Origin of the sequence: Arcobacter sp. AHV-9/2010 (assembly GCF_004116575.1) — a bacterium.
GTDB classification, from domain to species: domain Bacteria; phylum Campylobacterota; class Campylobacteria; order Campylobacterales; family Arcobacteraceae; genus Aliarcobacter; species Aliarcobacter skirrowii.
In genome coordinates this window covers 56,710-106,163 of sequence record NZ_PDKH01000004.1, presented here as the reverse complement: position 1 = coordinate 106,163, position 49,454 = coordinate 56,710, and the positions used below count along the sequence as shown (strand labels likewise).

General features: G+C 28.2%; 48 protein-coding genes and 1 tRNA gene (1 of these 49 running past the window's edge). 24 read left to right on the top strand and 25 right to left on the bottom strand.

Annotated features, from left to right (window positions below; all coding sequences use genetic code 11):
• Window positions 1-562: 562 nt before the first annotated feature.
• The 5 genes from CRU94_RS09620 to metX all read right to left on the bottom strand — a co-directional run bounded on the left by CRU94_RS09620 (window position 563) and on the right by metX (window position 5,800).
• Window positions 563-638: transfer RNA gene (locus CRU94_RS09620), tRNA-Glu, on the bottom strand.
• A 68-nt stretch (window positions 639-706) separates the two neighbouring features.
• On the bottom strand, window positions 707-1,150 hold the full coding sequence (locus CRU94_RS07830; protein ID WP_129106226.1) for a Sua5 YciO YrdC YwlC family protein: 444 nt from the start codon (window positions 1,148-1,150) through the stop codon (window positions 707-709).
• A 2-nt stretch (window positions 1,151-1,152) separates the two neighbouring features.
• Window positions 1,153-4,398 carry a carbamoyl-phosphate synthase large subunit gene (carB, locus tag CRU94_RS07825; protein WP_129106225.1) on the bottom strand — a complete coding sequence of 1,082 codons (3,246 nt, stop codon included), beginning with the start codon at window positions 4,396-4,398 and terminating at the stop codon, window positions 1,153-1,155.
• A gap of 97 nt (window positions 4,399-4,495) precedes the next feature.
• On the bottom strand, window positions 4,496-4,693 hold the full coding sequence (xseB, locus tag CRU94_RS07820) for an exodeoxyribonuclease VII small subunit (protein WP_129106224.1): 198 nt from the start codon (window positions 4,691-4,693) through the stop codon (window positions 4,496-4,498).
• Between the two features lie 3 nt (window positions 4,694-4,696).
• A complete protein-coding gene (gene metX / locus CRU94_RS07815) occupies window positions 4,697-5,800 on the bottom strand; it encodes a homoserine O-acetyltransferase MetX (RefSeq protein ID WP_129106223.1) in 1,104 nt (367 codons plus the stop codon).
• A 169-nt stretch (window positions 5,801-5,969) separates the two neighbouring features.
• Here metX and CRU94_RS07810 point away from each other — a divergent pair, with 169 nt between their 5' ends.
• Both CRU94_RS07810 and CRU94_RS07805 read left to right on the top strand, forming a co-directional pair.
• Window positions 5,970-6,230, top strand: coding sequence for a hypothetical protein (locus tag CRU94_RS07810; protein ID WP_129106222.1), 261 nt, complete (start codon window positions 5,970-5,972; stop codon window positions 6,228-6,230).
• Window positions 6,230-7,321, top strand: coding sequence for a YeeE/YedE family protein (locus tag CRU94_RS07805; protein ID WP_129106221.1), 1,092 nt, complete (start codon window positions 6,230-6,232; stop codon window positions 7,319-7,321). Before CRU94_RS07810 ends, CRU94_RS07805 begins: the two co-directional genes overlap by 1 nt.
• Before the next feature lie 15 nt (window positions 7,322-7,336).
• On the opposite strand, the gene ftsZ is transcribed toward CRU94_RS07805, so the two are convergent.
• The 5 genes from ftsZ to CRU94_RS07780 form a co-directional block, all read right to left on the bottom strand.
• On the bottom strand, window positions 7,337-8,494 hold the full coding sequence (ftsZ, locus tag CRU94_RS07800; RefSeq protein ID WP_129106220.1) for a cell division protein FtsZ: 1,158 nt from the start codon (window positions 8,492-8,494) through the stop codon (window positions 7,337-7,339).
• A complete protein-coding gene (gene ftsA / locus CRU94_RS07795) occupies window positions 8,494-9,858 on the bottom strand; it encodes a cell division protein FtsA (protein WP_129106219.1) in 1,365 nt (454 codons plus the stop codon). The genes ftsZ and ftsA overlap by 1 nt, the downstream gene beginning before the upstream one ends.
• A gap of 2 nt (window positions 9,859-9,860) precedes the next feature.
• Window positions 9,861-11,324 (bottom strand): peptidylprolyl isomerase, encoded by a 1,464-nt coding sequence (locus CRU94_RS07790; protein WP_129106218.1) that lies wholly within the window; start codon window positions 11,322-11,324, stop codon window positions 9,861-9,863.
• A gap of 62 nt (window positions 11,325-11,386) precedes the next feature.
• Entirely contained in the window at window positions 11,387-13,711 is a 2,325-nt protein-coding gene (locus tag CRU94_RS07785) for an AAA family ATPase (RefSeq protein ID WP_129106217.1), read from the bottom strand.
• On the bottom strand, window positions 13,701-14,066 hold the full coding sequence (locus tag CRU94_RS07780; protein ID WP_129106216.1) for a hypothetical protein: 366 nt from the start codon (window positions 14,064-14,066) through the stop codon (window positions 13,701-13,703). The genes CRU94_RS07785 and CRU94_RS07780 overlap by 11 nt, the downstream gene beginning before the upstream one ends.
• A 112-nt stretch (window positions 14,067-14,178) precedes the next feature.
• On the opposite strand from CRU94_RS07780, the gene CRU94_RS07775 reads away from it, so the two are divergent.
• From CRU94_RS07775 to CRU94_RS07755, 5 genes are all read left to right on the top strand, one after another.
• A complete protein-coding gene (locus CRU94_RS07775; protein WP_258237430.1) occupies window positions 14,179-15,486 on the top strand; it encodes a DEAD/DEAH box helicase in 1,308 nt (435 codons plus the stop codon).
• A 1-nt stretch (window position 15,487) separates the two neighbouring features.
• Window positions 15,488-16,105 carry a UPF0323 family lipoprotein gene (locus tag CRU94_RS07770; protein ID WP_129106215.1) on the top strand — a complete coding sequence of 206 codons (618 nt, stop codon included), beginning with the start codon at window positions 15,488-15,490 and terminating at the stop codon, window positions 16,103-16,105.
• A gap of 2 nt (window positions 16,106-16,107) precedes the next feature.
• The gene (locus CRU94_RS07765; protein ID WP_129106214.1) at window positions 16,108-17,286 is read left to right on the top strand and encodes a glutathionylspermidine synthase family protein; all 1,179 of its coding nucleotides are present in this window, start codon (window positions 16,108-16,110) and stop codon (window positions 17,284-17,286) included.
• Between the two features lie 115 nt (window positions 17,287-17,401).
• A complete protein-coding gene (locus CRU94_RS07760) occupies window positions 17,402-17,878 on the top strand; it encodes an acyl-CoA thioesterase (RefSeq protein ID WP_066161359.1) in 477 nt (158 codons plus the stop codon).
• Between the two features lie 3 nt (window positions 17,879-17,881).
• Window positions 17,882-18,427: a ribonuclease HII gene (locus CRU94_RS07755; RefSeq protein ID WP_129106213.1), complete on the top strand. Its 546-nt coding sequence runs from the start codon at window positions 17,882-17,884 to the stop codon at window positions 18,425-18,427.
• Window positions 18,428-18,430: 3 nt separating this feature from the next.
• Here the strand turns inward: CRU94_RS07755 and CRU94_RS07750 are convergent, their stop codons facing one another.
• The 5 genes from CRU94_RS07750 to CRU94_RS07730 are packed head-to-tail and all read right to left on the bottom strand — an operon-like array spanning window position 18,431 to window position 23,497.
• Window positions 18,431-19,081 carry a DUF502 domain-containing protein gene (locus tag CRU94_RS07750; protein ID WP_258237429.1) on the bottom strand — a complete coding sequence of 217 codons (651 nt, stop codon included), beginning with the start codon at window positions 19,079-19,081 and terminating at the stop codon, window positions 18,431-18,433.
• A gap of 53 nt (window positions 19,082-19,134) precedes the next feature.
• The gene (locus CRU94_RS07745; protein WP_129106211.1) at window positions 19,135-20,346 is read right to left on the bottom strand and encodes an ABC transporter permease; all 1,212 of its coding nucleotides are present in this window, start codon (window positions 20,344-20,346) and stop codon (window positions 19,135-19,137) included.
• A complete protein-coding gene (locus CRU94_RS07740) occupies window positions 20,346-21,050 on the bottom strand; it encodes an ABC transporter ATP-binding protein (protein ID WP_129106210.1) in 705 nt (234 codons plus the stop codon). The genes CRU94_RS07745 and CRU94_RS07740 overlap by 1 nt, the downstream gene beginning before the upstream one ends.
• Window positions 21,040-22,287 carry an efflux RND transporter periplasmic adaptor subunit gene (locus tag CRU94_RS07735; protein WP_129106209.1) on the bottom strand — a complete coding sequence of 416 codons (1,248 nt, stop codon included), beginning with the start codon at window positions 22,285-22,287 and terminating at the stop codon, window positions 21,040-21,042. Before CRU94_RS07735 ends, CRU94_RS07740 begins: the two co-directional genes overlap by 11 nt.
• A gap of 1 nt (window position 22,288) precedes the next feature.
• Entirely contained in the window at window positions 22,289-23,497 is a 1,209-nt protein-coding gene (locus CRU94_RS07730) for a TolC family protein (RefSeq protein ID WP_129106208.1), read from the bottom strand.
• Window positions 23,498-23,643: 146 nt separating this feature from the next.
• On the opposite strand from CRU94_RS07730, the gene exbB reads away from it, so the two are divergent.
• Genes exbB through CRU94_RS07715 form a run of 3 tightly spaced genes read left to right on the top strand, consistent with a single transcriptional unit; the run spans window position 23,644 to window position 25,116 of the window.
• The gene (exbB, locus tag CRU94_RS07725) at window positions 23,644-24,078 is read left to right on the top strand and encodes a TonB-system energizer ExbB (RefSeq protein ID WP_129106207.1); all 435 of its coding nucleotides are present in this window, start codon (window positions 23,644-23,646) and stop codon (window positions 24,076-24,078) included.
• Window positions 24,059-24,436, top strand: coding sequence for a biopolymer transporter ExbD (locus CRU94_RS07720; protein WP_129106206.1), 378 nt, complete (start codon window positions 24,059-24,061; stop codon window positions 24,434-24,436). Before exbB ends, CRU94_RS07720 begins: the two co-directional genes overlap by 20 nt.
• A 2-nt stretch (window positions 24,437-24,438) precedes the next feature.
• Entirely contained in the window at window positions 24,439-25,116 is a 678-nt protein-coding gene (locus CRU94_RS07715) for an energy transducer TonB (protein WP_129106205.1), read from the top strand.
• 17 nt (window positions 25,117-25,133) lie between these two features.
• Here CRU94_RS07715 and CRU94_RS07710 read toward each other — a convergent pair whose 3' ends face one another.
• Genes CRU94_RS07710 through CRU94_RS07695 form a run of 4 tightly spaced genes read right to left on the bottom strand, consistent with a single transcriptional unit; the run spans window position 25,134 to window position 29,032 of the window.
• Window positions 25,134-26,555: a leucyl aminopeptidase gene (locus CRU94_RS07710; protein WP_129106204.1), complete on the bottom strand. Its 1,422-nt coding sequence runs from the start codon at window positions 26,553-26,555 to the stop codon at window positions 25,134-25,136.
• Window positions 26,545-27,246 (bottom strand): DedA family protein, encoded by a 702-nt coding sequence (locus CRU94_RS07705; protein WP_129106203.1) that lies wholly within the window; start codon window positions 27,244-27,246, stop codon window positions 26,545-26,547. The genes CRU94_RS07710 and CRU94_RS07705 overlap by 11 nt, the downstream gene beginning before the upstream one ends.
• An 8-nt stretch (window positions 27,247-27,254) precedes the next feature.
• Window positions 27,255-28,481 (bottom strand): tryptophan synthase subunit beta, encoded by a 1,227-nt coding sequence (trpB, locus tag CRU94_RS07700; RefSeq protein ID WP_129106202.1) that lies wholly within the window; start codon window positions 28,479-28,481, stop codon window positions 27,255-27,257.
• A complete protein-coding gene (locus tag CRU94_RS07695) occupies window positions 28,478-29,032 on the bottom strand; it encodes an adenine phosphoribosyltransferase (protein ID WP_129106201.1) in 555 nt (184 codons plus the stop codon). Before CRU94_RS07695 ends, trpB begins: the two co-directional genes overlap by 4 nt.
• Before the next feature lie 84 nt (window positions 29,033-29,116).
• On the opposite strand from CRU94_RS07695, the gene CRU94_RS07690 reads away from it, so the two are divergent.
• The 6 genes from CRU94_RS07690 to CRU94_RS07665 all read left to right on the top strand — a co-directional run bounded on the left by CRU94_RS07690 (window position 29,117) and on the right by CRU94_RS07665 (window position 36,371).
• Complete coding sequence (locus CRU94_RS07690; RefSeq protein ID WP_129106200.1) at window positions 29,117-29,920, top strand: DNA ligase; 804 nt, start codon at window positions 29,117-29,119, stop codon at window positions 29,918-29,920.
• Window positions 29,921-30,040: 120 nt separating this feature from the next.
• Window positions 30,041-31,192 carry a trans-sulfuration enzyme family protein gene (locus CRU94_RS07685; RefSeq protein WP_129106199.1) on the top strand — a complete coding sequence of 384 codons (1,152 nt, stop codon included), beginning with the start codon at window positions 30,041-30,043 and terminating at the stop codon, window positions 31,190-31,192.
• Window positions 31,189-32,685, top strand: coding sequence for an aminotransferase class I/II-fold pyridoxal phosphate-dependent enzyme (locus CRU94_RS07680; protein WP_258237428.1), 1,497 nt, complete (start codon window positions 31,189-31,191; stop codon window positions 32,683-32,685). Before CRU94_RS07685 ends, CRU94_RS07680 begins: the two co-directional genes overlap by 4 nt.
• A 243-nt stretch (window positions 32,686-32,928) precedes the next feature.
• Window positions 32,929-34,272 carry a c-type cytochrome gene (locus CRU94_RS07675; protein ID WP_129106198.1) on the top strand — a complete coding sequence of 448 codons (1,344 nt, stop codon included), beginning with the start codon at window positions 32,929-32,931 and terminating at the stop codon, window positions 34,270-34,272.
• Window positions 34,272-35,465 (top strand): hypothetical protein, encoded by a 1,194-nt coding sequence (locus CRU94_RS07670; protein WP_129106197.1) that lies wholly within the window; start codon window positions 34,272-34,274, stop codon window positions 35,463-35,465. Before CRU94_RS07675 ends, CRU94_RS07670 begins: the two co-directional genes overlap by 1 nt.
• 351 nt (window positions 35,466-35,816) lie before the next feature.
• A complete protein-coding gene (locus CRU94_RS07665; RefSeq protein ID WP_129106196.1) occupies window positions 35,817-36,371 on the top strand; it encodes a GNAT family N-acetyltransferase in 555 nt (184 codons plus the stop codon).
• Here the strand turns inward: CRU94_RS07665 and CRU94_RS07660 are convergent.
• Both CRU94_RS07660 and CRU94_RS07655 read right to left on the bottom strand, forming a co-directional pair.
• Window positions 36,366-37,907 carry a nickel/cobalt transporter gene (locus tag CRU94_RS07660; protein ID WP_129106195.1) on the bottom strand — a complete coding sequence of 514 codons (1,542 nt, stop codon included), beginning with the start codon at window positions 37,905-37,907 and terminating at the stop codon, window positions 36,366-36,368. The two genes, CRU94_RS07665 and CRU94_RS07660, sit on opposite strands and share 6 nt — an antisense overlap.
• Window positions 37,904-38,827 (bottom strand): metal ABC transporter solute-binding protein, Zn/Mn family, encoded by a 924-nt coding sequence (locus CRU94_RS07655; protein ID WP_129106194.1) that lies wholly within the window; start codon window positions 38,825-38,827, stop codon window positions 37,904-37,906. Before CRU94_RS07655 ends, CRU94_RS07660 begins: the two co-directional genes overlap by 4 nt.
• A 113-nt stretch (window positions 38,828-38,940) precedes the next feature.
• Here CRU94_RS07655 and CRU94_RS07650 point away from each other — a divergent pair, with 113 nt between their 5' ends.
• From CRU94_RS07650 to CRU94_RS07620, 7 genes are all read left to right on the top strand, one after another.
• Window positions 38,941-39,312: a Fur family transcriptional regulator gene (locus CRU94_RS07650; protein ID WP_129106193.1), complete on the top strand. Its 372-nt coding sequence runs from the start codon at window positions 38,941-38,943 to the stop codon at window positions 39,310-39,312.
• Window positions 39,313-39,377: 65 nt separating this feature from the next.
• A complete protein-coding gene (gene pyrH / locus CRU94_RS07645) occupies window positions 39,378-40,085 on the top strand; it encodes a UMP kinase (RefSeq protein WP_129106192.1) in 708 nt (235 codons plus the stop codon).
• 33 nt (window positions 40,086-40,118) lie between these two features.
• Window positions 40,119-40,337: a DNA-directed RNA polymerase subunit omega gene (locus CRU94_RS07640; RefSeq protein ID WP_129106191.1), complete on the top strand. Its 219-nt coding sequence runs from the start codon at window positions 40,119-40,121 to the stop codon at window positions 40,335-40,337.
• A 17-nt stretch (window positions 40,338-40,354) separates the two neighbouring features.
• Window positions 40,355-42,517 (top strand): RelA/SpoT family protein, encoded by a 2,163-nt coding sequence (locus CRU94_RS07635; RefSeq protein WP_129106190.1) that lies wholly within the window; start codon window positions 40,355-40,357, stop codon window positions 42,515-42,517.
• Window positions 42,518-42,531: 14 nt separating this feature from the next.
• Complete coding sequence (tyrS, locus tag CRU94_RS07630; protein ID WP_129106189.1) at window positions 42,532-43,740, top strand: tyrosine--tRNA ligase; 1,209 nt, start codon at window positions 42,532-42,534, stop codon at window positions 43,738-43,740.
• 12 nt (window positions 43,741-43,752) lie between these two features.
• Window positions 43,753-44,832, top strand: coding sequence for a nitronate monooxygenase (locus tag CRU94_RS07625; RefSeq protein WP_129106188.1), 1,080 nt, complete (start codon window positions 43,753-43,755; stop codon window positions 44,830-44,832).
• 98 nt (window positions 44,833-44,930) lie between these two features.
• Window positions 44,931-46,622 carry an N-acetylmuramoyl-L-alanine amidase family protein gene (locus CRU94_RS07620; RefSeq protein WP_258237427.1) on the top strand — a complete coding sequence of 564 codons (1,692 nt, stop codon included), beginning with the start codon at window positions 44,931-44,933 and terminating at the stop codon, window positions 46,620-46,622.
• Here CRU94_RS07620 and CRU94_RS07615 read toward each other — a convergent pair.
• Genes CRU94_RS07615 through CRU94_RS07600 form a run of 4 tightly spaced genes read right to left on the bottom strand, consistent with a single transcriptional unit; the run spans window position 46,585 to window position 49,212 of the window.
• Complete coding sequence (locus CRU94_RS07615; protein WP_129106187.1) at window positions 46,585-47,031, bottom strand: NUDIX domain-containing protein; 447 nt, start codon at window positions 47,029-47,031, stop codon at window positions 46,585-46,587. The two genes, CRU94_RS07620 and CRU94_RS07615, sit on opposite strands and share 38 nt — an antisense overlap.
• 10 nt (window positions 47,032-47,041) lie before the next feature.
• Window positions 47,042-48,106 (bottom strand): LptF/LptG family permease, encoded by a 1,065-nt coding sequence (locus tag CRU94_RS07610; RefSeq protein WP_129106186.1) that lies wholly within the window; start codon window positions 48,104-48,106, stop codon window positions 47,042-47,044.
• Window positions 48,103-48,666: an aminoacyl-tRNA hydrolase gene (pth, locus tag CRU94_RS07605; protein ID WP_129106185.1), complete on the bottom strand. Its 564-nt coding sequence runs from the start codon at window positions 48,664-48,666 to the stop codon at window positions 48,103-48,105. Before pth ends, CRU94_RS07610 begins: the two co-directional genes overlap by 4 nt.
• A 9-nt stretch (window positions 48,667-48,675) precedes the next feature.
• Window positions 48,676-49,212: a 50S ribosomal protein L25/general stress protein Ctc gene (locus CRU94_RS07600; protein WP_129106184.1), complete on the bottom strand. Its 537-nt coding sequence runs from the start codon at window positions 49,210-49,212 to the stop codon at window positions 48,676-48,678.
• A gap of 157 nt (window positions 49,213-49,369) precedes the next feature.
• On the opposite strand from CRU94_RS07600, the gene folD reads away from it, so the two are divergent.
• Window positions 49,370-49,454, top strand: the 5' end (the start) of a protein-coding gene (folD, locus tag CRU94_RS07595; RefSeq protein WP_129106183.1) for a bifunctional methylenetetrahydrofolate dehydrogenase/methenyltetrahydrofolate cyclohydrolase FolD. It continues 776 nt past the right edge of the window; only the first 85 of its 861 coding nucleotides appear in the window; it begins with the start codon at window positions 49,370-49,372; its stop codon lies beyond the right edge, outside the window.

Here is a 49,454-nt window from a genome sequence, read left to right as displayed (position 1 = left end):
TTCATCTTTTTCTTCTTCATTATCTAATCTTATTTCAATTCTAGTTTTTTTCATTATTTACCCTTTGATGAATTATATCATTCTAAAAATAAAAAACCGTACAAAAAGAACTAAAAGACAGTATCCTGCCTATCTTAAATTATTACTTTTTTTTACAAATTGATGAATTTGGAAAAAAAACGGCTTTTTTTGTGGTTGCTGTCTCTTTTTTGACGGTTGCTCCTCTTTTTTTTGTGGTTGTTGGTGTTTATTATATGGCTGCTATATCTTTTTTTATGGTTGCTGTAGTTTTAAGGTTTATATAGTAAAAATAAATTATAAAGTACGATATAAATTAAGCATTTTATACTCAGAAATTTTATAAAAATAGAAATTGGTAATATTTATTTTATTTTTTTTGACATGAAATACAAATTATAACTACTCAATATATCTCCTTTATTAGAAAACAATCATTATAAAAATTTTTAAACTGTACCCTGAACTGTACACAATATAATATTTTAACTATTCTTATTTTTTATTTTTTTTTATAAATAACGATATTATAGGCTTTAGTGTATGGCGACCCCAGCATGATTCGAACACGCGTCATTAGGAGGAAATCCTAAGGTCCTTGGCCACTAGACGACAGGGTCATAAAAAGAATGTTGATTATATTTTAGTTTGCGTTTTAGTTTGCTTAAAAACTATAAGTTTGTGCACTTTATCTAATCTTTTTTAATCTACTTTTTGATAATTTATAAATTTTTGAAGCATTTGTCTCAAAAAAACCAATTTTGTTTATAACTTCAACATCAGCATACTCTTTCGCATATTCATACTTAAAGCTCTCTTTTGTTTTATTTGCTGAAGTAGATGATAAAGTTTTAAATTTTTTTATAAAATCATAAAAAGAGGATTCACAACTAACAACTCTAAAAGATTTTAAATTTGGATATATAAATGTAGTTTTAGAACTATTTCTAACCATTTTTCTATATTTTTTAGGAACTCTTGTAAACTCTTTTAAGCTTGTAAAACTATCAAGAGTTTTTAAGATTTTTTGATTTTTATCTCTATTTTTTATTACATTTAACCTCTCATCATCAAGCGATGAGAAGCCAACTGTAGTATCTGTTTGAACTAGATATAATAGCTTTGAGTCCATTATTAGTAGTTTAAGAACTCTTGAATAGATTTTGGAGTTGAAACATCTTTTGTTTTTAACTCTTTAATTGCATCAGTTGCAGCAAAAGCAGCAGCTACAGTTGTAAAGTATGGAACATTCATTCTTAAAACTGCTCTTCTAATCTCTTTTCCATCATCTTTAGAAGACTCTTGTTCACCACTTGTATTAATAGCCATTGCAATATCACCATTTGTTAAAAGATCTGTAATATTTGGTCTTCCCTCGCTTACCTTTAATACCTTTTCACAAGCAATTCCAGCTTCAGAGATTATCTTTTCAGTTCCACCAGTTGCACATATTGTAAATCCACTATCAACTAAACTACTTGCAATTTTGCTTGCAAACTCTTTATCTAAATCGCATAGTGAAATAAACACTTTTCCACTTTTTGGAAGTGAGTTTTTAGCAGCATTTTGAGATTTTGCGAATGCCATTGCAAAATTATCAGCAATACCCATAACTTCACCTGTACTTTTCATCTCAGGACTTAGAAGTAAATCAGCACCTGTTAATTTGTTAAATGGGAAAACTGACTCTTTAACTGCAACATGATTTTTAAGTTTTGGTTTTAAAACACCATTTTCTTCATATACAATATCTCTATCATATACTTTTAAAGCATCTCTTAAACTCTCACCCCACATAACTCTTGTTGCAACTTTTGCAAGAGGAATTCCAGTTGCTTTACTTACAAATGGAACTGTTCTACTAGCTCTTGGATTAACTTCGATTAAGTAGATTTGTCCTTTATGAATTGCATATTGAGTATTCATCAAACCAACAACTCCAAGACCTAAAGCCATCTCTTTAGTTTTTGATTCTAATTGTTTAATTAAATCATCACTTATAGAGATTGGAGGAAGTGAACAAGCACTATCACCTGAGTGAATTCCAGCTTCTTCAATATGTTGCATAATTCCACCAATATAAACCTCTTTACCATCACTAATACAATCAACATCAAGCTCAATAGCACGATCAAGGAATTTATCAATTAAAACAGGAGCATCATTTGAAACACTTACTGCCTCATCCATATATTTTCTTAACTCATCAGTAGAGTAAACAATTCTCATACCTCTTCCACCAAGAACAAAAGAAGGTCTAACTAATACAGGATATCCAATTTTTTCAGCTATTTTTATAGCTTCATCAATTTTTACAGCTGTACCATTTTCTGGCTGTAAAAGACCAATTTTTTCAACAAATGCAGAGAATTTTTTTCTATCTTCAGCTAAATCAATAACATCAGCTGTTGTTCCAATTATTTTTGCTCCAGCTTTTGTAAGTGCTTGTGCAAGTTTAAGTGGAGTTTGTCCACCAAAGTGTACAATTACACCATCTGGTTGCTCTTTTTCAACAACACTTCTAACATGTTCAAAATCAATTGGTTCAAAATATAGAACATCTGAAGTATCATAATCTGTACTTACAGTTTCAGGGTTACAGTTGTACATAATTGTTTTTACACCCATTTCAGCCAATGCAAAACTAGCATGTACACAACAGTAGTCAAACTCTATTCCTTGACCAATTCTATTTGGTCCTCCACCAATAATCATAACTTTTTTGTCATTTGTTTTTGCAAGATCTTTTTTAGGTAGTTTTGTAACATTTGTAGTTGAGTATAGATATTGGTTTAGAGCTTTAAACTCTCCTGCACAAGTATCAACTTCATTGTATTCAAAATCTATATCAAATTTTTTTCTAGCTTGGTAAATATCTTCTTCAGTTTTTCCAACTAAAGAGGCAATAAATTTATCACTAATTCCATTTGATTTTGCTCTTCTTAAAAGCTCTTCATTGTTTAAAATATCTGAACTTGCTATCTCTTTTTCTAAATTATAAAGTTCTCTAAATTTAGCTAAGAACCAAGGATCAATTTGAGATAAATCAAAAATCTCATCATTTGTTAATCCCATTCTAAGCCCATCCATTAGATATAAAAGTCTTTTATCATTTGGTCTTCTAATCTCTTTTTTGATTAGTTCTAAATCTGTTGAGATACTATCAAATCCACAAAGTCCAGTTTCAAGTGAACACATAGCTTTTAGAATTGATTCATTAAAAGTTCTTCCAATAGCCATAACCTCTCCAACGCTCTTCATAGAAGTTGTTAAAGTTGAGTTTGCTTTTGGGAATTTTTCGAATGTAAATCTAGGAACTTTTGTAACAATATAATCAACTGAAGGCTCAAAACAAGCTAGTGTACCAGTCATATCATTTTTAATCTCATCAAGTGTAAATCCAACCGCTAAAAGTGTTGAAACTTTTGCTATTGGATAACCTGTAGCTTTTGATGCAAGTGCAGAACTTCTACTTACTCTTGGATTCATCTCAATTACAAGCATTCTTCCTGTTTTTGGGCACATAGAGAATTGCACATTTGATCCACCACTATTTACTCCAACTTCTCTTAAAATTGCAAAAGATGCTTCTCTCATTTTTGCATACTCTTTATCTGTTAAAGTAAGTGCAGGTGCTACAGTTATACTATCACCTGTATGAACTCCCATAGGGTCAAGATTTTCAATAGAACAAACAACTATACAGTTATCATTTGTATCTCTGATAATCTCCATCTCATACTCTTTCCAACCTAAAACTGACTCTAAAATCTCAATCTCATTAATAGGAGAAGCATCTAAACCAGCTTGAGCTAAAACTTTAAACTCTTCCATATTATAAGCAACTCCACTTCCAGCACCTGCAAGTGTAAATGAAGCTCTTGAAATAACAGGGAAACCAATCTCTTTAGCTAATCTCATAGCCTCTTCAAGATTATAGGCATTTTCACTTCTTGGTAAATCAAGACCTATTTTTCTCATAGACTCAGTGAAAAGTTGTCTATCTTCACCTTTTTTAATAGCTTCTGGGTGAACTCCTAAAAACTGTATTCCTTCAAGTAAACCTTTTGAATACATTGAAGTAGCAACATTTAATGCAGTTTGACCTCCCATTGTAGGTAAAATTGCATCAATATTCTCTTTTTTAATTATATTTAGAACAACCTCTTCTGTAATTGGCTCAATATAAGTCTTATCAGCAAACTCTGGGTCTGTCATTATTGTTGCTGGATTTGAGTTTACCAAAACAACTCTATATCCTAACTCTTTTAGAGTCTTTGTTGCTTGTGTTCCAGAGTAATCAAACTCGCACGCCTGCCCTATAACAATTGGTCCTGAACCAATTAACAAAATATTTTTTATATCTTCTCTTTTTGGCATACTTTATCCTTTCGCTGATTTAAAATTTGGCAAGTCTATCCAAAAAGTGCTTAAGTTTTTGTTATGTGAAATGCTTATGTAGTAGTTATTTAGAAGATTAAATACTGTTTTTTACAGTAAAAACTAATTTCGCTTCTTCTAATAGTTTTTGAGCTAACTCTAACTCTTTTAAACCCTCATTATATAGTTTAATTGAATCACTTAAAGTAATATCACTTTTTGTAAGTTGCTCTAAAATCTCTTTTGCTTTTATTATTTTCTCTTCAAAATTTAACTCTTCTTTTTTTTGTTCCATTTTTTAATCCTTTAAAATATCTTTTATATGGTCTTCAAATTTATCAACTTCTACTAAAAATGAGTCATGACCACTTGAACTATCAACTTCAAGATAACTTACTTGATCTTTTTTACCAATTTTTATCATAATATCTTCTATCTCTTTCATCTCACTTGGGAAAAACAGCATATCATCTTTAAAAGATATTAGATGAAGTTTTCCCTCAATTTTTGAAAAAGAGTCTTCAAGTTTATCTTTATTTCTTCCAGCATCAAAGATATTTATTGTTTTACAAATATATAAATATGAGAGAGGATCAAAAAACTTTGGAAAACTATAAGAGTTGTGTTCAAGATATCTTTCAATCTCAAATCTTCCAAAAAGTTCATAAAGTCCATCTGTGCTTACATAATCTCTTCCAAATTTTTTATTAAATAAAGCAGGACTTAAATATGCTATTAATCCAGCCATTCTTCCCACAGCAAGTCCTACTAATCCTCTTGCTTTTAAATCATCTTTTAGATAATTTCCATTTAAAAAACTAGGATCATGTCTTATTGCTTCAATTGCTATTTTATTTAAAGCAATTGCCCAAGGTCTTGTATATGCTGTACAAGCAAGTGCTATGTAATGTTTTGCAAAGTTTGGATGCTCAATACTATAACATAAAGTTTGCATTCCACCCATACTTCCACCAATTACTGCAATAGCATTTTTAATTCCTAAATGTTTATAGAGTCTCATTTGAGCATTTACAATATCTGAAATTGTTAAAACTGGAAATTTAAGTCTATACTCTTTTTTTGTTGATGGATTAATACTTAATGGACTTGTTGAGCCATAAGAACTTCCAATATTATTTGAACATATTACAAAATATTTTTTTGTATCAATTGTTTTACCATCTCCAATAAACTTATCCCACCAACCAGCTTTTGCTTCATTTTCATAACGACCAGCTGCGTGATGACTTCCTGATAATGCATGACAAATAACAATTACATTTGATCTATCTTCGTTTAATGTTCCATAAGTTTCATAGATTATTTCAAACTCTTCAAGTAATCTTCCACTTTCAAGGTACAAAGGTTCATTAAATTTCTCTATTTTTGTCTCTATTTTCAAAATATTTTTCCAAATTTCCATAAATTTAAGGCTAAAGTTTAGCTAAAGTAAAATAAAAAAGCCTTTTAAGTGACACTTTTTTTAAATGCTAATAAAAATTTTATATTTTATCAAAGATTATAAGTAAAATTTTATATAATCATAGTCTTAAATTATAAAAAGGATTTTTGTGAATAAAATTGAAGAGTTGAAAAATATTTTAATAGATGGTGTTTTACCTGAATTAAATAGTGAATTAAATGCTTTAGAAAAACTAATTAATAAAAAAAGTAGTAAAGATTTAATAGAAGAGTTAAACTATTTAAAAGATGTAAAGAGGTTTTATGATGAAGCTTTAAGGCTTATAAATGAGAATAAATTAAGTCTTCAAGAGGCAGAAAACATACTTCTTGATTTAGAAGATATGGAAGAAGATGAGGGAGATTTATAGTGTTTGATTTAGAGATTTATGAGCTAATTTTTATTGGTATGTTTGTTGTTGCCTTTATTTTTGGTTTTATTGCTCAACAAAAACAGTTCTGTTTTAGTGGAAGTATAAAAGATTATTTACAGATAAAATCTACAAAAAGAGCCTCAAGTGTTATTATGGCTATGATAGTTGCAATAATTTCAACTCAACTTTTTGTATATTTTTATGATATCGATTTATCATCTAGTTCATACTTTAAAAACAACATAAACTACTTTGCAATCATTATTGGAGGAGTTTTATTTGGTGCTGGAATGATGATAGCAGATGGATGTAGTAGTAGAAGTATAATCAAATTTGCTCAAGGTGATACAAATGCTTTAATAACTCTCTTATTTATTGCAATTTTTGCATTTGCAAGTACAAGAGGAGTTTTAGCTCAAGGAGTAAATAGTATTATCAACAGTGAGTTTTTAATTTCAGCCTCTAGTTATATAACAAATTTCCAAGTAAATATCTATTTTGTTTTAATAGTTCTTTTCGCAATTTTACTATTTTTAACAAAAAAGATAAAAAGAGTAATTAGTTTATATGATGGTATGATTATTGGTCTTTTAGTAGGAATTGCTTGGTTTTTAACAGGATATTTAGCACTAGAAGATTTTGAAAATACAATTCAAGTTCAAGCTATTAGTTTTGTCTATCCAAGTGCAAAAACTTTAGAATTTTTTACTTTTTTTGAAATCACTGAGCTTAGTATTGGTGTTTGCTTAGTAATTGGTGCGATATTTGGAGCATACTTTTCTACATTTTTTAACAAAAAATATAGTTTTGGATGTACATCTAAAATAACATTTAACAAACTAAAATATAATATTATTGGTGGCTCACTTATGGGAGTTGGTGGAATCATGGCGATTGGTTGTACGGTTGGACAAGGTTTAAGTGGAGTTTCAACACTACTATTTAGCTCATTTTTAGCAATAATCTCTATTGGAGTTTCTGGATATATAACTGGAAAAATCCTACACAAAAAAGATAAACTTCCTATGTGTTTCTTATTTGAATGGGATGATGAGAAGAAGAGTAGAGCAATACACTATGAGATTTAAATCTCATAGTATTTTTTAATGGTGTAGATGATACTCTACAGTGTATCCTCTCATTCTTGGAGGAGTATCAAGTTTACTTTCAGCATTATCAAACTTCTCTTCAAAATTTAAATCTTCATTTGTTTCATCAATGCTTCCATCATCTTCATCTTTATTTTTAGTTTCAAAACCTGTTGCAATAATTGTGATTTTTACTTGATCTGGTTCAAAAGTATCATCATAAGTTATACCTTGAATAATCTTTGCATATTTATCAACTCTTGAACCAATCGTTGTTAAAATATCAGTCACTTCTAAAAGTCCAATATCTGGGCTAATTGTTAAGTGAACTAAAGCACCTTTTGCTCCATCAAGTGGAAGTTTTTCTAACAATGGAGAGTTTATAGCATTATCAAGTGCTCTTCTTACAGCATGTTCACCCTTTGCTTTTCCAATTCCCATAAGTGCAATACCTTTGTACTTCATAATTGTTTTAACATCTGCAAAATCGGCATTTTGATCGCTTCCACTACCTGGATTTAAAATAACTTGACTCATACCGTTTACAGCTTGATATAAAATATTATCAACAATTTTATAGGCATTTTTTAATGTTATTTTTTCATCAACAGTTTCAATTAGTTTATCATTTGATATTACAATTAAAGAGTCACTAACTTTTTTAAGTTCATCTAAACCTGTGTTTGCAAGTCCAGCTTTAAAAATTCCTTCATGAGCAAAAGGTTTTGTAACAACCGAAACAGTTAAAGCTCCAACCTCTTTTGCTGCTTTTGCAACAATTGGAGCAGCACCTGTTCCAGTACCTCCTCCAAGTCCTGCTGCAATAAATACAATATCAGCTCCAGCTAAAGCCGTTTTAATCTCCTCATAGCTCTCCAAAGCAGCATCTCTTCCAACTTCAGGATCCATTCCAGCACCAAAACCTTTAGTTAAGTTTGGTCCAAGTTCAATTTTTATTGGAGCTTTTGATACATGAAGTGCTTTTAAATCAGTATTTGCAACAATTAAATCCACCATATGAATTCCCTCTTCAATAGTGTGATTTACCATATTACAACCACCACCACCAACTCCAATTACTGCAATTTTTGGTAAATTTGTAGATAGTGCTCTTGTTGGTGTTTTTTCTCTAACTATAATATCATCCATCTCAAATAAATTGTTATTCTCCATTAAAACCACTCCGTTAATTTTGTAAATATTCCACTTTTTTTCTTTTTTTGTAGAGGTTCAAGAAGTGTATTTTCAACTCTCTCAGATTGTAGATTTAAATCTTGATTATAGTTTGTTTTTAAAGCTTCTATAGGTTTCTCTTTTTTTATAGGTTTTAATAATCTTTTGTTAGAGTCCAACTGATAACCTCTATTTATTCCTAAACCAAACATCATAAGACCTACAATTGAAGCTTTATTCTGTTCATCAAAACTTACTCTAAAAGCATTTGGAAGAGTTTTTGGAGATGAAATTGCAACAGGAATTCCTTCAAAAACTCTTTTTGCCAACTCTTTTATTCCATGAATTTCACTCATTCCACCTGTTAAAACTATTCCAGAACCAATATTATCAAGCAAAGCATTTCTTTTTAGTTCATTTCTTACTAAAACCAAAGTCTCTTCCACTCTTGCGTGAACAATACCTTGAATAAAATCTAAAGCAACCTCTTCTTTACTCTCTTCATCGTTTATTCTAGGAACAGAAACAGATGCTCTTGATTGACCATCTTCAAAAGCTGAATAGTTTTTAATTAATGATCCATGCTCTATTTTTAACTTCTCTGCAAAATTTATTGGAGTTTGTAAAGTAATAGATATATCACTTGTTATATTTTTTGAACCAACAGGTAAAAATCCATTATAAATTATTGAACTACCTTTATAATATACAAACTCTGTTGTTGTAGAACCTAAATTTATAACCACTGCACCAATCTTTTTTTGTTGTTCATCTAAAGTTGATAATGATGCGGCATAAGAGTCTAAAACAAAGCTAATATCCTCTATTCCAAAAACTTTTAGAGCTGATTTTATATTTATCAAAGCATTTCTTTTTGCAGTTACAATATATACATTTACCTCTAATCTACTACCATTCATTCTAATTGGATTATCAACCTCTATATCATCAACCATAAAAGATATTGGAATTACATGAACTAAATCATAATCAGAGCTTATTGTAGTATTTGACAGAGCCATCTGCATAGCTTGATTAATATGAGATTCTGATATTAATCCATTTTGGATTGTAACAGCACCAGAACCTTTTACTCCTATAGTATAATTTCCAGAAATAGATACAACTGTAGTTCCTATACTTTCATGCACTGCTTCTTTTGCTTTTAAAATTGCCTCTTTTATACTTCTTGAGGCATCATCAATATTTATTATTAAACCTTTATTTACCCCACTACTTTGTGCTGTTCCATAACCTAAAATCTCTATACTATTATCTACATCATATTTTGGTTTTGAAATAGCTGCTACAACTGAACTAGAGCCAATACTTAAAGATAAAAAAACATCTGTTGTATTATTCAATTCTACTCCTTATTTTGCATATAAGTTTTAATCTCATACTTTTGTTCTAATTTTTTTAGAAGATTAGTTAAAAGCTCATTTTCAACCAAACTTCCTATCTCTTGCTTAACTAAATTTGAATTTTGTTCACTATAATTTTTTAATCTTGAGTCAACTACTCTAAACATAACAGCTTTGTCATCAAACTTAATAGAAGACTCTTTTGAAGTTGTTACAAAAAGAGCATTTAAAAACTCTTGAGCTTCGTCTTGACTTAAACCTTTAATTTTTGAAATACTTGTTCGATTAATATTTTTTACAATACTCCCTTTAAAGTTTGTTAGCTCTTTATCTATTTTTGAATCTAAAACTTCATGTTTTTTATCAAGTAAAGCGTCAGCAAAAACCATAGTTTTTGCCTCTTCAAAAGTAAGTGGTTTTGAAGGAATTTTTTTAACAACTTTTACAATATAAAAACTATCTTTTTCTAAAAATGGTCTTGTTATATCTCCCTCTTTTTGCTCTAAAATCTTCTCTATATTTTCACTTGAAAAAGGTATTTTATCTTCTGCATAAACTCTTTTTGAATCAAAACTCTCTTCACCTTTTTTAAGTTTTAAATATAAATTTAAAGCCTCTTTTTTTGATTCATTCTCATTTAAATCAGCAATAACTTCATCTTTTGCCTCTTCAAAAGATTTAAGTTTTCCATCTTCAAATCTATAATCAAGTTTAAATCTATCATAATATTTTAAAATCTCATCTTCTTTTATATTGCTATTTTTAATATCATACTTCTTAATCTCTAATTCAAAACTAGGAGTGCTATTGTAGTTTGAACTATTATTTTTAAAATACTCTTTTGCTATACTCTCATCAATTTTTACATTTATATCATCTATTGATAAAATTTTATATTCAATATCATCTTCAATAAATAGAAGCTTACCAATATTTTCCAGCTCATTATCACTAACATTTAAAGAGAAAATTGCTTGAATTTTTTGAAAAAGTATTGTATCTTTTAGGCTATTTTCAAACTCTTGTGGTGTAATTCTATTTTGAGCTAAAACTTTTACATATTGATCTTTACTAAATTTACCATCAACTTTAAACTCTTCATATTTTAAAATCTCTTTAGCTATCTCTTCATCAGTTGTAATTAAACCTAAATCTTCACCATAAACTAAAAGTAATTTTTTTTGTAAAAGTTGAGATAAAGCAATATCTTCAAGTCTTAATTGCTTTGCTAACTCTTGATTAAATGAATCTCCAAATAGTTGTGCATATTGTCCATATAAACTTGAATACTCTTTATTTAACTCTTCAAAATTTATCTCTTTATCTCCTATAGTTGCTACTACTGATCCTTTTGAACCATAGTTATATGATCCCCAACCAACGAATCCAGCACCAACAAAGGCAATAGTACTAATCCAAATAGTAATAACCAACCACTTTTTATGTCTTTGCATCCAAGTTATCATAAATATAAATCCTCATTAAAATTTTTAGCTATTATGATACAGAAATCTTGCTTGTATGTTATTTAAAGTGTTATGCTTAGTGTATCGTTTTGCTCTTTTTCTATTTTACTATCTAGCAAATCATTTATTACACTCTCTCGTTTTGTTATCTCTATTTTTTTACAAGCACTTTTAAAAGCCTCCTCCTCTCCAACAATAAAACACATATCTTTAGCTCTTGTAATTGCAGTGTAAAGAAGTTTTGTATTGTGCATTATGTAGTGTGAAAAACTCATTGGAATTAGTGCATTTTCATACTCCATTCCTTGAGTTTTGTGTATTGTTAAACAGTATGCCAAATTTAGAAGTGAGCTAATATTATCAAAATCATAAAAAACTACCATATCATCATTTGGATACAACACAACACACTTTTGCTCATCAAAATCAAGTTTGATTATAAGTCCTAACTGTCCATTATAGACTCTTCTTTCCATATATTCACTTGAATTTGATTTGTACATACTCATGGTTTGTGCTTTCATATTCTCATTTTTTATATGAATTACTTTATCAGTTAGTTTGTACTCCATCTCTTTTATTTTTAAACTTCTATTTTTTGTATGATTAAACAATCTTTGAAGTTCAATATTTAGATTATCAACCCCTAATATTCCAGCTTTCATAGGAGTTATTACTTGAAAAAGAGTCAAAGCTTTACTTATATTTTTTGCTTTTATATAATCATAGTATTGAACAATATAATCACTTGCAATATTTAAAATAGTATTTAAAATATACTCACTATTTTCAACTCTTAAATCAAAAAACTCATTTTGATTTAGTGAATTTTTAACACCATAATAGTTTTTAATAGATACATCAATAAATTTAAAATCTTCATAATCCTCTTTGTAGTTTGGTAACTCACCTTTTCTAATATCATTTGCAATTACTGCTATTGCTTGATTCTCATTTTGTCTATAAATTTTTGTAAGTTTACAAATTGGTGCTAACTCATATTTTATGCTATCAGCTAAGATATTTCCAGCTCCAATTGCAGGTAATTGTCCATCATCTCCAACAATAATAAAAATTGTATCATCACTAATTTTTGAGATAATTTGATAAAAAGTTACAGAGTTTACCATTGATGCTTCATCTAATAAGATAACTTTATATGGGAAAAAATCTCTCTCTTTGTGCTTCATTAGAAGGCTTTGAATTGTGCTTGAGTTATATCCTGTTGTATCACTTATTCTTTGACTTGCAATTCCTGAAAGTGCAATAGTTATAATATCATCATAAGAGACAATCTCTTCAAGAAGCTCTAAAATTGCCCTACTTGAAGTTGATTTTCCAGTTCCTGCATAACCTATTAAAAATAGAGTCTTATCTCCACTATTTATAAGTTCAACTGCTTTTTTTTGTTCATCACTTAAAATAAAACCTAAACTACTCTCTTTTTTATCTAAATACTCTTCAAAATTATCAACAATTTTTCTATTCTTGTCATTTTTTCTTCTATTAAAAAACTCTAAAATGCTTCGCTCTGCAAAATATAACATTGATAGAGCAACTCTATTTTCACTTGTCTTATATATCTCCTCTTTTGCCAACATCTCAACTAAAACATTCTCATATAACTCATCTTGTTTTGAAAATCTCAAACTATCATCAAGAAGTTTGTACAGATGAAATTTATCAATTGATGAGTTTCCATTATTATCACAATACTCTTTTAAAGTGTAGTTTAAGCAAGATTTTATTCTAAAAGGTGATTTTGGATCAATACCTAAAGCTTTTGCAATCTCATCTGCTCTTTTAAAACCAATACCTTTTATGTTTGTTAAGATATATGGGTTTTCTTTTATTTTTTCTATTAAATTATCAACTAAATTAAATGTTGAGTAGATTTTTGTAATTAAATTTGCAGTTACACCAAACTTACCCAAAAAACTTCCCAACTCTCTTAAGTGTTTAAATTGATGCCAAGAGTCCAAAATAGTCTTTAACTTCTTCTCTTTTATCCCTTTAAAATTTAAAAGTTCATTTGGATTATTCTCTAAAATCTCTATTAATTTTGCTTCACCATATTTTTCTAAAATCTCACTTGCGGCTTTTTTTGTAAAACCTTTTACTATTTTAGTAAGAAAAAAATAGAGTTCATTATCTTTTATCTGCAAAGTATCAAACTCAAATTGAACACCATATTTACTATGAGTTATCCAATTTCCACTAAGTTCAATCTCCTCTCCAACAAACTTTTCTATATTTGCATCAAAATATGTTCCACAAATTTTTTGATTATTTTCTAAAACAGCAATAATATATCTATTCTCTTCATTTTTATAGAGAACTTTTTTTAAAACTCCGCTTAGTTTGTAGCTTTTTTGATTAGTTTCCATCATCAAATCTATCTTTTTTATGTTTCTCTTTTTTGTATGTAGCTTTATTTTTCTCTTTTTGAAGCAAATTTGCATCTTTTAATAAAGTTGCTCTCTCATCTTCAAAGCTTTCACTTGGATTTTTTGCAAACTCTAATGTTTTTTTTATAAAGTTATCTACACTTGAGTAATAATCTGAATATAACTCAACTTTTGGAGTTTTACACATATCTTCATAGTTTTTAAATGTTCTTTTTAAAAAAATCTCTTTATTAAAATTTTCAAGTTTTAATAAAGAGATTGTTCTAGTCAAAAACTTCTCTGTTACTCTTATATATCTAATTCTTAGTTGCTTATCATTTAGATTAAAGCCCATTTAAAAACCCTTTTTCTTTAAAAAATTTGCTGATTATAACCAAAATAATTTAATATTAATAAAAATATTACAAAATGCAATAATTTAAATAAAGCAAAATGGTATAAATATTTTGATAAAATATATACCTATTTTTCAAAAAGGACAAATTATAGAAAATTTTTCAAAACTAAATTTAAACGAAAAGATTTTAAAAGCAATTTCTGATTTAAACTATGAATCTTTGACACCTATTCAAGAAAAAGCTATTCCAATAGCAATAAAAGGTAGAGATATTATTGGTATTTCTCAAAGTGGAACTGGTAAAAGTTGTGCCTTTATTTTACCAATTTTAGAATCAATATTAAAAGATCAAGAGCTTGGTAAAAATAGAGTTTTAAGAGCATTAATAGTTGCTCCAACAAGAGAGTTAGCAAAACAAATTGTAAAATCTATTGAAAATTACTCAAAATATATGGATGTTAAAACTGTATCAATATTGGGTGGTGAGAGTAAAAATTTACAAGCAAAAAAGTTATCAAATGGTGTTGATATAGCAGTTGCAACAGCTGGAAGACTTCTTGAGCATATAAAAGAGAATTCAATAAATCTATCAAGTGTTACAAAGGTAGTTATTGATGAGTTAGATGTAATGCTTGATATGGGATTTTTAAAAGATTTGGAGCAAATTTTGCCTTATATTGGTAAAAATAGACAGATATCTATGTTTAGTGCAACAATAAACTCAACTGTAAAAACTTTGGCAAAACAGTTTTTAAATGATCCTGTTGTTATTGAAGTTACTACTCAAAGATCAAATGTAAAAAATATTACTCATGAGGCTATTTTAGTTGATGAGGATAGAAAACTTGAAGCTTTATCATACTTTATTGGTTCAAAAAATATATCTCAAGCTTTAGTTTTTGTAAATCAAAAATCACAAGCCGATACTTTGGTTGAGAATTTAAATCTTGATGGTTTAAAAGCTGCTTGTATTCATGGCGATGTTAGACAAAGTACAAGAGCCTTAGCACTTAGAAAATTTAAAGAAAAAGAGCTAAGAGTTTTAGTAGCAACTGATATTGCTGCAAGAGGAATTGATATAGAAAATCTTCCTTGTGTGATAAACTTTGCACTTCCACAAAGTATTGATGACTTTACTCATAGAGTTGGAAGAACTGGAAGAGCTGGAAATGATGGTCTTGCAATTACATTTTTAAGTGTAAAAGATTATAAATTTTTTGCTGAGATCGAAAAAGAGTTAATTCTTAGTGTAAAAAAATATGAACTTGATGGATTTGCTACAAAAGAGAAAAAACCAAGAGTTAAAGCAAAACAGCAAAAAACAATCAAAGATAAAAAATTTGAGGCAAAAAAAAGAGAGGAAAAGGTTAAGAAACCTAAGAAAACTAAATCTAAAAAAGTAACAAAGAGAGGATAAGATGAAGAATAAAAATTTTAAAAAATTAAAAGATATTGCAAAAGTAAGTGGACTTAGTAGCTTTTTAATTTTAGGTTTAACAGCTTGTAATAACAACTCAAATCAAAATCAATCTTCAAACAATACTATATCAGAAGCTTCTCAACAACAAGGGGCATTTGTTATAGTTGAACAAGATGCAAGTGGAAATTACAAAATTGCAGATGAGTTTCCAGCATCTAAAACAACAATAGTTTTAAGAAGCCCTGATGGAAGTGAGAGAATTTTATCTCAATCAGAAATAGATAAACTTGTTAAAGAAGAGGAGGCAAAAATAGATGCTGGAACTTCACCTCTTACAAATCCAGAGATGAGTAGTGGTGGAATGGGACTTGGTGGAGTTTTATTATCTTCAATTGCTGGAGCAATGATTGGTTCTTGGCTTGGAAATAAACTATTTAATAACCAAAATTTCCAAAACCAAAAAGCAGCACAATATAAATCTCCTCAAACATATAGCAAATCTCAAAGTTCATTTAATAAACCAGCTACTTCAAATACAGGTTCACAAAAAAAGAGTGGATTTTTTGGTGGCAATAATACAAATAAAACAACAAATTCATCAAGTTTTGGAAGCTAAAAATGAGACTAGAAAAGATAGAAGCGCTTGATAATAAATATTTAGAATCAATAGGTTTTACATGGCATACAGATAGTGATGAGAGCTCATATATTGCAAATGAGTTAGTAGTAATTAGTGAAGAGGAAGCTGAAGCTTTTTATGATGCTACAAATGAACTTTACGATATGATGACTGAAGCTGCTCAATATGTGATTGATAATGAGTTATTTCATGAGTTAAATATCCCTTTTAATTTGGTTGAAATAATTAAAGAGTCATGGGAAAATGATGTTCACTGGCATTTGTACTCAAGATTTGATTTAGCAGGTGGAGTTGATGGTAAACCTATAAAATTAATTGAGTTTAATGCAGATACACCAACTTCTCTTTTTGAAACAGCAATAATTCAATGGGCAATGCTTAAAAGAAATGGTTTAGATGAGAGCAGTCAATTTAATAATTTATATGATGCCTTAAAAGATAACTTCAAAAGAATCATCACTTTAGATAGTGATATTGAAAAATTTGATGAGTATTATTCAAAGCTTGGTTGGAAGATACTATTTTCTAGTATCTCAAGCTCAAGTGAAGATATAAATACTACAAAACTACTTCAACATATTGCAAATGAAGCTGGTTTTAATACAGATTTTGAGTTTATAGAAAATGTTAATTTTAGTGATGATGGAATATTTAAAGATGATGAGCTATTTGAGTTTTGGTTTAAACTAATTCCTTGGGAAGATATAGCAATACAAGAGAGTGAATTAGCACTTATTTTAACAGAGATTATAAAAGAGAAAAGAGCTATTATTTTTAATCCAGCTTACACTTTAATATTTCAATCAAAAGCATTTATGAAAATTTTATGGGATTTATTCCCAAATCATCCACTACTGCTTGAAACCTCTTTTGAACCACTTGTTGGTAAAAAATATGTTGAGAAAAAGGCTTTTGGAAGAGAAGGTGCAAATATCAAAATTGTAAATAGTGATGGAAGCGTTGAGATTGAAAATGGTGGTGAGTATGATGGTCACAAATCAATTTTCCAAGAGTATGTAGATTTTGTAAAAGATTCTAAAGGGGAGTGTTATCAAGCTGGAGTTTTTTATGCTTACGAAGCTTGTGGCTTAGGATTTAGAAGAGGTGGTAAAATTTTAAATAATATGTCTAAATTTGTTGGTCATATTATTAAGTAAAATTTGTTACTTTTTTTCAAGCTAATCTGATTTTATTAATTAAAACAAACTTAATTAAGATTATCTTGATTAAATTAAAATACAATACCAAATTATTTAATTTTTGAGGTAAAAAATGAACGAAAATACTAAAAGAGAAAAATCTCTTACTATGACAATGTTAATGACTCCAGAAAAAGCAAACTTCTCTGGAAAAAATGTACACGGTGGTGAGATTTTAAAGATGCTTGATCAAGTTGCTTATGCTTGTGCAGCTAGATATTCAGGGCATTATGCAGTTACTTTATCTGTTGATATGGTGCTATTTAAAAATCCAATAAAAATTGGTTCACTAGTTACATTTCACGCTTCTGTAAACTATACAGGAAGAACATCTATGGAGATTGGAATAAAAGTTATCTCTGAAGATATAAAAGATCACACAATAAAAAATACAAATGTGTGCTACTTTACAATGGTTGCAGTTGATGAAAATGGTGTTCCAATGCCAGTTCCAAAACTTGAACTTATAACTGAAGATGATAAAAGAAGATATAACGACGCTTTAAAAAGAAGAGAGTTTAGAATGTCTTCAAGACATGCAAAACAGTAATTAATGCTTTGTGGTATTGATGAAGCAGGACGAGGACCACTTGCTGGTCCTTTGGTTGTTGCTGGTGTTATTTTATTAGAAGATATACAAAACCTTGCAGATTCAAAAGTTTTAAGCGAAAAAAAACGAGAAAAACTCTTTGATGAGATATTAGAAAAATCAAAATATCATATTGTTTTTAAAAGTGCCAAACAAATAGATGATTTAGGAATATCTTTTTGTATAAAAGAGTCAATTTTAGAGATTATGCAAACTTTACAAAATGATGCAAGCTCTTTTTTAATGGATGGAAATACCAATTTTGGTATAGAAAATCTTCAAAAAGAGATAAAAGCAGATGCAAAATATAAAGAGGTAAGTGCTGCTTCAATCCTAGCAAAAGTAAGCCGAGATAGATTTATGGATTCTATCTCAGCAAACTATCCAGAATATAACTTTAAAAAGCATAAAGGTTATGGCACAAAAGCTCATGTTGATGCTATAAAAGAGTTTGGAAGATCCAATATTCACAGATTTAGTTTTAAATTAAAAGCTTTAAAAGAGGTTTAAAATTTAATCTTTTTTTAACCACTCTTTTAAACTCTTTAAATCCTCTAAATTTTTTGGCTCAATTTTTAAAATATCAGCCAAACTTTTAACACCCATAGATAGAAGATATTGTAAATTATGATCAAAAGTCGCCTCTTCTATTACAAAAATATTATCTTGATGAACTTCAAACATATATCCACCATTTGGAATAGGAGTTTGAGATAATGTTACAGTATAGTAATCTTTTATAATACTTTGTTTTTGAGAGTACATAAGCCCAATATTATATGAATTATTTCCAAAACCTCTAATAGCAACAACCAAAACTTTTCTCTCCCCTTTTTTTGAAGAGTTAAAAATTCCTACAATATCCTTTATTGTTGAATATCCTGGGATTTTATTCAAAAATTTTTCTGTATAACTAAGAGCTCTTGTCTCTATAAATTGACCTACAATATATAGTAAAAAAAGAAAAACAAAACATACAACAAAAAACCAAAAAACAGGATTTGAATCTGCATCAACTCCAACAAAATCTAAAACACCATTTACCAAAAAATCTATCTTTCCAAACAACCAAAAGACTACTATAGTAATAAGTGCTATTGGAAGTACCCAAAATAATCCTTGAAGAACTATCTCAAAAAAATGTTTTAATTTTGCCTTTATCAAAATCTCTCCTAAAAATAATTTTTGAAACTATATCAAAAAATAAATATTTTAATCTACTCATATCTTAATGCTTCAATTGGATTTAATCTTGCAGCTTTTCTTGCTGGAAAATATCCAAAAACAACACCAATTAAAGTTGAAAATATAAATGCTATAAAAATAATTTGATAATTTATAATAAATGGTAAATCAAGTAAATTTACAACGCCATATCCAATTGATAATCCCAAAAATACTCCAATAATTCCACCCCAAGTTGATAAAACAACAGCCTCTACTAAAAACTGCATCAAAACCTCTTTCTCCATAGCTCCAATTGCAAGTCTTGTACCTATTTCTCTAGTTCGCTCTGTTACAGATACAAGCATAATATTCATAATTCCAATTCCACCAACAAGCAAACTAATTGCAGCAATTGAACCTAGCAAATATGTAAGCATTTTTGTAGTATTTGTCATAGTATTTAGTATATCTTTCATATCTCTTATATGAAAATTATCAGCTTCTCCTATTTTAACACCTCTTCTTTCTTGCATTAAAGATGTAATCTCAGTTTTTGCATCTTCTATAAACTGCTCTTGTGTAATTGAAATTATTATTGATGAAACATCTTTTTTACCCAAAATCTTTCTTTGAAACATATTTGTTGGAACTATTACTATCTCATCTTGATCATTTCCAAAAGCAGCTGCTCCTTTTGAACTTAAAACTCCTATTACATTACAAGTTAAATTTTTAACTCTTATGTTTGTTCCAATTGGATTTTCATCACCAAAGAGCTGTTTTTGAATAGTTGTTCCAATAATGCAAGATGATTTTCCAGTTATAAGCTCACTATCATCAAAAACTCTTCCATCTTCAAGTTGCCAATCTTTGATTATAAAGTAGTCATTATCAGTTCCAACAACAGTTGCTGTGTGACTTTTATTTCCATATACAATATTCATTCTCAAAGAGCCTTCAGTTGTTGCTCCTTTAATATTTGCAACTTCATTTTTAATAGCCACTATATCTTCGTTTTTAAATGGTTTTGCACTATTATCCTCTCTTGGAACTCCTCTTCTTTCTTGACCAACTCTAAGCGTTAGCATATTACTTCCAAGTTTAGTAATGCTATCTTTTACACTTTGTGTTGTCCCATCTCCAATCATAACCATAGCAATAACAGAAGCAACTCCTATTACTATTCCTAAAATTGTAAGAATAGATCTTAAAATATTTCTTCTTATCTCTTTTATTGCTATTAAAAAGGCATTTTCTAACATTATTTATAACCTTTTTTTAAACTATCTTCTATATTTCCATCTCTAAAATATATTATTCTATTAGCATATTTAGCCATATCCTCTTCGTGAGTTACCATAACAATAGTTATATTTGACTCTTCATTTAAATTTTTCAAAAGCTCCATAATCTCAACACTTTTAATACTATCAAGATTTCCAGTTGGTTCATCTGCAAGGAGCACTAAAGGATTTGTTACAATTGCTCTTGCTATTGCAACACGCTGTTGCTGTCCACCACTTAGCTCTGAGGGAGTATGTTTTATAACACTTTGAAGTCCCACTTTTTTTAAAGCTTCAATTGCCAACTCTTCTCTTTTTTTAGAAGTAACTCCTCTATAAATTAAAGGTAATTCAACATTTTCTAAAGCAGTTGTTCTTCCTAAAAGGTTAAATCCTTGAAAAACAAATCCCAAATAGTTTCTTCTTAAAAGTGCCATTTGATCTCTATTTAACTTCTCAACATTTATACCATTAAAAAGATACTCTCCACTACTTGGTTTATCTAAACACCCAATCATATTCATAGAAGTTGATTTACCACTTCCACTAGCACCCATAATTGCAACAAACTCCCCTTTGTATATCTTTAAATCAACACCATTTAAAGCATGAGTAATATTGTTTCCACTCCCATAACTTTTTACAATATTTTTAAACTCAATAATTGGTTCTTTATTTTCCATTAATACTCTTTTGTGAAATTATTACCTCATCACCAATATTTAACTCTTTTGACTCAATTGCAGAAGATTTTCCATCTGTATCTAAAATCTTTACCATAACTCTTTTTAGCTCACCATTCTCTAATTTATAAATAGGCGAAAACTCTTTTTTATCTAAATCTTTTGTAACTGCTCCTTGAGGTCTTCTACTAGGTCCCATCATAGCAACTCTTTTTGCCTCATCAATTTTTGGTTTAAATCTTAATGCACTATTTGGAACCAATATCTTATCTTTACTATCTTTTGTAACAATTTTTGCAGTTGCTGTCATTCCTGGTTTTAAAAGCAAATCTTCATTATGAACCTCAACAACACTCTCATATGTAATAACCCCATTTGAGTTAATTGGATTTAATCTTACTTGTTTTATCTTACCTTTAAAAGTTCTATTTGCATATGCATCAACTGTAAAAGTAACAGGCAAATCTTTTTTAATCTCTGCAACATCAGCTTCATCAATACTAACTATTAAATCCATATTTCTTAAATCTTTTGCCAAAGTAAAAAGTTTTGGAGCTGACATAGTTGCTGCTAGAGTTTGACCAATCTCTACATCTTTGTTTAATACTATTCCATCAATTGAAGATCTTACATATGCTTTTTTTAGATTTTGTTCATCTGTTTTTAAATTAAACTCAGCTTGCATAACTCTTGCTTTTGAAGCTTCAAGAGAAGATTGTGCTGCTTCGTAGGCAAATTTTGCATCATCTAACTCATTTTTTGAAGGGTATTTTCCATCTGAATCCTCAAACATTTTAAGAACTCTTTCATAAGTTAATTTTTTGTTTCTTAAATTTACTTCACTCTCTTTATAATTTGCTTTTGAAATTGCAAGAGCTGCTTTTGAACTATCTACTTGAGATTGAAGTTTTACTGTATCTAAAACAGCTAATACCTGCCCTACTTTTACCTCATCATTATAATCTACAAATATCTCTTTTATAGTCCCTGATACCTCTATACCTATTTCAACACTATTTGTAGGATTTAGATTTCCAGTTGCAGTTACAACTACAGATAAATCTCCTTTTTCAACCCTTTTAGTTACATACTCTACTTTTGAAAAATCACTTTGTGAAGTAAAAATTTTTATTAAAACTAATGCCAAAACTATGATTAGTATCAAAGCTATGACTATATATCTTTTTTTATTACTTTTTGTTGCATATTTATCTAATTCATCTTTTAAATCACTCATTCTAGCCTCTTATTTTAAAATATAATTTTGAATACTCTTGAAGAATATTTATATCATTTATTAACAAATCATACTCATTTATTTTTTTACTATTTTCTAAAATCTCTAAATCATAACTTGCTGTCATTCCAGCTTGATTTGATACCCTATTTGCTTTTATTAAATCCTCATACAATTTTATATTATCATCAATACTTTTTGAGATTTTTTCGTAAGTATCAATTTTTGTTAAAATTTGCTCAAAATCAGATTTTATATCATTTTTTAAATCATTTAAATATACCTGCTGTTTTAAAACCTCTATTTTTGACTCTTGAAGCTTTGAAGACATATTGTAATCAAACAAAGGCATAGAGAAGTTTAAAGATGCAGTTGATTGCGAATCCTCTTTTCTAGTATCACTTAACATATTATTAAAATCATCTTTTGTATTTGAGTATCTAGCATTTGCATTTAAAGTTAGTTTTGGAAGATAGTTTGATCTATCTATTTTATAACTACTATTTAAAATAGCAACTCTTGCATCCTCTTTTAGTAGTGAAAAATTCTTTTGTAAAAAATCCTCTTTTGATATTGGTTTAAAATCTAATATCTCTATGTTTTCATATTTTAAATCTGTATATTTAGCAAGTTCTAGCTCTTTTTGCTTTAAACTATTTTCAACACTTATAACATCTCTATATGCAATGTTTTTACTCATAACTGCATTATTTAACTCTATAATATCACTTTTTCCAGCTTCATATTGGATTTTTTTAATAATGAGCTCTATATCTTTATTCTCATATTTGATTCTACTTTGAAATTGTTGATACTTTAGTTTTTTAATCTCTAAAAGAGTGCCATAAATTGATAATAAAAGTTCACTATTTTCATTTTCCCAAGATAGTAAATCATAATCAAAAGTGCTTTTAGCTTTATCTATTTTTGACCAAATTCCACCTGATTCAAATAGTGATTGTGTAAAACCAATTGATGCTTGTTTTGAATAGTTATCATCCTTTGACTTATCAAAAGGGTGTGTTGTGCTTATTGAGGCATCTAAATTAATCGTTCCAATCCAACTATTTTTAGAGTAATCATACTTTTTTAAAATTGACTCTTTGTCTAGTTTTCTATACTCTTTTTTATCATCTTTTAGTATTTCCAAGCCATCTTCATTTGCAAATAAATAGGTAAAAGTTAGTAAAAATATAAATAGCTTTCTCAATATATTTCCTTAGTTTGATTTTAAAAATGGTATTATAAAGACTATATTTTAACCATATTTTAACAATTATTAAACTTAAGAGTTCTTTAAGATAATTATTATCAATATTATGGTACGATTCCAAAAAATTTTTAAGGAAATAGTTTATGTTTGATGATATTGAAAAATTAAAACACTTAGTTGATTATGGTGTAATAGGAGTCTTAGTAGTTATGAGTTTTGTTGCTGTTTTTTTCTTTATTGAAAGAGTTATATTTTATAAAAAAATAGATGTAAACTCATATAAAACAAAAAAATCATTAGATATTGCCTTAACAAAACATCTTACAATTATAGGAACTATTGCATCAAACTCTCCATATATTGGACTTTTGGGAACTGTATTAGCAATTATGCTTACATTTATGACAATGGGTGGTGGTGGAGATATTGATGCTGCAAAAATTATGGAGAGCTTAGCACTTGCTCTTAAAGCAACTGCTGTTGGTTTGGTTGTGGCAATTGTTTCTATGGTTTTATATAATATTTTAAGTAGATTTGCTGAAGTTTTGGAAAGTAATTATGAAGCTACAGAAGTATGATTCAATCAATGTAATTCCTTTTATTGATGTACTATTAGTTCTTCTGGCAATAGTTTTATTAACTTCTACATTTATAACTAAAGGAATTATTCCTGTAAATTTACCTAATAGTCAAACATCTAGTAAATTAAAAAGTGACAAAGAAGTTGTAATTGTTATTGATAATGCTGGAGTTTTATATCTTGATGAGATTCAAATGGCAATTCAAAATATTGAGCTTGAACTTTTAGGAAAGCAAAAAGAGACTCCAATTCATCTTCATACAGACAAAGAGACAAAGTTTGAACACTTTGTAAATGTTTTAGATATGTTAAAGAAAAATCAATTCTCAAATGTCTCAATTGTAACAAAGAAGTAAAGATGAAAAATAATAGATATATAAAATCACTTTTTATTAGTTCTACTATATATCTTGCTATTGCAGCTCCTATTTTTATATCTTTTTCAAATACTCATAAAACAGTTGATATTAAAAAAGATGTTCACACTGTTACAAAAATCTCTTTAAGTAATATTCCAATTCAAGAAAAAGTTATTGAAGAGATTGTTGAAGAAGAGATTGTTGAAAAAATAATTGAAAAACCAGCAAAAAAAGTTGTAAAAAAAGAGATTAAAAAACAAAAACCAAAAAAAGATACAAAACCAAAAAAAGAGCCTAAAAAGATTGTAGAGAAAAAAGAGGTTCAAGAGAAAATTACAACTGCTGATTTAGAAAATCAAGTAAAAGCTGCCGAAATTGAAGATTTATATCTAGGAAAAATAAAAAATACTATTGAAAGATATAAAACATACCCAAGAAATGCAAAAAGACTTCATCATCAAGGAGTTGTTAAAATTGCTTTTGATGTTTTATTAAATGGAAAGATTACAAATATAAGAATTATTGAAAACTCTAAATATAAAACTTTAGATAAAGCAACAATTAATCTCTTAGAAAAAATTGGCTCTTTTGATCCAATTCCAAATGAGTTGATGTCAAAATTAGATAATAAATCAAATCTAAGTCTTGAAGTACCTGTTCAATACCAAATAAACTAAGAGCTTTTTGCTCTTAGTTATTTAGCTAAATTTTTTATAAACTCTACAGCCATTCTAACACCTGTTCCACTCGCTCCATAAGGATTATATCCCCAAGCTTTTTCAACAAATGCAGGTCCTGCTATATCAAAATGTACCCATCTGTTTTTATTCTCTTCATAAATAAAGTTATCTAAAAACATTCCAGCTGTTATAGCTCCACCATATCTAGTGTTTGAAATATTGCAAACATCTGCTATTTCAGATTTAATACACTTTTTCAAATATCTATTAAAATCAAGTTTAGTTGCATACTCACCACTATTTAAAGAGGCTTCAAGAGCTTTTTGTTTTAACTCTTCACTATTTCCCATAATTCCTGTTGTATATTCACCAAGTCCTACAACACAAGCACCTGTTAAAGTTGCAAAATCAAAGATATAATCAAAATCTTTAATCTCATCTTGAGCATAACATAAACAATCAGCTAATACCAATCTTCCTTCAGCATCTGTGTTTCGCACTTCAATTGTTTTTCCATTTTTAGCAGTTAAAATATCATCAGGTTTATAAGCATTTCCACCAATCATATTTTCAACAGCACCTATAATTGCATGAACCTCAACATTAAGTTTAAGCTCTGCTATTACTTTTATAGTGTTTAAAACAGCAACTGCACCTGATTTATCAGCTTTCATTGTTACCATAAAATCAGCTGGTTTTAAAGATAGACCACCACTATCATATGTAAGTCCTTTTCCTACAAGAACAATTTTTCCTTTAGCTTTTTTTGGTCTATATTTTAGATGTATTAGTTGAGACTCATGAACACTAGCTCTTCCAACACTATGCATAGACATCATTTTTTGTTTTTCTAAATCTTTTTCTCCTAAAATTTCATACTCAAGCTCAAACTCTTTTGCAATAATTTCAGCCTCTTTTACAAAACTTTTTGGAGTAAAATCAGCAGGTGCTGTGTTTACCATATCTCTAGCTTTATTAACTGCATTTGCAATAATTTGTGACTCTTTTAAAATATCACTTAAATTTTCACATCTTTTTTCAACTACAAAATATAACTCTTGTTTTTTATCATCTTTTTCACTTTTATAGTGATTAAAACTGTATGAACCCAAAATAGAGCCTTCAACTAAAGCCTTAAAGTTATTCTCTAACTCTTTATTTAATAGAAGTTTTGCACTTTTAAATTTTGTAGAGTTAAACTTTTTTATAGCAGCTGAAATTGCAATAGCTAAACTATCATAACTATAATCTTCAAAACCAACATAGATTTTTCTTTTTTCTGCCAATAAAATAGATGACTCATCTTTTGCTTTAAAATCAAGTTTTTCTAAAAGCTCTTTATCCTCTTTGCTCTTAACTTTTTTTAAATCATCTATTAAGATAATCTCTAAATCATACTCTTTATCTTTTGAAATTTCTACAATATTAATCTTCATTCATAACCCTTTTTTCAATTTTTTTTGTTGCTTTATTAAAATAATATATTATTCCACCACCTAAAATTATAGCAAGTGGAATTGCCATATACCAATGCTCTTTTGCCCAATGAAGTACAACCATAATCTCATTTCCAAAATACCAAACAGGAACAATTGTAATAGTAGCCCAACACCAAGCACTAATTAAATTTATAAATGCAAATTTTCTTGCATCATATCTTGTAAGTCCTATAGAGATTGGAATAATTGTTCGCATACCATACATATATCTTTGAGTAAAAATTATTGGCCAACCATGTTTTTTAAGAAGTAAATGGGCAAAAGCAAACTTTCTTCTTTGTCCTCTTAATCTTTTTAAAACAGAAGCCTTATTGAATCTTCCAATATAAAAATATACCTGATCTCCAGCAAAACCACCAAGACCAGCTACAAAAATAGCAATAAGAACATTCATAGAGCCATCATGAGCCATAAGTCCAGCCATAATAAGTCCCATCTCACCTTCAAGCATACTCCATACAAAAAGAATCACATAACCATATTTTCTAAGTAGATATATAAATTTATCTTCAACTCCTTCAACAGGGGCATTATACAAATTGTAAGCAAGAAAAGATAAAAACAGCACCAAGCTTACTGCGAAAATTTTTCCTGTGTAAGGTTGAATTTTTCTAAAAAGTTCTCTCATTTATTACCTTACTTAAAATCTAATAAACTTTTTGCTTGTATCATATCTTTATCTCCTCGACCAGATAGACAAACAATTACTAATTTATCTTTTAATTTATCTTTTGCTTTTTTTAAATATGCAATTGCATGAGCTGATTCAAATGCTGGAATAATTCCCTCTTTTTGACTTAACCAAACAAAAGCATCAAGTGCCTCTTTATCTGTAATATTGTCGTAAACTACACTTTTATTATCTTTGTGAAAACTATGCTCTGGTCCAACTCCTGGATAATCAAGCCCTGCACTAATACTATGAGCTTCTAAAACTTGTCCATCTTCATCTTGAAGCAAATATGAACACTGCCCGTGTAAAATTCCAGGAGTTCCAAGAGCCAAACAGCTTCCATGTTTGTCTGTATCAAGTCCCAAGCCCCCTGCTTCAATTCCAACACAAGTAACACTTTTATCTTCTAAAAAGTGCGAAAACATACCAATAGCGTTTGAACCACCACCAATACATGCAACTACATAATCAGGAAGTCTATTCTCTTTTTCAAGTATCTGTTTTCTTGATTCATAACCAATAATTGCTTGAAAATCTCGCACCATCATAGGATAAGGATGTGGACCTGCAACAGTTCCAATTATATAAAATGTATCTCGTGCGTTTGTAACCCAATATCTAATAGCGTCATTCATAGCATCTTTTAAAGTTTTACTACCACTTTCTACTGCAACAACCTTAGCACCTAAAAGTTTCATTCTAAATACATTTAACTCTTGTCTTGCAACATCTTTTGCACCCATAAAAACAGTACACTCAAGTCCAAGTAAAGCTGCAATTGTAGCAGTTGCAACTCCGTGTTGCCCAGCTCCTGTTTCAGCTATTACTTTTGTTTTTCCCATCTTTTTTGCTAATAATCCTTGAGCTATTACATTATTAACTTTATGAGCACCTGTGTGATTTAAATCTTCTCTTTTTAAATATATTTTACAACCTAGCTCATCACTTATATTTTTTGCAAAATATAGTGGATTTTCTCTTCCTACATAATCTTTTAAGTAGTAGTTTACCTCAGCCCAAAACTCTTTATCAAATCTATATTTACTATAAGTAGCTTCTAGCTCTTTTAAAATAGGCATCAATGTTTCAGGGACATATTGCCCACCAAAAATTCCAAACTCACCACCAACACCAAACTCACCTAGCTCATTTGGATCAAATATACTTTTTTTTGGAATATAGTTACTCATATCTCTAGCACCGCATAAACTTTAGTTTTCTCTTCTAACTTTGCTTTTCCAGGCAAGATAGAGAAATTTAAAATAAAACAAGCTTCAACTAAAGAGGCATCTAATTTCTCAATTAAATTTGCAGCTGCTATTGCTGTTCCACCACTTACAACTAAATCATCCATTAAAAGAACTCTTGGATTTTTAAGATCTCTAAAAGCATCAAAATGAACTTCAACCTCATCAAAACCATACTCTAACTCATATTTTTCACACAAAGTTGTACTTGGAAGTTTTCCTTTTTTTCGTATTGGCACAAATCCAATTTTAAGTCTTGAGGCAAGTGCAGCTCCAAATAAAAATCCTCTTGCTTCAATTGCTGCTATAAAATCTAAATTATATTTTTTGTATCTATCTTCAAGATGGCTCATAAGTAGTTCAAATGCATATTTATTGTTCAAAAGTGTTGTAATATCTTTAAAGCTAATACCATGTTTTGGAAAATCTTCAACCGTTCTAATAGAACTTAATAAAACCTTTTTTTCATCTTCTGTTAAAATCTCTTTACTCAAGTTTTTCCTTTTTTAAAAAATTGAAACATTCTAGCTAAAATCAAATTATGTTATAGTTTAAGAAATGAATAACAAGGAGCATTTATGAGAATTTTATTTTATATGTTACTTCTTTTTACTCTTTCTTTTAGTTTTGATTTACAAAAACCTTCAACTTATGAAAAAAGTATGAATATCAATGGTTGGTTTATGAGTGAAAAACTAGATGGTATTAGAGCATATTGGGATGGAAAAGAGCTATTTACAAGAAATAAAAACAAAATATTTGCACCATCTTGGTTTACAAAAGATTTTCCACCATTTGAGCTTGATGGAGAGCTTTGGACAAAAAGAGGTGATTTTGAAAATATTCAAAGCATAGTTTTAAGCCAACAAGAGTCAAAAAATTGGGAAAATATAACTTACAATATTTTTGAAGTTCCAAATCAAAAAGGAAATTTCAAAGATAGAATTCTTGTTTTAGAAAAATATTTAAATAAAAATCCAAATAGATACATAAAAATTATTCCTCAAATAGTTTGCAAAGATGAAAATCACTTAAATAGCTTTTTACAAGAGCTTTTAAAAAATGGTGCAGAAGGAGTGATTATAAAAAATCCAAATTTAGCCTATGAGAGTGGAAGAACACAAAACTCACTAAAAGTAAAAGAGTTTTTTGATGATGAGGCTTTAGTAATAGCTCACAATTTTAATATTGATGGCTCATTTAAAAGTTTAAAAGTAGAACTAAAAAATGGAACTATATTTAATTTAGGAGGTGGATTTAAAAAAGAAGATAGGTTAAATCCACCAAAAATTGGCTCTAATATTACTTTTAAATATTATGGTTTTACAAAAAATGGTAAACCAAAATTTGCATCTTTTTTAAGAGTAAGAGAGCTTGAGTAGTTTTATTTTTTAAACAAAATAGTTTATTATAATTTTTACTTATAATATTTTTAAGTATCAAATAAGATTAAATTTATATTAGATACAATTTGCCAAAAATTAGCCAATTTAAGGATTTTTATGAATAAAAGTTTAGAAACTATGCTTTGCCACTTAAAAGATTTTGCACCTTTTAAAGAGCCAACAAACTCTTCACACTTTCCAATATACAACACAGCAACTTTTGATTTAAAAAACCAAAATGGTGATAGAGTTTATGATTACACAAGAAGCGATAATCCAACAAGAGCTACACTTGAAAACTTTTTTGCTTTTGCAGAAAATGGCTATGGAGCTGTTTGTACGCACACAGGAATAGCAGCTGTTTCACTACTATTTGAAACTGTTTTAAAAGCAAACTCATCTATTTTGGTTGAAGCTGATTGTTATGGTGGAACTTTTAGACTTTTAAAACTATTTAAAGAAAAATACAATATTAATGTAAACTTTACAGATTTTACAGATTTAAATATGCTTGAACATATTTTAAAAACACATAGTATTGATTTAGTTTTATGTGAGAGTCCTACAAATCCAGGTTTAAAAATTATAGATTTAAAAGAGATATCAAAACTTTGTAAAGCACATAACTCTCTTTTTGCAGTTGATAACTCACTTGCAACTTTTATTAGCCAAAAACCTCTTGATTTAGGGGCTGATTTTTCACTCTTTTCTACAACTAAATTTATAAGTGGTCACGGAAGTGTAATTGCAGGTGCTATTGTTGCAAAAACCAAAGAGAACTCAGACAAACTTCACTACTATTCAAATGCCTTAGGAAGAAACCAAAATCCTCTTGATGTTCATCTAATATCACTTGGAATTAGTAGCTTAAAAGTTAGAATGAAAGCTAGTGAGAAATTAGCAAAAAAATTTGCTAAATGGCTAGAAGAACAAGATTTTATAGAAAAAGTAACATTTCCAGCTTTAAAATCACATCCACAAAGAGCTTTGGCAAAAAAACAGATGAAGATAATTCCTAGTGTTTTTTGTGCTGATTTTAAAAGTATTGAACTAGCGCAAAAGTTTATAGAAAATGCAAAAATATTTGGAGAAAAATGCTCTTTTGGAAGTGCTGATAGTAGAGTTGAAATACCTTCTAAAATATCTCATGCCTCTTTTTCAAAAGAGGAGTTAAAAGCAATTGGAATATCTGATAGTACGGTGCGATTTTCTATTGGCTTTGAGAATTTAAAAGATTTAAAAGAGGATCTATTAGAAGCTATAAAATGATAAAGAACTCTATTTTTCAACCAATTATTTGTGGTGAAACTTTACCACCACAAAATATTCATGCAGTATCAACTTCTATGCCAACACTTCAAGATGTTATAGATTATGAGGAGCAAACACCACAAATTTTAGAAAAAATAACTATTGCATATCCTAGATTTGTGATTCATCCATATTTAAAACTTTTATCAAACTTTTTAAAAAACAAGTATGAAGTTCCAAATGAGTATGAACTTATACTTTTAAGTAGCCAAAAAGCAGTAGAAGTTGTAAGCAATAGATATTTTATTCACAACAAATTTGAGTTTAACGAGCCTTTTGGAGTAATAAAAGTTTTAAAAGGAAGACAGTACAAAAAGGTTTTAAAGTTTATTCAATATGTTGGATACAATCTATCTTCAAGATTGGCTGAAGATTATCTATATAATCTAGGTTTGATTGAAAAAACTCAAAAAGAAGAGCTAGAAAAAAAAGAGTTATGTGAAGATATAATCTTAAATACTCTAGCAAATGCTTATAGTGAAAAAAAAGAGAATATTTGTTTGAGTCCATCTGGAATGAATGCTATTTATAGTGTTTTAAAAGGTTTAAAAAATATTCAAGCAAGAAATGGAAAATCTATCTTAATACAGTTTGGATGGCTATATTTAGATACTACAAATATTGTAAACAACTATTTTGAAGAGAGCAGAGTTTTTTATGATGTTACAGATTTAAAATCGCTTGAAGGTTATTTAGAAGAGAATAAAAATAGAGTTTTATCAATAATAACTGAAGTTCCAACAAACCCTTTAGTAAAAACTTCAAACTTAAAAAAATTAAGAGAGCTTTGCGATAAGTACAATATTGTCTTAGTAATAGATTCAACTTTTGCAACACCATATAACCTAAATTTAAAACCCTATGCTGATATTTTTGTTGAATCTTTAACAAAATTTGCTTGTGGAAATGCCGATGTTTTAATGGGAGCAATAATTTTAAATAGTAATTTTAAAATATCTCATATAAAAAATGAGTTTTTCAAGCATAGTGACAAACCATATATAAAAGATATGCAAAGAATGGCTATTGAAATTGTAAATTATAAAAAAAGAGTCAAAAAAATATCACAAAATACAAAAGAGCTAATAGAGTTTTTAGAGACTTTACCTTATGTATCAAAAGTCTATTCTTGTTTAAGCAAAGAGAATTTTGAAAACTACAAAGATTTAATGATTGATAAAAATAGTATTTGTGGAATAATCTCAATTTATATAAAAAATGATTTTGAAAAAATTTACAATGCTCTAAACTTTGCAAAAGGTCCAAGCCTTGGAACTGAATTTACACTTTTAATGCCTTATACATATCTTGCTCACTATGATTTAATAACAAGCCAAAACGGTAAAGAGTTTTTAGAAAAAATTGAACTTCCAATAAATTTAATACGAATATCTGTTGGAATTGAAGATATAGAAGAGATAAAAAAAGAGTTTGAAAGAGTTTGTAGATAATATTTAACTTTATCATTAATAGATGATTCAACCTCATAACACAAAATTAACACTTTAATAATAAAATTTTATTCAATGGTCAATTTATATTAAAATATCAGCATCTCCTACAAATCTGATAAAAGTCACAATCTAAAATAAATTGACCACTACAAAACTTTTAACACAAACTTAACAATCTAGCATTAATATAGCAATAAGTTTTTCATTTTTAGAAAAACAAATTTAAAAAAGGAGAAAAGAATGGAACAAATTGGAATGTTTCCACTTTTTTATTTTCCAGAAATCGGCTCTGCTTGGATTATGGGAATAACTGGAACAATTCATATCTTAGCATCTCACACATCTGTTGGAGCTGCACTACTATTTGCTTTTTTGGCACATAAGGCTTATAAAGAAGATAGACCTGAACTGTATGAATATATGAAAAAATATGGAATGTTTTTACTTATTTTTTCTTATGTGGTTGGTTCAATTACAGGTCCAGGGATTTGGTATACTGCAACAGCAGCTAGTCCTAGAGGAATTAGTGCTTTGATTCACAACTTTGTTTGGGTTTGGGCAACTGAATGGGTATTTTTTGTATTTGAAGTAGTTGGGGTTTTTGCTTTAGTTTATTTTATAAATAAAATAGATAGAAAAACTCACCTAAAACTCACTTATGCTTTTGCCTTAGCTTCTGTTGGAACTCTGTTTTTAATCATTGGAATTATTAGTTTTATGATGTGGCCAGGAAACGATGCTTTTTATCAAACAGGCTCTGTTAGTGATGCTTTTTTTGGACTTACAACTTTCCCTCACCTATTCTTAAGAATCGGATTTATGATTTTAATGTCTGGGGTTATTGGACTTATTATTGCCTCATCATTAAGTGATAAAGAGTTAAGAAATGAACTAATAAGAAAAATGGGAGTTATAAGTTTTATTGGTGGATTTATAACTGTTGTTTGTTTTATGTGGTACATGACTACAATTCCTGAAAATGCAAAAATATTATTAAGCATCTATATGCCAGATATTATGACTACAAAAGTAGTTTTAGTAGTAGTTTTTTCAGCTTATTTTTCAATTGCTATTTTAAAACCAAACTTTATAAATAGACCATTTGCTATTGTTATGTTATTTGTTATAGCTATTTTTGGATTATGGCCTGGAGAAAAACTAAGAGAGAGTATTAGAAAACCTTATGTTGTGGGACAATATGTTTATAGTAATCAAATCATGGGAAGAGATGTTCCTGGAAAAAATATCAAAAATGAGGTTGAAATTATTGAAAAACATGGATTATTAAAAGTAAATCCTTGGATTCCAGATAGATTAAAAACTATAACAGATGAAAATAGATTAGAAGCGGGAGAACTTCTTACAAAAATCGCTTGTTCAAATTGTCACTCACTTGAAACTACTGGAAAATATAGACCTCTACTTAAAAATTTTACTGGTCAAAATAAAGAGATGATTAAAACATTTATGCAATATTCACTAGCAACTGGTGCAATTGCTTATATGCCAAAAATAAGTCTTCCAGATGAAGAGTTTGATGCAATGGCAACTTGGATTGAATCACAATTACCAAAGGAGAAATAATGGATTCAGGAATTTTAAATCTACTTCAAGACCCAGCAGGGGTTCCTTTTTATCCTGTAGTTTTTCAAGCTTTATATGTATTAACTTGGGCTCTACACGCTCTGTTTGTATTTTTATCTTTGGGAAGCTTAGGCTTATCTTTATATGGTGGAATTAGACAAAAAAGTGATAATAACTGGAAAATATTAACTTCACATCTAATACAAACGGGAAAGATTAGTGTTTCATTATTGATTGTTTTAGGTGTTGCTCCACTTCTATTTACGCAAGTAATTTATGATCCAAACTGGTACACAATAAATACTCTATCAGGACTTTGGGTTGTTATATTTATTTACTGTTTATTAGTAGCTTATAGCATCTATTATTGGTACTATTATGCAAATAAGAAACAAAGTTTTATAAGTGGTTTAATAGGAACTATCTCTTTTGTACTTTTAGTAATTTGTGGCTTAATCATGCACACTTTTGCTGTTGAAGCAATTCAACCTGATAAATGGATGCAGTGGTATGCTCCAAATGGAGTTGTTGATACTTCTGGAACAAATTTTCATCCAGAAACTATTAGATATATCTTCTTTATGATATTAAGTATTCCAACACTTGGATTATTTTTACAAAACTATAGTGATTTTTTAAAATCAAATAAAAATTTTGATGAATCATTTATAATTTATACGAAAAATTTAGGTAAAAAAATTGCAACATTTGGACTAATATCAACTTTGATATCTTTTATTGTTTGGGCATATTCAATAGATAAATTAATTGATATTTTCTCTATTGTGATTTGCATCTCATTTTTAACTCTGATTTTATTAGCTAAAAATATTAAAAATAGTTATATATCAACTTCTATTTTTATTGTTATTTTGCTTTTAATATCAGGTTTTAGAGAATATATTAGATATAACATAATGAATAATTTAGGTTATGATATTTACTCTTATACTCTAAATATAGAGTGGGCATCTATAACTATGTTTTTATTAACATTTTTATCTCTAGGTGGTATTGGTGTTACTTTTATAGCTACAATTGCTTGGAAAGTAGGAAAAAGTAGTGGGTATTTTGATGCTTCAAAAGATAAAGTAGTTACAACTATGGCAAATGCTGTTTTATGGATTTTATCTATTTGGTCTATTGTATATTTTGCTTGGGGATTCTATACTCTATTTAAAAATAGTTTATAAAAAAAGGGGACTTTTGTCTCCTTTTTTAAATATCTCATACTCTAAATTGCCTTCTTATTAGTGCTTTTATTCTTAATATGATCTAAAAAATCATCATTACTAACACAAATTTCTACTTGAAAGCTATTTTTTAATATCTCTATAATTTTTCCAATAGAGCTATCTTTACTCTCCAAAACTAATATTTTTATTGCTTTCAATAATTATCTCTATAAATATATAAAAGAGTATTTTAAGAAAAATCTATTTATTGTGTGTTAGTTTTAAATAGTTTAATGTAGCTCAAATAGTAGCATTAATCTCTTATTAGCAAACATATTATAAAATCCAAATTTTTACAAAGGATTATAAGTGATAAAAAAAGCAGATAAACAAAATATAGAAAATATTTCAAAACTAATTTACGATGCAATTCATGAAGTAGCAAATAGTTTAACAGGTGAAAATGAAGAGCACAAAATATTAGAAACTTTAGAAAATTATATACAAATGGAGATTTGCCGTCTTAGTTATAACAATATTTATACTTATGAAGTAGATAATAAAAATATAGCTATTTTATTAGCATACAACTCAAATGATGTAGAAAAACTTGATAAGCCAATGCTAAATCACTTAAAAACAAAAAATATATTTTTAGACTCTTTCGAAAAAGAGTGCTTTTCAAATGAGTTTTATATAGATACAGTTAGCGTTTTAGAAGATTATCAAGGGCGAGGTATTGCAAAAGAGCTATTTGCATTTGCACAACAAAAAGCAAGAGAATTAGGATTTAAAAAACTCTCACTTTTGGTTGATTTTGAAAATAAAAAAGCAAAAGCTTTGTATGAGAAACTGGGATTTATTGATAATACTACTTTAGAGGTATCAAAAACTCAATTTTCTCATATGATAAAAGAGCTATAAATTTATTTTAAAACTACTTGAAGCAAAGAACAAAAACAGAGCCAAAATAAACATAAAAATAGGTGCAACTATCTCTAAAATATCTATTAACTTTTGAGATTTTGAAGAGATTTTATGCAAACTAACTCCCAAAAATGATGATGCAAAAATCACAACAGCCATTCCAAGGCTAATAGCTAGACTTGCTAAAAGTACAGCAAAATAAGTTTTAAGTAAAAAAGCATAAACAAAAAGTAAAACAGTACCAGGACAAGGAACTATTCCAGCTGTTAAAACAAATATTAAATCCTCTTTTTTATTTCGTTTATGAACAGGTTTTATCTCTTTGATTTTTACTAAATTATTCTCCTCTACAATCCTAAATCTAACTTTACTTAAATCACCACTACAAGCAGAACAAGAGCATCTTTTTTTAGTCAATTTTCTATATAAAATATATAGTGCTAAAATCATAATTACAACTGCACTAAAAGATGTTATATATGAAACACTATCCTCTAAAAACTTATTTAAAACACTTTGAAGTACAAAAACAGATATTAAAACAATAACAAATGCACCTACAATATGAATAAATGCAGTTAAAAGTGATATTATAAAAGCTTCAAAATATGTGCTTTTTTGTGATGAGAAGTATGCAAATGCCAAAGCTTTTCCATGACCTGGTCCAATTGAGTGAACAACTCCATATAAAAAAGATGCAACAAGTAAAAATATTAAAGCTAATTTATCTCCATTTTCAATATCTACAAGATTTTGTTTAATACTTGCAAAAAATTTATCAGTAAAGCTTATTTTTTGCTCCTCTTCTTCTAAAACTAAAACCTCTTCACTCTCTATTTTTTGCTCATTTAAAATCTCTTCTTGAGATTTTTCAAACTCTTTATTTTGCTCTTTTTTCCAAATATCTTCTAAGGACTCTTTGCTACTCTCTTCTACAGCCTCTACAATATTAAATTTTTGAGTCTGTAAATTAGAAGCCTCTATTAAATAAGTTACTCTATCTATTTTTGTAGTTTTATTAAATTTATAATTAGATACTACACTTTGATTTTTATCTTCTAAAATAAGGAAGAAAAACTCTTCATTATCAAAGGCTCTAATGCTAAAATAGTTTTTATCATATATTTTTAAATCAAGTAAAACTCTATACTCAAAAGATAGTATTCTACTCTTATTTTCAAAACTCATTTTGTAATCTTTAACCTCAAAAGGGATACTATTTTTTGAGTTATTATTACTATATGATATTGTTGTTAAAAAGCTTTTTTCAAGCAAATATGGCATCAAAGAATCTTCAATTAGTTTCAACTCTTTTTCATTAAAACTTTTATCTAAGTTCAAATCATATACTTTTAAAAGCTCTTCGCTAAAATCTTTTTCAAACTCCCATTTTATAGCAACATAATCTATTTTATCTTCATTTACAACTACTTTTGTTTGTACATATGTTTTTGGTTGCATAAAAGCACACAAACTACAAGAGAGTAAGTAACTTGGAAAAATTATTGCTAATATAAAAACTACTCTAATCATCTATAACTTTTTGCAATCTCATTTGCTACTAGAAGCATATTATTGTACCAATCATCACTTAATGGATTTATAGATACTACATTTGCACCAATATTTTTTGATATTGTTTTTGCACTTTTTTGTGAAAATTGAGGAGATACAAAAACTATTTTAATATCATGCTTCTTAGCCTCTTGAATTAATTTTACAAGCTCATTTGGTTTTGGCTCTTTTCCTTCAATCTCAATTGAAATTTGTTCAATTTCATATCTATGTGCAAAATATCCCCAAGATGGATGAAATACCATAAAAGCTCTACCTTTAAAATCTTTTAAAATATCTCTTATATTTTCATCTAAAATATCAAGCTCTTTTACAAACTCTTCATAATTTGATTTATAAAAATCACTATTTTTAGAGTCTATTTTAACCATTGCTTCATATATATTTTTTGCTTGAACTTTTACACTAATTGGATCTAACCAAGTGTGAGGATCAAGACCATTTGCTCCATGTTCATGCTCTTGATGTTCTTTATGATCTGACTCACCATGATGGGCATGATCATCATGATTTTCTTCATCTTCATGTTCATCTTCATGATGAGTATGAGCAAGCATTGCAATTTTTTCAATACCAATTGTTGTATCAACAAAAAGAGTATTTTTTGTATTCTCTTTAAATCTATCAATCCATACCAATTCGCTTGGATCTCCAACCAAAAAATAAGCTTTTGAAGCACTTAAAGCCTTCATTTTAGATGGTTTTGGTTCAAAATTGTGAGGTGAACTTCCTGGTTTTATCATAACATTTATATCAAATTTATCTTTTACTATTTTTTCTACAAAATATTTTTGTGGCAAAATATTAACCATAAGTTGTGGTTTATTTGCATATATAAATGATACAAAAACTAAAAACAGAACTAAAATTTTTTTCATAATCTTCCTTTTCGTTGCAACTAAGTTGCATTTTTTGAAATTTTAATCTTATTTCTCTTTAATGCAACTTAGTAGCAAGATATTTTAAAAAGCTTTTAGATACAATCTTTTTTATGATTAGTTTAAAAAATATAACGGATTTTACAAATATAAAGTTAACAACAGCTAGAAAATCTATTTTAGAGATATTAGTTGATTCAAATAAACCTTTATCATATGATGAGATGAAAGATAAAATATCTATGGATAAAGCAACATTTTATAGAAATATAGCAATTTTTGAAGAAGATGGAATAGTAGAATCATTTGAATCAAATGATAAAAAAAGATATTTTGAGATAAAAAAATCTCCACACTCTCACTTTATCTGTACAGATTGCTCAAATATTGAGTGTATTCATGAAAATTTAAATTTAAATTTAAAAAATTATATTGTTGAAAACATTATTTTAAAAGGTAAGTGCAAGAAGTGTAACAAAATATAAATAGACTAAGTTTTTGTTAATTGTTTTTTAGATAAAATCCGAAAATTATTGAAGGATATGAATATATGAATAAAAGAGTACTTGTAAAGTTTTCAGGTGAAGCACTGGCTGGTTCTGAGGGTTATGGAATAGATACTAAGATTTTAGATTATATTGCTGAAGAGATTAAAAGTTTAGTTGAATTTGGCATTGAAGTTGCTATTGTTATTGGTGGTGGAAATATAATTCGTGGAGTTACAGCTGCTGCTGATGGTGTTATTAAAAGAACAAGTGCTGATTATATGGGAATGTTAGGAACTGTTATAAATGGTGTTGCTATGCAAGAAGCTTTAGAGTACAAAGGTTTAAGTGCAAGATTACAAACTGCTATTAAAATGGAAGAGATAGCTGAACCTTTTATTGTAAGAAAAGCTATGAGACACTTTGAAAAAGGAAGAGTTGTAATATTTGGAGCAGGAACTGGAAATCCTTACTTTACAACAGATACAGGAGCAACTCTTAGAGCAACTGAAATTGGTGCTGATATTTTAATAAAAGCGACAAAAGTAAATGGAGTTTATGATAAAGACCCCATGAAATACCCAGATGCACAAAAACTTGATATTTTAACTTATGATAGAGCTTTAGAAGATCATATTAAAGTTATGGATGATACGGCTATTGCACTTGCAAAAGACAACAAACTTCCAATTGCTGTTACAAATATGAATGAAAAAGGAAACCTTTTAAGAATCATTCAAGGTGACTACAGCAAGTGTTCTATTGTAAGATAGATTTTATAAACATATTAAATAAAGGAAAATAAAATGGAAAGATTAGAAGAGAGAATTTCAAGAGCTTTAAAACAAGTTGATAATGATAGATATATTCTAGCAATTGCTGTTGGTCAAAGAGCTGATGAGTTAAGCAAAGGCGCAAAACCACTTTTAACTCAAAATACACAAAAGATGAAATATACAGATATTGCAATTGATGAGATTGCAAATGGATTACTAAAAATCGATGGTTTAATAGATAAAAAATAGATTGTAAATATTTTTATATGAATCCATTTTTTAATAATATTCAAAAAATAAACAATCTTGATCTTGCAATAGAGGAGTTAGGTAAACAAGTTCCTATCTCTTCTAAACTTCAAGAGATTATTGATTTTATAATCAAGGCTCACGAAAATCAGTTTAGAAAAAGTGGAGAGCCTTATGCGGTTCACCCTATTCTTGTAGCAACAATAACAGCTAGTTTTTCAAAAGATGAAGATGTTATTGCAACTGCACTTCTTCATGATGTAGTTGAAGATACTCCCTATACTTTAGAGTTTGTTGAAGAAAATTGGGGCAAAAATGTCTCTAATATGGTTAAAGGTTTAACAAAAGTAGCAGATATTAGAGAAGAGAATTTTGTAACTTCAAAAGATTCAAGTGATACTAAAATTATTCAAGCTGCACTTACATTTAGAAAAATGCTAATAGCATCAATTGATGATCCAAGAGTTTTAATTGTAAAACTTTGTGATAGACTCCACAATATGCTAACTCTTGCTGTTTTACCTCCTCACAAACAAAGAAGAATAGCAGAAGAGACTTTAGTTGTTTATGTTCCAATTGCAAATAGATTAGGAATTTCAACACTTAAAAATGAGCTTGAAGATTTAGCATTTTTCTATATCTATCCCCAAGAGTATAAAAAAATTGATCTATTTTTAAAAGAGAATGAACAAGCTATGCAGCTTGGATTTAATAACTTTATAACTGTTACTAAAAATCTTTTAGAAAAAAATGGTTTTGAATCTGATAAAATAAAGATATATTCAAGAATAAAGCACCACTATTCAATATATTTAAAGATGCAAAGAAAAGGTATTACTATTGAAGAGGTACTTGATCTGTTTGCAATTAGAATTTTAGTTCCAAGTGATATTGACTGCTACAAAGCTTTAGGTCATATTCATTTAGAGTTTAAACCACTTGTTTCAAGATTTAAAGATTACATAGCAACACCAAAAGAGAATGGTTATCAAACAATTCACACAACAGTTTTTTATAACTCAAAAATTTATGAGATTCAGATTCGTTCTTTTGATATGCATAGTATTGCAGAGTATGGAATTGCTGCTCATTGGGCTTATAAAAATGGTGAAAAAGTTAGCCAATCAACAGTGGCTAATGCAAATTTAAATTGGTTAAAATCTTTAGAGTTTTCAAATGATAATATTGAAGAGTTTTATAATGAAACAAAAGAGAACCTATTTAATGATGAGATAATTGTTTACTCTCCAAAAGGTGAAGTTTTTATTCTTCCTATTGGATCAACTGCATATGATTATGCGTTTGCTGTTCATACAAATGTTGGTAAAAAAGCAGTTTATTGCTATATAAATAAAATAAAAAAACCTCTTTTAACTGTTTTAAAAAGCACTGATATTGTTCAAATTGCACTTACAGATGAACCTATTATTAGATGTTCTTGGATTGATATGGTAAAAACTTCAAGAGCAAAAAAACAGTTGAAAATTTTATGTATGCAAAGACAAAAAGAGATTGATGAGTTATCTGGTAAAAATATAATAAATACAATATTCTCAAGATATTATGATGATATTTTAAAACTATACCCTATAAAAACTCTTTACAAAGTTCCTACAAACTTAGCATTTATGAAAAATGCAAAACAACTTGTAGAGAAAAAAGTATTAAAAGAGAAAGGTATTATGGGTAGATTTAAAATCTTAACTAGTAAAATAAAAGAGTTTAAATTTGACAATATGCTTCTTTACTCAAACTTTAATATAAATTCAGTATCATTTGACCACTGTTGTCATCCAAAATTTGGAGATGATATTATTGCTTTTAGAAACTCACATAGCGCAGTAATTCACCATAAAATGTGTGATAAAGCCTATTCTAAAATCAAAGAAAATTCTCAAATGATATTTTGTAGATGGGAAAAAAATAGTGTTTATCAATATAAAATGTTAATTAGCATTCCAAATACAAAAGGTGAATTGGCAAAAGTTTTAGCATATCTTTCTAAGAGTGATTTTTATATTTTAGGAGTTAACTTTGGAAGACAAAAACACTCATATATTCAATATTGTGATATTGAATTTGAAATAAATAACTCAAATACTGATGAAGTAAGACAAATTGTTGAGAAAAATATAAAAGTTATTGAGTTTACATCAAAAAAAGATGCATATAATAAATAAAGGTTTAAATAAATATGGAAAATAAGATAGAAGAAGCACTAGAAGAGATTAAAAGAGGAACTGCTGAGATTATTGATATTGAAAGAGTAGAAAAATTAATAAAAAGATATTTTGAGAGTGGTGAAAATTTTTATGTAAAAGCTGGATTTGACCCAACTGCTCCTGATATTCACTTAGGACACACTGTTTTAATTCAAAAACTTGCAACTTTTCAAAAATATGGTGGAATTATTCAATTTTTAATTGGAGATTTCACAGCAACGATTGGAGATCCAACAGGAAAAAGTGAAACAAGAAAAGTTTTAAGTAGTGAACAGGTTTTACAAAATGCAGAGACTTATAAAGAGCAGGTTTTTAAAATTTTAGATGCTTCTAAAACTCAAGTTGTATTTAATAGCTCTTGGTTAAAAGAGCTTGGAACTGCTGGACTTATAAACTTAGCTTCAAATTTAACAGTTGCAAGAATGCTTGAGCGTGATGATTTCTCAAAAAGATATTCAAGTAATACTCCAATTGCTGTAAGTGAATTTTTATATCCACTACTTCAAGGTTATGACTCAATAGCATTAAATAGTGATATTGAACTTGGTGGAACAGATCAAAAGTTTAATTTGCTTATGGGAAGAACTTTGCAAAAAGCATATAACTGTAAAAAGCAACAAGCTGTTTTAATGATGCCAATACTTGAAGGTTTAGATGGTGTTCAAAAGATGTCAAAATCTTTAGGTAACTACATTGGTGTTACGGATGAGCCTTTTGATATGTTTGGAAAAGTTTTATCAATTTCTGATGAACTTATGTGGAGATATTTTGAGCTTCTTTCAAGTAAAAGTTTAAAAGAGATTGAAGATATTAAAAAAGGTGTAGAAGATGGTTCTTTACATCCTAAAAAAGTAAAAGAGGATTTAGCATCTGAAATAGTTGATAGATTCCATGGTGTTGGTTCTGGAGTTGATGCAAAGCTAGAATTTGAAAGAGTTTTTGCTAAAAAAGATATTCCAAGTGATATGCCAGAGTTTATATTTGAAGATGAAATTTGGATCTGTCAAGCTATGGTTGATAGTAAGCTAGTTGATTCAACTTCACAAGCAAGAAGAGATATAAAATCAAATGCTGTATCAATAAATCAAGAAAAAATAAGTGATGATAAGATAAACTTAACATCTGGCGAATACATTTTGCAAAAAGGCAAAAAAAGTTTTGCAAAAATAATAATAAAATAGAAGAGGCTAATTGTGAAAATAGGAAAATATGAGATAAAACATCCAATAATTCAAGGTGGTATGGGTGTTGGAATTAGCTGGGATCAATTAGCTGGACATGTTAGTCTTGAAGGTGGTTTAGGAGTTATTTCTGCTGTTGGTACTGGTTATTATAAAAAACTAAGTTCAAATGTTAATATTGTTATGAGAAAAGATAAACCAAAAGAGGTTTTAAATTTTTATAGTAAGGGTGCCTTAAAAGAGATTTTTGATAATGCTAGAAAAATTTGTGGCAATCTTCCTCTTGCTTGTAATATTTTATATGCAATAAATGATTATGGAAGAGTAGTGCGTGATGCTTGTGAAGCTGGTGCTAATATAATTATTACAGGTGCTGGAATTCCTACAAATATGCCAGAGTTTACAAAAAATTTTCCAGATGTTGCACTTGTACCAATAGTTTCAAGCGCAAGAGCTTTAAAACTTATTTGTAAAAAATGGGAAAGATATAACAAACTTCCAGATGCTGTTATTGTTGAGGGACCTTTAAGTGGTGGACATCAAGGGTTTAAGTATGAGGATTGTTTTAAAGAGGAGTTTCAACTTGAAAATATAGTTCCTCCTGTTATTGAAGAGGCTAAAAAATGGGGAGATATTCCTGTTATTGCAGCTGGTGGAATTTGGGATAAAAAAGATATAGATAAATTTTTAGCTCTAGGTTGTGCTGGTGTTCAAATGGCAACTAGATTTATAGGAACACATGAATGTGATGCAGATCCTAAATTCAAAGAAGTTTTACTAAATGCCAAAGAAGAGGATATTGTTTTAATGAAATCTCCTGTAGGGCTTCCAGCAAGGGGAGTTAAAACTAATCTTCAATTTGCAATAGAGAACAAAACAGCTCCTAAGGTTCAATGTATATCAAACTGTGTTGCACCTTGTAATAGAGGTCATGAAGCACGACTTGTAGGATATTGTATTGCTGATAGACTAGGAGCTGCATATAAAGGTGATGTTGATACTGGACTATTCTTCTCAGGTTCAACAGGCTATAAAATTGATAAGATAATCTCTGTAAAAGAGTTAATGGAAAAATTAACTAAAGGAGAGTAGTTATTTTTTTAAGAGCTCTACTTCTAATAATCTTTATTTTAAATTTTTCTTACTCAAATAATTTTGAACAAGAGTATAGAGAGGCTAGAATTGAGTTTTTGAAATCATCTTTAAGAAAAGATGATGATCAAAAAATTAAAGATTTAAAACAGATTATCTCTTTGGGTAAAAAGATTGGAAAAGATGTAAGAGCTGATGAGAAAAAACTAGAAGTTTTAGAGCGAAAAGTTCAAAGAGATAGAACTTTTCGTAAAAATATAAATAGTATTCCTGACTCTAGAGATAAAAAAGATTCAAAACCAAAACTAGAGAATCAAAAAATAGATAGTAAAAGTGATATTTTATTTTCTGTAAAAGATGTATATACAAAAAACAATCAGATAATTATTGAGTTTAATAAAAATATTACAAAAAAAGATATAAACTTCTTTGAACTTAATCAGAAAAATAGTTTTAGAGATGTCTATGATATAAATGGATATTTTAAAGATGCACTTGCAACAAAGCTTGAAATTGATGGAAAAGAGAGAGTAACAATTGCTCAATTTAAACCAAATATTTTAAGAATTGTATTATCAGATAACAAAAAAATTGATTCAACTTTTAGTGTTGTTAATAGTAAAAAAATTGTTATAAATATTGAACAAGAAAAAATAGTTCAAATAAAAAAAGATATTATAAAACCAATTATTAATCAAGACAAAACTTCAAATTTTATTGATTATAAAAATAATATTAGAGAGATATATACAGAAGATAACTCTATTTTTATAAAATTTAATATAAACTTTTCTCAAAAAAATTTAAAATATTTATCATACCAACAAAATGGAAAGTTTGAAGATGTTTTTGAGATACAAGGTAGATATAAATATGCAAATCCAATTAAATTATCTATGGAAAATACAAACCAAATTGTTACAACTCAAGAGAGAAATTTTGTAAGATTAAAACTTTTAAATAACTCAAAGGCAAATATTGTATATAACTTTATTGATAACAAAACTTTAAAAATCACTCACATTAATGAGATAGAAAAAGAGTCTAAACCTACAAATATAGTTATAACTCCACCTGTAACTCAAAAAATAAGTTCAAATAGTAAAACAAAGAAGAGGATTATTGTTATAGATGCTGGACACGGTGGTAGTGATGCAGGAGCTGTAGGTCCAAATAAAAGATATGAGAAAGTTGTAAATCTTGCTGTTTCAAACTATTTAGCAGATATTTTGAAAAAAAGAGGTTATAGAGTTTATCTTACAAGAAGCAATGATAAATTTATAAAAGTGATGGATAGAACAATTTTATCAAATGAAAAAAATGCAGATCTATTTTTATCAATTCACACAAATGCTATGTCAAAAGATAAAGCAAACAGTACAAGTGGAATAGAGACATTTTTCTTAAGTCCAGCAAGAAGCGAGAGAGCAAAAAGAGTAGCTGCACTTGAAAATCAAAGTGATATTAGAGAGATGAATGAAAAATCAAAAGATGTATTTTTGGAGAGTTTAAATAGACCTAGAATAACAGCTTCACATAAATTTGCAATAGATGTTCAAGCTGGACTTTTACAAGCAGCTAGAAGTAAATATAAAGATGTAAATGATTCAGGAGTTAGAGAGGGTCCATTTTGGGTATTAGTTGGTGCTCAAATGCCATCAATTTTAATAGAACTTGGATATATTTCTCATCCTGAAGAGAGTAGAAGATTATATGAAACTAGTTATCAAAAAGCATTAGCTAATGGTATTGCTAATGGGATAGACTCTTACTTTCTAAAAAATCCTTAATATCTTTTACTAAATTTTTTTGTAAAGATTTTATTTTTGGGAGTTTTTTAAGAGAAAAAAACTTCACTTTTTGATTCTCCCAAGATAGATACTCTTTTTTTAAACTATCTTTTTCAAAATATTTATCTAAATTATCAATATTTGAAGCATTTACTAGCCAAATTCCAACATCTTTATCTCTATTTATCTGCTCAAAATAGTCTTCAAATAGTGCAATATCAACCATAATTGAACTCTCTTCAAAAAACTCTCTTTTTGCACACATAAAAGCACTCTCATCTTTAAATTTACTACCCTTTAAACATCCCCACTTATCATCACTTGAAAAACCTAAACAAAGCAAAATTTTAATATCTTTTTTCTCAACTTTATAGATAACTATTCCATATGTTTTTTTATGAATTGCCATTTATCCTATCCTATTTTAAACTAATTTTTTTATAAAGAATATATGAAAAGAACACCCATAAAAATAGAGGCAGCAATAAAGATAACTCTGGCATAAAAGTTCCAGAGCTTGTTATTTTATATAAAAAGAAAAAACAACCCCAAATTACAAGTGTACTAAATACTCCACCTGCTATAAAATTACCTAAATGAAAAAATCTACTGTTTAATGATGTATAAGCAAATATCAAATATATAATTGGAACTATAAAAAATGGTACAAATAGAGTATTATATATAACAGCTCTAACTTTTTTTGTATTAATACCTTGTTTATCTAATAAACTCCAAGCACTTAATGCATCAAGCAAAGAGTATTCACTTTTTGATTCATACACATTGTTTAATATTTTAGGTAAAAATCCCTCAAGAGTTGTAACTGATTCAACATTTTTTATTGTCAATTTAGAACTCTCTTCAAGCTCTTTTGGTTTTGAAATAATTTTAGCATCACTTGCATACCATCTATTATCTAAAAAATATGCTTCTTGCGCAATTATTGTCTCAACAATCTCCTCATCCTCTATTTTATAAATATGTATATCAACAGCTTTTTGCTCTGCTGGATATAATTTTTTAAAATATACAAAATAGTCATCATATTTTAAAAAAATATCAATTTTTGTATTTGTAAAATATTCATTATTTACAATCTTTCTTTTTTGTTCATAAGAGTAAGCTAAAGGAGTTGATTGAAGAACTATTAATGATACTATAAAAAGTAGTGCTGTACATATCATTGGAGCAATAATACTCTTTTTTGAAGCTCCAAGTGCATGAAATGCAACAAATTCATTATTCTTTACAAATGTTATTAAAGTAATTATAACTGCAAAAACTAGTGATAGTGGAAGAGTTAGCGTTAAAGTAAAAATTGTATTATAAAAAAGATACAAAAGCTGTAAGTTTGCAGAACTAGGAAGAGATTTAAAATTTTGTAGAAAATCTAAACCTGTAAAAAAAACTTCTAATGAGAGAAGAACTATTATAAAATTTTTTAAATATTTTATTAAAATATATTTTGAAAGAGTACTCATATTTCCAACTTCAAACTAAATTTTGATTTAACCTCATCAATTGATAACTCTTTTAAAGCCTCAACTGAAGATGCTACATGAGGAATTATTGTACTATATAAAATCTCTAGCTCTACTTTTGAAAAATCATTTAATACATAATTTACAACTTCAGATTTATCTTTTGGTTTTCCAATTCCAACTCTTACTCTAATATAATCTTGTCCAATATGAGAATCAAGTGATTTTAAACCATTATGTCCACCATGACTTCCACCTATTTTATATCTTACTACACCAAAGGGAAGATCTAAATCATCGTGAATAATAATCACATTTTCTAAATCAATTTTATAATAATCCATAATTGCTCTAACAGCAACTCCTGAGTTATTCATATAAGTATTTGGCTTAGAAAATAGATTGTATCCCGATTTTTGTAAGTTTGATTGAAAATTTTGATTATTTATATTTGTAGTATTTAGATTTTTAGTCATAAAATCTACGACTAAAAATCCAATATTGTGTCTTGTATTTTGGTATTTTTCACCAATATTTCCAAGACCAACAATTAAGTGCATAATTTCTGATTATTTAGCTTTAATTACACCAACGATTGGAACTCGTGGGTCTAAATAGCAATCAACACCTTCTGGAAGTGTTAAATCTCTTAATAATACATTATCACCTGTATCAAGATTTGTTACATCAATTGTTATGTTGTTTGGTAAGTTTTCAACCATACATTTAACTGGAACTCTTCTTGTGTGAAGCATTAAAAGACCTTTATTTTTAAGACCTTTAGCTGTTCCTGTAATAACAACTGGAATAGAGTATGAACTTCTTACACCTTTTTGTGCAACCATTAAATCAACATGTAATAAGTCAGAAGTAATAGGACATTTTTGGTACTCTTTTACAACTACACTTAAAACTTTTCCATCTACTTTAATATCAAAAGCAAGAGTAGTTTTATTTTTTAAATATTTTATATACTCATTTCTTTTAAATGCAGCAGAGATATTCTCCATACCTTTTCCATAGATATTTGCAATTAAATATCCCTCTTTTCTTAAAGCCTTTACAGCTGGTTTTGTTATACTATCTCTTACGATACCCTCTAACATTTTGGATCCTTTGTTTTAATTTTAATATAAGGACGGGATTATATAAAAAAGTTTATAAATTTTAGGTTAATAGTTTATATATTTTTTAACTTTTGATAATTAATACAATTTTAGATAAAATCTAATTTAAAATTTCAAAAAATATAAGGTAAGAAATATGATATTACTAGATGGAAAAGCACTATCTGCTAAGATAAAAGAAGAGGTTAAAGAAGAGGTTTCTTTAATTGTAAAAGAGAAAA

Excerpts from the sequence above, each read along its gene's own strand:
- CRU94_RS07830 (WP_129106226.1), bottom strand. The coding sequence starts at position 1,150 with ATGGACTCAAAGCTATTATATCTAGTTCAAACAGATACTACAGTTGGC.
- carB (WP_129106225.1), bottom strand. The coding sequence starts at position 4,398 with ATGCCAAAAAGAGAAGATATAAAAAATATTTTGTTAATTGGTTCAGGA.
- xseB (WP_129106224.1), bottom strand. The coding sequence starts at position 4,693 with ATGGAACAAAAAAAAGAAGAGTTAAATTTTGAAGAGAAAATAATAAAA.
- ftsZ (WP_129106220.1), bottom strand. The coding sequence starts at position 8,494 with ATGGAGAATAACAATTTATTTGAGATGGATGATATTATAGTTAGAGAA.
- CRU94_RS07790 (WP_129106218.1), bottom strand. The coding sequence starts at position 11,324 with ATGATAACTTGGATGCAAAGACATAAAAAGTGGTTGGTTATTACTATT.
- CRU94_RS07785 (WP_129106217.1), bottom strand. The coding sequence starts at position 13,711 with ATGGAAACTAATCAAAAAAGCTACAAACTAAGCGGAGTTTTAAAAAAA.
- CRU94_RS07780 (WP_129106216.1), bottom strand. The coding sequence starts at position 14,066 with ATGGGCTTTAATCTAAATGATAAGCAACTAAGAATTAGATATATAAGA.
- CRU94_RS07770 (WP_129106215.1), top strand. The coding sequence starts at position 15,488 with ATGAAGAATAAAAATTTTAAAAAATTAAAAGATATTGCAAAAGTAAGT.
- CRU94_RS07765 (WP_129106214.1), top strand. The coding sequence starts at position 16,108 with ATGAGACTAGAAAAGATAGAAGCGCTTGATAATAAATATTTAGAATCA.
- CRU94_RS07760 (WP_066161359.1), top strand. The coding sequence starts at position 17,402 with ATGAACGAAAATACTAAAAGAGAAAAATCTCTTACTATGACAATGTTA.
- CRU94_RS07755 (WP_129106213.1), top strand. The coding sequence starts at position 17,882 with ATGCTTTGTGGTATTGATGAAGCAGGACGAGGACCACTTGCTGGTCCT.
- CRU94_RS07745 (WP_129106211.1), bottom strand. The coding sequence starts at position 20,346 with ATGTTAGAAAATGCCTTTTTAATAGCAATAAAAGAGATAAGAAGAAAT.
- CRU94_RS07740 (WP_129106210.1), bottom strand. The coding sequence starts at position 21,050 with ATGGAAAATAAAGAACCAATTATTGAGTTTAAAAATATTGTAAAAAGT.
- CRU94_RS07735 (WP_129106209.1), bottom strand. The coding sequence starts at position 22,287 with ATGAGTGATTTAAAAGATGAATTAGATAAATATGCAACAAAAAGTAAT.
- exbB (WP_129106207.1), top strand. The coding sequence starts at position 23,644 with ATGTTTGATGATATTGAAAAATTAAAACACTTAGTTGATTATGGTGTA.
- CRU94_RS07720 (WP_129106206.1), top strand. The coding sequence starts at position 24,059 with ATGAAGCTACAGAAGTATGATTCAATCAATGTAATTCCTTTTATTGAT.
- CRU94_RS07715 (WP_129106205.1), top strand. The coding sequence starts at position 24,439 with ATGAAAAATAATAGATATATAAAATCACTTTTTATTAGTTCTACTATA.
- CRU94_RS07710 (WP_129106204.1), bottom strand. The coding sequence starts at position 26,555 with ATGAAGATTAATATTGTAGAAATTTCAAAAGATAAAGAGTATGATTTA.
- CRU94_RS07705 (WP_129106203.1), bottom strand. The coding sequence starts at position 27,246 with ATGAGAGAACTTTTTAGAAAAATTCAACCTTACACAGGAAAAATTTTC.
- trpB (WP_129106202.1), bottom strand. The coding sequence starts at position 28,481 with ATGAGTAACTATATTCCAAAAAAAAGTATATTTGATCCAAATGAGCTA.
- CRU94_RS07690 (WP_129106200.1), top strand. The coding sequence starts at position 29,117 with ATGAGAATTTTATTTTATATGTTACTTCTTTTTACTCTTTCTTTTAGT.
- CRU94_RS07685 (WP_129106199.1), top strand. The coding sequence starts at position 30,041 with ATGAATAAAAGTTTAGAAACTATGCTTTGCCACTTAAAAGATTTTGCA.
- CRU94_RS07680 (WP_258237428.1), top strand. The coding sequence starts at position 31,189 with ATGATAAAGAACTCTATTTTTCAACCAATTATTTGTGGTGAAACTTTA.
- CRU94_RS07675 (WP_129106198.1), top strand. The coding sequence starts at position 32,929 with ATGGAACAAATTGGAATGTTTCCACTTTTTTATTTTCCAGAAATCGGC.
- CRU94_RS07670 (WP_129106197.1), top strand. The coding sequence starts at position 34,272 with ATGGATTCAGGAATTTTAAATCTACTTCAAGACCCAGCAGGGGTTCCT.
- CRU94_RS07660 (WP_129106195.1), bottom strand. The coding sequence starts at position 37,907 with ATGATTAGAGTAGTTTTTATATTAGCAATAATTTTTCCAAGTTACTTA.
- CRU94_RS07655 (WP_129106194.1), bottom strand. The coding sequence starts at position 38,827 with ATGAAAAAAATTTTAGTTCTGTTTTTAGTTTTTGTATCATTTATATAT.
- CRU94_RS07650 (WP_129106193.1), top strand. The coding sequence starts at position 38,941 with ATGATTAGTTTAAAAAATATAACGGATTTTACAAATATAAAGTTAACA.
- pyrH (WP_129106192.1), top strand. The coding sequence starts at position 39,378 with ATGAATAAAAGAGTACTTGTAAAGTTTTCAGGTGAAGCACTGGCTGGT.
- CRU94_RS07640 (WP_129106191.1), top strand. The coding sequence starts at position 40,119 with ATGGAAAGATTAGAAGAGAGAATTTCAAGAGCTTTAAAACAAGTTGAT.
- CRU94_RS07635 (WP_129106190.1), top strand. The coding sequence starts at position 40,355 with ATGAATCCATTTTTTAATAATATTCAAAAAATAAACAATCTTGATCTT.
- tyrS (WP_129106189.1), top strand. The coding sequence starts at position 42,532 with ATGGAAAATAAGATAGAAGAAGCACTAGAAGAGATTAAAAGAGGAACT.
- CRU94_RS07615 (WP_129106187.1), bottom strand. The coding sequence starts at position 47,031 with ATGGCAATTCATAAAAAAACATATGGAATAGTTATCTATAAAGTTGAG.
- CRU94_RS07610 (WP_129106186.1), bottom strand. The coding sequence starts at position 48,106 with ATGAGTACTCTTTCAAAATATATTTTAATAAAATATTTAAAAAATTTT.
- pth (WP_129106185.1), bottom strand. The coding sequence starts at position 48,666 with ATGCACTTAATTGTTGGTCTTGGAAATATTGGTGAAAAATACCAAAAT.
- CRU94_RS07600 (WP_129106184.1), bottom strand. The coding sequence starts at position 49,212 with ATGTTAGAGGGTATCGTAAGAGATAGTATAACAAAACCAGCTGTAAAG.